We start from the raw sequence: 57,671 nt of genomic DNA, 5'->3' as shown, positions 1-57,671 counted from the left end.
GCATTAGTTACAGTATTATTTGCAACTATGGAGAATTGTGATCCAAAGCAGATAATTCCTGTTGTATATTGGTTTGATACTTTGTTGTTTGTTATTATTGAGTTAGGACAACCATTTTTTTGGAATCCTACAAATAATCCCCATGATGCTCCATCAATGTCACATTCGGTAATGGTGAGGTTTTTGCTGTTTTCTGCAAAGATACATGCAGTTTTGTATTCTTCACCATTTGGATTGGAATAATTTGGATAATTGCTAATTAAATTTAAATTACTTATTACAACATTGGTGTTGTTGATGGAATATATGATTGCGGAGTAAAGTAATGCATTGTATGTGCTTGGTAATCCTATAGAATTGATTATTTCTTTGTTTGTATTGTTTAATCCTTTTAAAGTTGCATTATTACCAATAATCTTTATGTTTTTATTAATGTAAATGCAAATGTCTTCAAATACTGCATCTTTCTCAAAAATTATTGTATCTCCATTTTCCATTCCGTTAATTGCAGTTTGGATTTGGGAATTTGTCATTCCTGCAGAAATTGTCACATTTTTACCGGTTGGTTTTAAAATTGTATCATAATCAACAACAATTGGTTTTGGTGTTTCGATTCCTTTATATTCAGTATAAGTTATATTTGTTAGTCCACTGTCTGTGTAGGTACCCATCATAGCAGATGTACTTGCATAATCTCCCTTTGCTTCAGCAACATAAAATACAAATGATGGTGGCATTGGTAAATTATCTAATTTCCATTCGTTTTCACCAATGGTAATGTTGTTATATCCTGTGTAAGCACCTCCAACAGGTTGTCCTCCACCTAAAAGAACTCCAATTCTTGAATTTAATAATTTATTATTGTTTATAGTTATATGGCTAGCACCACAACATGTAATTGAGCTTAAACTACAATTTCTTATTATATTTCCAGTTACTACATGTTTTGCTGAATGTAATAAATAAATACCTTCTTTAGCACCAATCACAGTATTGTTTAAAACTTTAACATTTGGTCCAATGCCATGTCTCACATCAATTCCGTGGTTTTTGGCATTGGTTACTGTGTTATTTCTAATTATTGTTCTAGGGGACTGGAAGTTGAATATTCCAGTAATTAATTGATTTTGAACTTTATTGTTTTCTATAATTCCGTCAGCACAATTTTGGAACCAAATACCCCAGGAACATCCAGTAATGCTGGTGTTTGAAATTGTTGTATGGTTTGAGAAATAATTATATATTACACAATTGCTGTATCTGGAGTCTGCTCCGTTATCAGTTCCACTATTTGCCCCTGCGACAAGTTTCATGTCTTTTAAGACTAAACCATCAGTTTTGAGAATGTATAATGTTGCAAGATTTGTAATTGCGTAACCACCTTCTGTGGTTTTGTTCATGATTATTTCAGGAGTGGTATTTGCAGATGGTCTGTCATATCCATATAATGTAGATCCATTCCCGTTTATTGTAATGCTTTTGTTTACATAAATACAGATGTCCTTATATTCTCCCTGTTGGAAATTTAAAGTATCTCCATCATTTAAACTATTTATTTTTGTTTGAATTTGATCATTAGTATCGGTAGTTTCAATTGTAACTTCTGTACTTGATAGCTTTTCGCTATTTCCTATAGTATCAGTTAAATTTTCAGCTGATACTATGGTTGTACTTAAAAATACAATTAATACTAACATTAATGCTAATATTAAACATTTTTTATCCATATTTTCATCTCTAAATTAATTATATTCAATCACTTATACCAATAAATTTCATCGATAAGTAATTAGTTATATATTGATTTTTATATTATTTAAATGAAAATGTCTCAAATATTTAATATAACATTGTTAATCAAATCTAATGGGTGTAATTTGATTTATATCGGTAGGATTTTCCAATATAATGCTGTTATATAGGTTAGATTTATATAGATTTGACTTCAAAAATATACTCGTTAATCAATATTATGTATATGGTATAATTTTTTATTTTATAAAATTTTATTAACTTATATAATTTGATTATAAAAATAAAGATTGGGAAGTTTTTAATATGGACAAAAAAGTGTTAATTCTTTTTTTATTATCTCTATTATTCTTATTATTAGTTTCTTCAGTTAGTGCAACTAATATCTATGGGAACAATATGACACTTCTTTCTGATAGTGGTGATAATTATGAAACTATTACTGCTGATTTGTCAAATGAAGATATCCAATCAAAATTTGATAATGCAAAAGAGGGAGATACTTTTGAATTTACAGATAAGGAATATAATGATATTTCTTTGGTTGTAAATAAAAAATTAAATATTGTTTCAAAAAATGATAGTGTTGTATATACTTCTGGTAAATTAACTGATAAAGCTAAGAATTTAGGATTGGATAAAACTTTCGGATTTTATTTCACATCAAAATCAGCAGGAAGTGTATTGTCTGGAATAACGATTGTTGCTTCAAATAGTGATTGTGGAGTTATTGTGGATAATGCAAAAAATGTTGTGGTTAAAGATAATAGGATTGTTGGTGGAAAAAACTGTATTTTAGTAAAAAATTCTGATAAAATTGTTGTTTCAGGCAATGATATCCTAAAAGCCAGTCAAAATGGTTTGCGGCTTCAGGATGTAAAAAATACATTAGTATATGATAATTCGATTTCATATAACAAATGGTCTGGAATTGAAACTTCAAATATTTATTATTGCAATATTACCAACAATACAATTCATCATAATAACTTAAATGGTATTTCAACCTTCAACAAGTCTTCCCATACATTAATTGCAAGAAATAATGTTTATGAAAATACTAATGGTGTCTATATCAACTCAACATCCACTAATGATGTTGTTAAAACAAATTCATTAACAAATAATAGAAAAGACCCACGTTCAAGCATGGGTGGATTTGAAACGGGTAACGGACTTTTGTTAGGTTCAGGATTCAAAAGTTCTGGAAGCACCATACTTAAAGTTGAGTATAACTATTTGGCACATAATGAATTTTACCAGGCTAAAAATTATTGGGAAAATGAAAACTTTGAATTGGGTCAAAACTGGTATGATTCAAATGATCCCTCAAATACTTTTGTATGTCCAAGGCTTTTAGCATCTTTAATGAATTTGGGTACTTTATCCATTAGTAACACTCTATCTCTTCAATTAAGAGATTCTTCCGGCAGGGCTGTAAATGAATTTGCAACTTTTCAAACAAATGTTGAAGTTGATGGGAATAGGTACACTGTTACGGTTAATGATGGGCAAGCAACAGTTGTTAAAGATTTGGACCCTACTGTTGACCATAATGTAAAGGTAGAAATTGGCGGTCAGTATTATAACTATGATTATCATGCTTCAGGTGATAAAGGCCAATCAACAGATTCAAAGTCATCAACATCAAATGATAATGAAAAAGGGTCTCAAAATAATAATGGAAATGAAGGAACTTCTGATGTAAATGGAAACTCCAATTATCAGGGTAATTCCCATGGTGGTAACTCTTCAGGTTCACATGTGGCAAATTCACTAAACTCAGGTAACTATGGAACAAACAGTTCAGACATTCCATCTCAAGACACTTCTGATAATGGACAGGATGCATTATCTAATGGTGATTTGAACTCCGGAGATACTGGCAATGGCGAAGCTTCTAAGGAAGGTAAAGCATTTGAGATTGTTCCTCCAGTAACCACTTCAAAAGAACTTACAAACACTTCTGGCCTTATAGTGATGTGCATATTATCCATAATGGGATTGTTGATTTATGGATATAGGGGTAAATTCGATAAAGATGAATATTAATAAACATTTTCTTTTCTTTTTTTCTTTAATTTATTAATAAGTTTAATTAAATTATATATTGATGATAGTCAAATCTTATTCTTTAAAAATCAATACTAATAAAAGCTTTGAAATTATTGATATCACTTCACAAATTAATAATCTGATTGATATTGATGAAGGAATCATCTCAATTTTTTCAAAACACTCTACATCAGCCATTGTGGTTAATGAAAATGAATCTGGTCTTTTAAATGATTTGGAATTCACATTAGATAATTTAATTGATGATAAATTTTCATACAAGCATGATAAAATCGATAATAATGCAAAATCACATTTGAAATCATTTTTACTTTCATCAAGCGAATCATTACCAATAAAAAATTCAAAATTGGATTTAGGTACTTGGCAATCTGTTTTTTTCATTGAATTAGATGGACCAAGAAGTGGAAGAACAGTAACTTTGACGATGGTTGGTGAATAATTGCAGAAATGGACAATAATTTTGATAGTTGTTATTGTATTATTGTTGATTTTCATTGCTGTTTTCAGTAATTATGATGCTTCTCCGGCTGTGAATAATTACTCTGAAATTGAAACACAAATGAGAAAATTATGGTATTAAAAAAAGAATTTTAGAATTCATTTGTTGATGAATTCTATTTCAAATGCAATTACAGGATACTCGAGGGTAAAGTTAGTTATTACTTCTGGGGAAACTTCACCAAAGAATCCTTTGATTGTACCTTTTTGAGCTTCGCCAACTACATCAGCTACTCTGCCTTCAATAAATGTCTTATTTTCACTGTCGCTTATTTCCATAGTATATCCTAAATTGGTCAATACGCTTGTCATTACTGATTTGATTTCAGTAAAGTTGGCGGTTGAATGGCAAATTAGGGCAGCTAACTTTTTGGAAGATCTTGTTTTGTTTTCTTTTGTATCGTCAAGATATAAAATATCTCCAATCTCAAATATTTTTTGAGGTAGGTCTTCATGCTTGTTGTCTTCTAAAAATTCCATTAAAGAATTGATTAGGCTAGTTCTAATCATAGTTCTGTCAATGGTAATTGGTCTTGCAACTTGCACATGTTCTTCTTCCGGATGATTCATTTTTTCGTAATGTGCCTCTTCGTTTGTAAGCATTAGGCTCATTACTTCCTGAAAACCTAATCCAACCATTACTTCACGGATAGTGCTTTCTGCTTTAAACCAATCGTTTTCATAAGCTACAGTATTGATTTCAGGTAATTTTGCTTCTACGGAGTTAATGTGGTATTGTACTGCAATATTTTCAACAACATCCACTTCATGCAATATGTCTACTCTATAAGCAGGTATAATTGCTTTGACTTCGTTTTCACTAATGATTTCAGCATCAAAACGTGCTTTTAAAAGCAATCCTTTAATGTCTTCAGCAGTAAGGCTTGTTCCACCAATCAAACTATTTGCTGTATCTACATGGACATTCATCTCTTGAGGAGTTAAATCTGGAGTCTTAATGCTTTTGTCAGCATATCTGACTTCCATGGATTTAATTTGACCTCCGACCTCTGCAAATGAACAGCATATGATATTCAATGCCTGATTGACAGCTCTTTCATCAGTTCCAGTCACATCAACAATAATGTTTTTTGTGTCTTCCTTGATTTTGGTCAACTCGCCGTTGATAATTGGTGGCATTGACAAGACATTGTCGTCCTTATCAAGAATTAATGGATATTTGTCAAAGTCTTGGATTAAATGAGCATAATCAACACCTTTGTCGTGTTGGGTTAATATTTCATCAGGAGTCATTTCAAAGTCCTTTTCTAAAGGAACAAATGCATTTGCATCCTTAGGGGTTGCAATATATTTAAATGGTCCGGTAACGACATCAGCATTATGAATACCGATAGCTACTTTTTTCCTGTCTCTTCCGATTACCCAATGGAGATTTTCCTGGAAATCCATAATATATTTGAGTTTATCGCCAGTAAAATCAACATTGTCAATTTTTGCAAATCCTATGTATGGTCTGATTTTTGCCACATCTTCATCCACTTCAACATATTCTCCAGATTCTTCAACCTTATAATCTGGAAAACCGATTTCCTGACCGATAAATCCTTTAAATGATCTGGCTACTCCTTCGACAGATAGATTGTCTGGGCGGTTTGGGAAGAATTCTACCTTGATTTCCTCATCATCAAAGTCTTCAATATCACTGGACATCATTGGCAATGTGTCTATTAATTCATCTTTTTCCATGTCTATTCCTAAATCTTTCAAATCCTGATATTTGAATGTAATAACTGGCATTTAATAACTCCATTAATTATTTTTAAAATCCATAAATCAATATGAAGAATAGAGATTCAATTACGAAATGCAATGCTCTATGTTCTATTTCACCCATATTGCGTATTAATACGGTATGTGAAACATCGATTACAAAATGAATTAGGGCTGCTTGAATTCCTACAACTGGATTTAAGAAAACTATTGATAAAACAATAAAATGAAATCCTGCTTCCATTGTCTCATGTGCTAACCATGTCTGCCATGTTGTTTTTGTGGTCTGTTGGATCAAACCACCTAAAATAATGTAAAAATTATTAAAAACTTTCCACATTATTTGTGTGTGCAATACATCGCTTATAGCTAGTACAATAGCAACATAAAACCATAATAAGTTCATTTTTTTACACAGTCCTTTTTTTGATTGATAATATTAATAATATGATTTTAGTATATAATATATTTATCTATATTTTCGATTTTTACTTAATATTTTTAAATAAGAAGCAACATATCTAATAATATTATTTTTATCTACATTTATTAGGAGAAAATATATGTCAAAAGAAGAGATTCCTAAAGACTATGACTTTAAAAAAGAAAAAGAATGGGAGAAGAAATGGGAAGATGAAAACATCTACAAATACATTGGAGATGGATCTCGTCCTAGATATGTTATTGATACTCCCCCACCATACCCAACAGGAGCTATTCACTTAGGACATGTCCTTAATTGGGTTTACATTGATATGAATGCAAGATACAGAAGGCAAAAAGGATATGATGTCTTATTCCCTCAGGGATGGGACTGCCATGGTCTTCCTACTGAGGTTAAGGTTGAAGAAACTCATGGAATCAAGAAAAATGATGTTTCAAGAGCTCAATTTAGACAGTATTGTATTGATTTGACCACTAAAAACATTGCAAGCATGAAAGCGGACATGAAGGCAATGGGTTATTCACAAGATTGGACTCGTGAATTCGTTACAATGAATCCTGAGTATATGAAAAGAACTCAATTTTCCTTTTTGAAAATGTATGAAGATGGTTTGATTTATCAAGGAAAACACCCAGTAAATTGGTGTCCTCGTTGTCAAACAGCTATTGCTTTTGCTGAAGTTGAATATTCGGACAACACTACCTTTTTAAATTATGTTAACTTCCCTCCTGCAGTTGAAGATTCATACAATGACATAGCATCTTCACAAGAATCCGGCAAGCAAGCTGACCCTAAAGAAGAGGGTATTTTAATTGCAACAACTAGGCCGGAATTGATGTCTGCATGTGTAGCGGTTGTAATTCACCCTGAAGATGAAAGATACACTCACCTTTTAGGTAAATATGTTGAAGTTCCTTTATCACACCAAAAAGTAAAAATTATTGCAGATGAAGAGGTAGATCCAGAATTTGGTACAGGTGCAGTAATGATTTGTACATTTGGGGATAAAACTGACGTAAGTTGGGTTCAAAAATATGACCTTGAAGTCATAGATGTTATTGATGATTCAGGTACATTAACAGCTGCTGCTGGAAGATATGAAGGAATGGACCTTCAAACATGTAAAAAACAGACTATCGAAGATTTGGACAGTGAGGGCTACTTATTGAAGAAAGAACAAGTTGATCAAAATGTAGGTCAATGCTGGAGATGTAAAACTCCTGTTGAAATTCTTCTTAAAGAACAGTGGTTTGTAGCTGTAAGGGATCTAATTGAAAAGACCAAAGTTGCAGCGAATGAAATGAATTGGGTACCTGAACACATGAAATCCCGTATGATAAACTGGGCGGATTCCATGGAATGGGACTGGTGTATTTCAAGACAAAGGATATTTGCAACACCAATTCCGGTATGGTACTGTAAAGACTGTGGAAAAGTCATTTTGCCTGAAGTTGATGACTTACCTATTGACCCAACTGTTGATAAGCCTAAACATGCATGTGAATGCGGATGTGAAGAGTTCGTACCGGAAGTAGATGTCTTGGACACTTGGATGGATTCCTCAATTTCACCATTATCCATTGCAGGATGGCCTGATGAAGATTATGTAAATCATTTCCCATCAAACATCCGTCCGCAAGGACACGATATTATTCGTACATGGGCATTTTACACAACTTTAAGATGTTTGGCTTTAACTGACCAAAAACCGTTTGATGATATTGTAATCAATGGTATGGTGTTCGGTGAAGATGGAAATAAAATGAGTAAATCAAGACCTGAGTTTGTTGTTGGACCTGAAGAGGTCATTGAAAAATATGGTGCAGATTCCTTGAGAACTTGGGCGGCAAACAGTGTTCCTGGCTCTGATGTAATATTTGACTGGAAAGATATTAAACACGGATACAGGTTCCTTAGAAAATTTTGGAATGCATTCAGATTCATTAGTATGCAAATATTTGATGAAGAAATATCCTATGGAGAAGTTAAAGATAATTTAGGTCCTATTGACTTATGGATTTTATCAAAACTCAATAACTTAAACAGAACTGTTGATGAAGCTTTTGAAGAATATAACTTTGCAGAAACAATCACTTCAATAGAAAGATTCTTCTGGCATGACTTCTGTGATGAATACATTGAAGCTGTAAAATACAGATTATACACAGATGTTTCAGATGAGTCAAGACGTGCTGCAAAATACACATTAAGGACTGTTGTTGAGACATCTTTAAAATTATTAGCTCCAATAGCTCCATTTTTCACAGAAGAAGTTTATCAATACTTCTCCGATGAATCAATTCACACAACTTCATGGCCTGAAGTCCATGATGAATTAATCAACGATGAAATGGAAAACAAAGGAGAAACCACTGTTGAGTTAATCGATGAAGTAAGAAGATTCAAGTCATCTGCAAAAATACCATTAAATGCTGAACTTTCTGAAGTCAATGTTTACACTTCAGATGAAGATTTGGTTGATGTATTTAATCAATTCGATGCAGATATTAAAGGAACTTTGAAAATCAATGACTTGGCAATTAGCTCTGGAAAACCTGAAGTTCATGAAAAGATAATTGAAGTTGAACCGGACATGTCTCAAATCGGACCGAAATTCAAAGGCGATGCAGGTAAAATCATAGGCTATTTAAAATCCACTCCAATTGATGAAATTGGAAACGTTTTAGATGAATCACATGAGTTAACTATTGGGGATATTGTAGTTCCTGAAGACATGTTAAACATCAAAAAGGAGATTGTCGGAGCATCCGGTAAAAAAGTGGATATCCTACAATCTGAAAACTTGGATATGATTGTGGAAGTAATTAGATAATTACTTTCCCATTAACTTTTTTTAATATTGAAGCTATTGCATAAGTTATGGCAAAAATAAGTGCTGTCCAGATTATTGAATGGATTATTGGCTGATTATGAACCAATAAAAATGGATAAGGGCCTTCTACTATTTTTAAAGCATTTAAACTAATCATGATTATTCCATAGATTGCTGTAAAATACAGTCCTTGAATTGCATGCAGGTTTTCATATCTTTCAAGAAAAATAAATGATATGATTGCTAAAACTGGACATAATGTGTGGTGGTATAGCATAGATTCATGGAGTAATAAATGATACAGTCCCAGATCTGTTGTCCAGGACAGTACTGTTAAAACGATTATTAATGTTAATGTTGTTGAAACAATTGCAATGTATCTGAAAGATTTAAACCATGATGGCAACTCATTATTTTTTGAAATATATGTTAAAAGGATTATTGATGATATCAATAACAATAGATTGCTGTCTTCGGTATAATATTCTAGTGATGTAATTCCCATTTCTTTAAAGACTAATACAAATCCTATAATCTCTAGAATAATTATCAACAGGTTGATTATTATATTGATATGTTTATGGGCTAGTTTCATTTTTTAATCTCTAACTATGGGGATTTCAATCTTATTCAAGGTCATTTTCTATTTCTTTAATAACATGGGCTGGAACGCCCACTGCAAGGGAATTATCTGGAATATCTTTGTTTACAACTGCTCCTGCACCTATTACAACATTATTTCCAATGGTAACTCCTGGAAGAACGGTAACATTAGCACCTAACCAAACATCATTGCCGATTTTAATGCTTTTTCCTTGAGCTAAATGTGCACGTCTGCCTTTAGGAGATAATGGATGTGTGGCTGTTGTAATGGTGGTATTCGGGCCAATCATCACATTGTCTCCAATATAAACTTCTTTAACGTCAAGAATTGTTAAATTAAAGTTTCCAGTAAAATTATTTCCAATGTGGATGTTTTTCCCATTATCAAAACAAAATCTTTTTGCAATCCAGACCTTTTCACCAACTGAACCTAAAATTTCGCTTAATACTTCATGTTGCTTGTCCAAATCATCTTCTGCAAGTGAATTGAATATGTTGGCATTTTCAATAGCATTCAATTTCATTAGGGATACTTCTTCATCGTCATAGCAATATTCAAGTCCCGCTTGCATTTTTTCAAGTTCTTTCATAATTATGTATTTGTTAAATTTCATTATAAATATTGTTTTAAAAATAAAAATTCTGTGGAGGATTAGTCTCCACCTGAAATGGTATAGTTATTTGTTCATTTTAATGATAAGCATTGCTATGTCATCAGATAATTCTTTATTATTACAGAATGTGTTGATATCATTTTCAACAGATTTTATGATGATGTTTAATTCATTATCCTTATTTTGATTTAATATTTTCTGCAGATTTCTTTCTCCATAATATCTATCATTTCCATCGTTTGCATATGTAACTCCATCGGTATATAAGAATAATGTGTCATTAGGTTTTAAATGAAGGGTATGCTTTTGATAATGCATATTTTTCATTCCTGCTAAAAGTAATCCTGGTTTTTTATTTAAATATTCAAAATCACCATTGTCTTGCCTAATTAATGGTTTTTTATGTCCTGCATTAACATAACATAATTCTCCAGTTTTTATATTAAGTTTTCCAAGTAAACAACCAACAAACAATCCTTTAACGTTATTTTTACAAAGTTCGTTATTAAGTTCATATAATACATCGGATAAATCTGAATAATATGTAGCATAATCCCTAATTAATGTCATAGTTTTTACTAGGATTAAAGTAGTTGAGACTCCTTTTCCACTAACGTCGCCTATTACAAATCCAATATTTTCTTCATCGATTTTGAAATAATCATAAAAGTCTCCACCAACAGCACGTGCAGCTTTCATAAATCCCCAAAGTCTCACATTATTATTTTCATTGAATTTTTCAAAATCAGTTGGGATCATTGAATATTGGATTTCATGAGCTAATTTGAGTTCTGTTTCATATCTTTCTTTTTCTTTAGTTACATCCAACAAATTTGCACGGTAATCCACAAATTCTTTTTCCATATTAAGCATGGATTCGGATAATGATTTTATTTCATTATTTACGGTAATGGAATTTAAATTATTAACTAGATTATCTAAATCAATATCATCATTTATTTCTTCAAATAGATATGATGATAATTGATTGATTGGGTTTATAACTTGTTTTTCCAAAAAGTACATATAAATAACTAATGGTATTAGAATGGCTAAGAAGAATCCTGATAAAAGAACTAAATAATTTAAAAATTCAGATGTAATTCCATGTTCATAAATTCCAAGAGCTGTTAATGATATTAACAGAAATGTAGGGATTATTATTAAAATAATGAATGTTGAAATAAATGTCTTATAAAATATTGTAAGTTTCTGAGTATTCTTTATTTTAAAAGCACCTTCGTCAAGTGGTTTAATTAAAAATATCGCGTACAATATTAAAATTAAAAATAAACAAAGATTATTTGGATTATTTAATGTGGCTATGGAAAGAAGTATTGCAATTACCAATGCTAAATAATATAATTGATTTGGCATAAATTTTTTAATTTGTTTTGGAGTATATACTGCAATGTTTAATTTTCCAAATAGGCCCATACCTAATAATAGCAAGATTAATCCTAATATGAAAATCATGTAATAACTTTCAAGGTTTAAGTCGAAAGTTGTATTAAATATTTGCTTAGAGAATAGGTACGTTTGAAAAATCATAAATAATACAATAATAACTATTTTAGCAAAACTGTAAAAACTATTCATATTGGGTATTTCAAAACCTCTTTTAGATTTTGTTAAGTACCACAATTTCCAAGGCATTATCCCTAATACAATTATCGATGATAAACTTAATATGATTACTGTTGCATTACTCATGCCTAATCCTAAAATCCAATATAGAAGCTCAACTATGCTAAATCCTAATATTGCATATGGACCTAATAATAAACTTAATATAAGTAAAGCGGATAATTCTAAATGAATATAATTATTATCAAACCATAAGTATCCAATTAGGATAAGTATTATATTTATTATCATGGAGATTAATACAATAAATTTTGGTGATTTGAAAAGTTCTTTATAATTCATTTTCTACCCACCCGTTATATTTTATAATTAGCATTGTTATATCATCATATTGTTCGCTGTTATTGCAAAATTTATCAATGTCTTCGGTAATTTCATTTATTATATCGTTTAATTTTTTATTTTTATTGTTATTGATTGTTTCTTTTAAACGATTTTCACCATAAAATCCATTATAATTATCATTTGCTTCTGTAACTCCATCAGTATATAAAAATATCATATCTCCCGCATTTAAATTAATTTCATGTTCATTATACTGGATGTCTTCTATTCCACCAATAACCAGATTCGGATGGGTTTTCAAGTATTCAAAATTATTGGAATCATGTTTAACCAATGGTTGATTGTGTCCAGCATTAACATAGGATAATTTTCCAGTTTTAAAGTTTAATTTTCCAAGCCAGATTGTTACAAATAACTCTTCGTCATTTCTTTCATAAGCTAAATTATTTACTTTTTCAAGCACTTGTGATAAATCCTCATTGAATTTTGCATGATTTTCAATTAAATACATTGTTTTAACCATGAATAATGTTGATGGAATTCCTTTACCACTAACATCTCCGATGACAAAATATACATGGTCTTCATCGATTTTGAAATAATCATAAAAGTCTCCTCCAACTTCACTTGCAGGTTTCATATATGCATATATTTCAAATGATTCATTATCGGTCAATTCATCGAAATTTTTTGGCAGCATATTTGATTGTATCTGGCTTGCCACATCAAATTCTGTTTTAAATTTTTCTTTTTCAGAAGTCGTTACTTGGAGTTGATTTAAATTGGTTCTAATTTTATCATATAATGTTACAAATGAGTTAGCTAATAATCCAATACTGTCATCATTTGTTATGTATTTCTTTAATTTATAAACAGATTCGACTTTATTTTTAGTTTTAAAGTAATTATCTGCAGTATTTATCATGTCATAAAGTGGATTAGTTATTGTTTTTTCAACGAATCGTATATAGATTAATGAAACTAATAATATAAACACACTTGTGAATGATAGAATGATTAAAATCTGATATGATGGATTTATTTTTGGAACGTATGATAAAATTAATATATTGAAATAGTTGAAGTTCAATACTATTGTCAAGGTTATAATAGCTAAGAAAACCAATATCATTTCCTCAATAATTGAATAATTGTCATTTGTTGGTTCAACTGTCACATCGAAAGTATTGAGATATAACAGTATTGAAGTAATTATTGTAACAAAGATGAAAAAATGCCTTACGGATTTAATATTCATAATTAATTCCTTAAATAGGAAATAACTTGTACATATTAAAAGTATTGCCAAAAGATAATTTTGATTAATATTGATTTTTGAAATCCTCTTTTTTGGAGTTTGTAAAGGTATTTTAAGGATATTAAAAGAACTAATTAGCAATAATCCAAATATTATAGTAAATGTGATAATATTTAACATGTAAGGTACATTAAAGTCTACATCTGAAATAGAATATGAATAATTTAAATTATGGAAAAGTGAAAAAGAGATAACTAAAAATGAGAAATATACGATTGAAATTAGTATTGTTATTGATAAAAATTTGATAATATTATAAGTTGAATTAAATCTGGGAGTATCTTTTTTTCCTCTATTGAATGTAGTATACCATAATCTATAGGTTAATGCTGAAATAAAAAATGTGATTATAAAATCGATAAAAGGCGCAGGTAGTCCTATTCCTTCAGCCAGTTCTCCGACTAATGTTCCTAATGCAAAACCTAAAGCACCCATTGGACCAAACATTAAACCAAATATTGGACCAAGAGCAATATCTGCATATATGTAATAGCCACCTATATGTTGAACTTCAAAAAGATAATTAAATATTAATTCAACAGCAAATGTGAAAAGGATAATAAACCATTTTTTGGTAAATAACTTTTTAATTCTAGAGGTAACCATTGGTACTATTTTTAATAAATATTATATATAAATATTCTTAAATATAATTTTGTTAAACATTGTAACGGTGTTTTCAAGTTATCATGAAAATGGGAAGGCTGGTTTTGATGAAGATTGAAAAGGAATATCTGAATTTAGAAGATGTTTATGAAATTCGAATTTTTGATGCTGCAGAGGTGGATTTTTATAATTCAACGCCACAGGAATTTGATATTGAAGACGATCCAATTCAAGAGTTCATCAATAATATTTCAGATAATGTTCATATATTTATTCCACATGAAGATGGAAAAGATTTCATTATCCAGTATTTAAGCAGTAATATTCTTGAGACATACAATATATCACAAGAAGATGCAAAAGGCAGACTATTAAGTAAGATTTCCCCGTTATGTTTTTATATGTTACATGATTATTTATTTGAGATTTATACAAATCATTCTACGAAAGAAATGAGAATTGTATATTATGATAATCAAAATGAATTAATTAAGAAAATTACTGCAAAAATAGTATTTTATATGGAAAGAATATTTATAATAGTTTCGAATGTGGGTGGAACAATAGGTAATCCTGCAGGCATGCTTGATAAAACTTTGGATGAAAATCAAAATAGCATAATGGAAAATCTTTCGCAAACTGGCAGTTATTATAAAATAAATGGAAAATATACCTGGTCTCAAGGAATATATAATATCATCAATCGTAATAAAGAAGAATCTGATGAGCAACACAATATTGTTTTCGATTTGGCGATTCCAGAGGATAACTATAAGGTTGATAAAATTTTAAGTATCCCAAACAAAGAAACTTCACAATGTGATGAAGTCATTAGGATTGTGGATGCCGAAGGTATTTTAAAACTTATTGAAGTTACTGTTTATTCTTATTTTGATGATAAAGGTGTCTTTATTCGTCAAGGTTGGATTAATGTTCTTACTCAGAGACATGGTGAAAGTAGTGAATCTATTGATTTTTTATTGGATGGTTCTAAAAGCAGTATGAAATTAGCTTGGTTAATTGAACCTTTGAATAAAAAATTATATAGTTTCTCCAAAGGTTTTTATAATTTGATTGAAAAGGATTATGGTGAATATGTCCATTCCCGTGAAATTTTAAATAATATTGCTGAGAAAGAAGTCGTTGATGAACTTAAAAAGCTGGCTGACGGTGACATAAGTAAGGTTGACGAAACATTGACATATAAAGTTGACGGAAACCCTCAGAATATAAAGATTGTTAATTTGTATATTGAAAGATTTGAGTATAATAATAATGTGCATAGTCTTGGATTTTTATCAGACGTTACTGAAGAGATGCTGAAAAAAGAACAATTGATTGAATCTAATGAACGACAGTTGGTATTAATTAAGGAATTGCATCACAGAGTAAAGAATAATCTGCAAATTATTAATAGTTTTTTAAATCTTGAAAAAAGGGCTTATAAAAATAATCCGGAGTTAGTTATTGAACATATGCAAACACGTTTAACTTCCCTTGCTTTGCTCCATGAAAAAACATACAATTCTCCAGATTTTAAAAATATTAATTTAAATGAATGTTTAACTGATCAAGATGTCAGCACAAAAAAATTAGTTAATTCGCCAATGGAAATCGAGTTTAAAACATATGTGGATGAAAATATAAATGTATCAATTGAAGTCATAACTCCATTACTCTTAATCATTGATGAACTAACAATGATTGCTATAAGAAATGCATTTCCGGATAAAACGACACTAAACAAAAAGATAATTAAAAAAGTAACAATGTCTGATAAGGATACTGTTCTTTTAACATTTGAAGAAATTGGTATTGGGATTAACGATTCAAAGGACATTACTGATGTCATCGGATGTGAAATAATAAAAAGCTTAACAAAACAGTTAGATGGAACCATTACTTCAATAAAAAACGAAAACGGAATTGTATATGAATTGGTTTTCCCTATTGAAATGATGCATACAATTCACTAATCAAAATCCAAAATTTATTAATTTAAAATGATGTTTAATATGGTAAAATTATGAATTTATTAAGTAACGATAATAAATTATTAAATTCCTTTTTTAAAAGCTATATTCTTGGGGCTGTAATTTCTGTTGTATGTACTATTTTAGTGGTTATTCTAAATGGAATAATTATTGGTAACTTTTTTGGTAAAATTGGTCTTGCAGCATTCGGCTTGACATTGCCTATTATTTATGCTAATTTGGCAATAGGATATATATTCGCATATGGGGGTTCTATTGTTGCATCTAATAATATGGCTGATGAAAAAAGAGTAAATAACAATTTCACAGTGGTATGCATTGTTGCTGCGATTGTTGGATTAGTTTTAACGGTTCTATTATTGATTTTTACACCAAATGTTGCGCAAATATTGGGGGCTTCTGGTGAATCATTTAATGCAACAGTATCATTGATGAAGGGATTTTTTTTAGTAATTTTACCATTGATGTTTCTATATATTTTTATAAATTATTCAAGAATCGATGGATATCCATTATTAGGTCTTTATGCGGGTTTATCATTATTTTTATTAAATCTCATTTTAAATTTAGTATTTGTAATCATATTAAAAACAGATATTTTTGGTGTTGGGCTGGCAACTGCATTAAGTACCATAATTACTGTACTATTCTTATTGAGTCATTTTCTTTCAAAAAAAAGCAGATATAAATTCCAAAAAAATTTAGAATTTAAAATGGAGTTGTCTCAAATAATCAAATCAGGACTTCCAAATGCTTTAAATCAAATTTATAATATGCTTCGTACTATAATTACAAATTATTTGGGATTAATGGTTGGCGGATTAATATTTTTAGGTGCTCTTTCTATACAGTCAAATGTTTATTTATTGCTGTGCAGTGTAGGTGTTGGAATTGGATCAACTACTCTGGCACTGGGAGGATTATTTTATGGTGAAAAAGATAAAACCCAATTGGAACAATTATTAAAGATATCAATCAAATATGCATTATTCATTATCTCTATAATTTCATTAATTCTATTTATTTTTGCTCCTTATTTTGTTTATATGTTTGGAAAAAATCCGGAGGTATATGATGTCGCAGTAAAGGGCCTTAGAATATTTGCGTGGTCTCTACCGTTTTCAGGATTATGTTTCATTTTATTAAACTTTTATAATGCGACACAGCAGTTAAAAATTGCAAATTATATAAGTTTTGCCCATAGTTTCCTATTCTTATCAGCATTTGCAATCATATTTTCATTTCTTATTGGGGGTGATGGCATATGGATAAGTTTTGTATTATGTGAAATTGTTACTTTGCTTAGTTTACCTTTCTTAATTAAATTAAAAACTAAAAAATTCCCTAAATCCTTAAGTGATTTTGTAATAATGGATGAAAATCTGTTTCCTGCTGAAGATACTTATGCGATATATGTTGAATCTGAAGAGGAGTTGTTAGATGTTGTTGAAAATATTGATCAAAATTTGTTGGACGATGATTTAGATGATGAAACCAAATTGAAAATTCAATTAATCCTTGAGGAAATGGGTACAGCTATATTTGCCCATGCATATAAATCTAAAAAAGATAAATATCTGAATATTAGGATTCTTTATAAAAATACTGAAGAGATTATTGTTTATTTCCAAGATAATGGTGTTCCTTTTGATATTGAAAAGGATTTCCAGAAAAAAGAAGACTGGGGGATTAAAATTATCAAAAACTTTTCAAAGGATATAGAACATAATTATAATTATAATGTTAAACTAAATAACAATAAGATTGTTATCCCTAAAAATTAATTGGTGAATTTATGGACATAGAAAAACACAAAGACGGAAAAAAATTAGATATTAAATTGACAGGCAGATTAGATACAAAAAGTTCTCCTGAACTTAAAGAAGTGCTTGAAGACAGTTTAGATGATGTCGAAGAGTTAACTTTTGATTTATCTGAATTAATTTATATCTCAAGTTCTGGGCTTCGAATAATTTTATCTACTCAAAAAAGAATGAACAAACAGGGGTCTATGAAAGTAACTAATGTTCAGGATATTGTGATGGAGGTATTTGAATCAACAGGGTTTGTAGACATATTGACTATTGAATAGTTATGAGGTTTAATTATGGATTTGGGTGATATTGATGTTTCTGAATTATCATCTTCAGAACAGTTTTATTTAAATTTTATTTCACAGGGAAATAATGTTCGTAAATCATTAGACGTCATGACACAGAATCCTATGAAATATAATGCTGCTTTGCTAATGAAAATCATAAAGGATAACGAAGATACTGAATATGGGCAAAAATATGATTTTGCAAACATTAAAAGCATTGAAGACTTTCAAAGTAAGGTTCCTATAACTGATTATGATAGTTATGCAGATTACATTTATAGAATGACAGAAAATGGGGAAAAGAATTTAATAACCTCTTATGAAATAATTCATTATGCAAAATCTTCCGGTACAATGGGAAACCCTAAAAGGATACCTATCACATCTCTTAATCAAGAAATCAATATGAAATATAATTATGCGTATCTATTTAACTTATTTGCTGAAAAAGTTGGTTTGGATTGGATTAAATATCCATGTTTAAATTTAACTGAACTTTCCATGTCCAAGTTGCCTTCTGGGGATACCTACGGTTCTATTTCCGGTAAAATAATGGATGTTTTTGGTGATATGATTTCTGAAATCACCACATCACCAATTGAAGCTTTAATTCCTAGTGTTGGAACTAACATTCGTTATATTCATGTACGTTTTGCATTAGTCAATCCGGACATTTCATTTACAATAACTAGTTTCGTCAGTTTGTTTTTAGAATTTCTGCGGTATATTAAAGGCAATTGGGAATTATTAGTCAATGATATTGAAAGGGGCACCATTGATGAATCCATAAAAATGCCTAATGAAGTTCGTGAAAGTTTGCTTGGAAAAATAGAACCGATGCCGGAAAGAGCAGAAGAACTTAGAAAAATATTTGAAGAAGGTTTTGATGAGCCCATTGTTCCTAAAATTTGGCCAAAAATGTTGCTTCTTATAGGATGTGGATCTGGAGGATTTAAGAATTATCTTGATAAAATTAAAGAGTTCACAAGTTCCGACTTTAATTTTGCATTAATTGGATTAACTGCATCTGAAGGTATATTTTCACTTTTTACAGAATTAAACAATCATGATTCCATTCTCATACCTGACAGTATGTTTTATGAATTTTTACCGTTGGATGCTAATGGTGACTACAGTAAAATAGTGACTATGGACAAATTGGAAGAAGGAAAAGAATATGAAGTTATCACAACTAATCTGTCCGGATTTTATCGTTACAGGATGAAAGATGTCGTTCGTTGCACTGGAAGATATAATAACACTCCAATGATTGAATTTTTATACCGGCTGGATCAATGTTTATGTGTTGCTGGTGAGAAAGTTAACGGAGAAAACCTAAGAGCAGCAGCATATAAAACCGAAAAAGATTTTGGGTTTGATTTAATAGATTTTTCAGTTTATGTTGATTCTGACTCATCGCCTATGAAATATGTATATTTAATGGAAGTTGAGGACTTGCCTGAAAATGTAACAAAAGAAAGCATTCAGGAAAAGTTGAATGAAAATTTCTGTGCAACAGATTCTGTTTTATGTAATAAAATTGAAAAGAGCATAATTGGAAAAACAGAATTATATTTCTTGCAACCAGAAACATATTTGCTATATAAAGAATTAAAGGTTGCTAGAGGAGCTTCTCCCGCTCAAGTTAAACCTCCTAGAATCTTAAGAGATGAACGAGATATAAGTTTCTTTAATGTTTTAAGAGATGGTGAATTAAATAGGGCTGATTACTTAAATATGGAAGAAATTACCTTAAAATCTAATATAGAAAATTTAGATTTACTTTTCTTAAAAATTGAAGAATTTCTTGAGGATAAAGGGGTTTCAATAAAATCTAAATTAAAATTGGAGTTAATAATTGAAGAACTATTTGTAAATATTTGTAATTATGCTTATGAAAAAGAAGGAGAAATAAAAATCCAATATGGACTATTGGAAGATCCTTTAAGGATAATAATAAATTTTATAGATGGTGGAGTAGAGTTTAATCCATTAGATAAGGAAAGTCCAGATTTAACTCTTGAAGCAAATCAAAGAGATATTGGGGGATTAGGTTTAACGATAGTTCGAAAAAATGTAGATGAAATTGATTATAAATATGAAAATAATCAAAATATTCTAACTATTGAAAAAATATTTTAGTTGTTTTATAATTCAAAGATGATTTAATTCATCACTTTAAATAACTATAAAAATTAAAGTTTATATTAGAAAAGTTTGAGAGATATGGCAAGTATCATATCTTTTTTGGTTGATTAAAATGATTCTTAAGGTTAAAAATATTTCAGATATTGGTGGTGTTGTAAAGGCTCCTCCTTCCAAAAGCTATTCTCACAGGGCAGTAATACTGGCGGCGCTGTCCAAAGGTACTTCTAAACTATATGATATGCTATACTCGGAAGATACTTTGGCTTCAATAAGAGTTTGTAAAGCTTTAGGTGCTAAAATCACTAAAAATGATGATTATTTGGAAGTAATTGGAACTGGTGGAAAGCTACATAATTCCAGTGATGTTCCTATTGATTTGGCGAATTCAGGAACTACATTGAGATTAATGACTTCAGTTGCTGCACTAAGTGACAATGAAGTTATTTTAACTGGTGATGATTCTTTAAAGACACGTCCGATGGGTTTGTTGATGGATGCATTATTGCCTTTAGGAGTCGAAACAGAATCATTAAGTGATAATGACAAAGCGCCGATATTGATTAAACCAGGATATGATGGTGGTGAAACTAATATTATGGGTAATGTTAGTTCACAGTTTATTTCATCAATTATCATATCTTCACCATTATCCAAAAATGGTGTAACATTATATGTGTTGCCTGAATTTAAATCAAAGCCTTATGTAAATATGACTTTAGATATAATGAGAAAATTCGGTGTTAAAACACTAAGCGGATATTATTTAAAGCATGATGAATGCGATAAACAACATCAAGGTTGCAGAATTGATGAATTTAAGGTTAAAAAACAGTCTTATTCAGCTTGTGATTATACTGTGGAAGGTGATTATTCATCAGCATCTTATCTTTTAGCTTTAATTGCTATAAATGGTGGAAAAGCCAAAATTAAGAACTTGTTTAGGGATTCAAAACAGGGTGATAAATACATTTTGGAAATCCTGCAGAAGATGGGTGTTACAATTATCCGTGGTGAAGATTATGTTGAGATTGCATCTAATGGTGATTTAAAAGCTATTGATGTTGATTTATCAAATGCTCCTGATTTATTGATAACTGTGGCAGTACTTGCGGCAATGGCTCAAGGAACTACCAATATCACTGGTGTGGCTCATGCAAGAGTAAAGGAAACGGATAGAATTGACACTACTTGCCGTGAACTTGAAAAATTGGGCTGTGCTCTTGAAGAGCATGATGATGGAATGAGCATAACTGGCGGCGTTAAATCTGGTGTTGTGGATTCTCATGGAGATCACCGTTTAGCTATGGCATTTTCATTAATCGGTCTCAAGCATGACATAAAGATTACTGATGGAGAAGTCTTTGATGTGTCTTTTCCTAATTTTATTGAAAGTATGGCTGAACTTGGATTTGAATTGGAGTTAGAAAATGAATAAAGAGGAAAGGGTAATTGAACTTACCAATCAATTGGAAAATACTTTTGAGATTAGAACATTTTTGGACCATGACCCATATAAAGTGTTGGTCAGAACAATTTTATCCCAAAGAACAAGGGATGAAAATACTGATCAAGCTACTAATAATCTATTTGAGAAGTATCCAGATATTTATGCAGTGGTTGATGCCCCAATCGATGACGTTAAAGAGTTAATAAGACCGGCTGGATTTTATAATGTTAAGGCTGCAAGGATACAGGAAGTTTCACAAATATTGATTGACCAGTATGGTGGGGAAGTTCCGGATACTGTTGATGAGCTTGTTAAACTTCCGGGTGTTGGTCGTAAAACAGCTAATTGTGTTATGGTTTTTGCCTTTGAACTTCCGGCAATTCCCGTTGACACTCATGTTCACAGAATATCTAATCGTTTGGGTTTGGTTGACACAAAAGATCCTGAAGATACTGAAGTTGAGTTATGCAAAATCGCTCCTGAGGATTTATGGATTAAACTGAATGATTTGATGGTTCAATTCGGTCAAAATATCTGTAAGCCGATTGGTCCTCAGTGTGAGATTTGTCCCTGTACTGAAATCTGCGATTATTACAAAGAAAATATTTGATTTTTTCAACTTATTTTTTTTTAGTTATACCAAAACATTTATTAAGTAAAACAATGTTATATAACAATAGTTATAATAACATCTGTTATATAACTTCAAAATAACCCTTTTAATATACCATTAAAAACAATTAATATAATAGGAGAATGAAAATTATGGCAAATATACCAGAATTAAAAAGAGGAGTATTGGATAGCATTACTGATGCTATTGGAAACACTCCGATTGTAAGATTAAATAATTTAACCGAAGGATTAGAAGCAGAAGTTGACGTAAAAATTGAATCATTTAACCCAACAGGAAGTGTAAAAGACCGTGTTGCAGTTGCAATGATTGAAGATGCAGAAGAAAAAGGTTCACTTAAACCTGGTGCAACCATAATTGAGCCAACCAGTGGAAACACAGGTATTGGTCTCGCATTTGCAGCGGCTGCAAAAGGTTATAAATTAATTTTAACCATGCCCGACACCATGTCTATTGAAAGAAGAAAGTTCCTAAGTGTTTTAGGGGCTGAACTTGTTTTAACTCCTGGTTCTGAAGGAATGGGTGGAGCTATTGCAAAAGCAAAAGAACTCAATGAAGAAACTGAAGGATCAATCATTTTAGGTCAATTCGACAACCCTGCAAACGTTAAAATCCATGCTGAAACCACTGCTCAGGAAATCCTAAGGGACACTGAAGGCAAAGTTGACATTGTTATTGGTGGTGTAGGTACTGGAGGTACAATCACTGGAATTGGTAAAGTTTTAAAAGATGCTGTTCCAGGCGTAAAAATTGTTGCAGTTGAACCAAAAGATTCTCAAACTTTAGGAAAAGGAGAAAAAGGGCCTCACAAAATTCAGGGAATAGGTGCAGGATTTGTACCTTCAATCTATGATGCAAGCGTAATTGATGAAATAATTCCTGTTGAAAATGAAGATGCTGGAAATACTTTACTTGCACTTGCTAAAGAGGAAGGTATATTTTCCGGTATTTCATCTGGAGCTGCAACTTGGGCAGCATTGGATTTGGCTAAAAAAGAAGAAAATAAAGGTAAAAGGATAATTGCTATTTTGCCGGATAACGGTGAAAGATATCTCTCTGTAGACTGGTTATTTGATTAAGAATAACTATTTATACTATATGTTATATTATATAATATTATAAAATTTGGAGATTTCAAATGTTCGATGGTTTAAGGAGTGAAATTCAAGCTGTTAAAGATAAAGACCCTGCAGCACGTTCTACATTGGAAATATTTTTGTGCTATCCAGGTTTTTATGCCTTGATATTTCATAGAGTAAGTCACTGGTTATGGAACCACTCCCTTAAACTTCTTGCCCGTATGAATTCCAATTTGGCCAGATTCATTACTGGAATTGAAATTCATCCTGGAGCAACATTTGGAAAAAGAGTTTTCATTGACCATGGAATGGGTGTTGTTGTTGGTGAAACAGCTATTGTTGGTGATGATGTATTAATCTATCAGGGAGTAATCCTTGGTGGTACTAGTACTGAAAAAACAAAGAGACATCCTACCATTGAAGATGGAGTGATTATTGGAGCTGGTGCTAAAGTAATGGGTAACATTACAATTGGAAAATATTCTAAAATCGGTACTGGCGCAGTCGTTTTGAAGGATGTTCCTCCTGAATCCACATGTGTGGGAGTTCCAGGTCGCATAGTCAAGCATAAAGGTGTACGCAAGAAAGTTGACCTTGACCACGATAAACTTCCAGACCCTGTTGCTGATGCATTGAGGACACTTGAAAAGCATCTTCAAGACAATGATAAACGCTTTGAGATTTTATTTGAAAAACATGGAATTTGTTTAACTGAAGATATCAGAGATGAACAAGAAGATCTCGAGGATCTGTTTAAAAAATAGAAGGGATTTTTATGAAACCACCTTGTGAAATTGTAGTATGGTATGTAATACCGGCAATTAGATCTGAATTAGCAAAAGAACTTTTAAACTTAGGGATGAAACAAAAGGATGTTTCTGAGCTTATGGACATAACCCAGCCTGCAGTATCTCAATATATTACTGATAAAAGAGGTAGTGGAATTAAGCTTGATGATAATGTGAGGAGCATGATTCATGAATTTGCTCGCGAATTATCTGAAGGTGAAGCTACCAAAGCAGATTTAATTCCAAGAACCTGTAAAATTTGTAAAAACGTGAGAACTGTTGATGTATTGGAACAACTTGACATTGATAAATCTGAACTTGGTGATGATTGTAAAAGTTGTATTGGTTCCGAACTTGAAGCTAAGTAAATTTGTAAAATATTGGAAAAAATAGTAAACTTTATAAACTATTAATTACCAATATTTTATTATCCTATTAATTTTAGTGGCAAGTTTACCGAGTGGCTTAGGTGTGTGGCTGCAGACCATAATACGGGGGTTCAAGTCCCTCACTTGCCTTTTACAATTACTATTTTTTTGAGGTTATTTTTATGGACGTCTATTCAACTTTAACTCGCAGTAAAGAGGATTTTGTAACTATTAATAAAAACAGAGTTAACTTATTTGTATGCGGTCCAACTGTTTATGATGATGCGCACATTGGACATGGAAGGACATACATTTCTTTTGATACAATAAAAAGATATTTGGAATACAGTGGATATGCAGTATTTTACATTCAAAACATTACTGACATTGATGATAAGATTATTAACAGGTCAAAAGAAAGTGGAATTCCGGCACATGAGTTAGCCAGAAAATTTGAAAGAAGATACATTGAAGACAATGGCGTTAACTTATTTGCAAGAGCAACAGATCATGTTGATGAAATATTGGACCAGATTCAAAGATTAATTGATAAAGGATTCGCTTATGAAACCGAAGATGGGGTTTACTTTGAAATTGAAAAATTCCCTGAATTTGGTAAATTATCCAACAGAAATATTGAAGAGCTGGAATCTCACAGAGATTTAGCTGATACAACCAAGAAAAATCCGCAGGACTTTGCGCTTTGGAAAAAACGTGAAGGTGTAGATGAACCTACCTGGCCATCCCCATGGGGTGACGGAAGACCTGGATGGCACATTGAAGATACTGCAATAACCGAATACTACTTCGGACCACAATATGATGCACACGGTGGAGGTCTTGACTTGATTTTCCCTCACCACGAAGCGGAAATTACTCAAATGGAAGCTGTAAGTGGTAAAGCTCCGATGGTAAAATTCTGGTTGCATACTGGATTTTTAAATGTTAATGGGGAAAAAATGTCAAAATCACTCAATAATTTCATTACCATTCGTGAATTATTGAAAGATTATGCTCCTGAAACATTCAGATTCTTTGTACTTTCAACCCACTACAGAAGCCCAATTGACTTTTCAAAGGATTCACTTCACCAATCTGAAAAAAGTTTGGACAGAATCAGGAAATACTATGAGCTTTTAGATATTGAAGTGGGAGATGAATCTTATGAATCAGATGTGCTGGCTCCTCACAAGAAAGAATTCTTTGACAGCATGGATGATGACTTTAACACTCCAAAAGCTATTGCAGCAATCTTTGGTTTAATCAATGATACCAAAAACGAGTTAGACTCATTATCAGATGATGATAAGAAAGCTATTAAATCATTCCTTGATGATGCTGCACATATTTTTGGTGTAAGCTTTGAACTTGAAGATGTAAATGCCGGATCTGATGATTTGCTTGATTTGATTTCTGAAGTAAGATCAGAACTAAGGGCTAATAAGCAATATGATTTATCTGATAAAATTCGTGACAGTTTACAATCTTTAGGCTATGAAATTAATGATTAAGGAGATTTTTTCTCCTTTTTTTTCAAAACATGATGTAAATTATTTTTAACATTTCAGAACAATATTTTTTTTGTTTTGACTATTTAATTGGTTATAATAATAGTAAATGTTTAATTGATATTAATTAGCACATATTCGCATTTTGCTTCGTTTCTCATAGGCCATCCCCATCCAGTTAAACCGGACGATACAATTTGTTTCATGTCTTTAATTTCATACTCTCCATAGTTTAAACGGCCGGATAAATCATATATCATTCCATAAGGAAATACTTGTCCGCCATGTGTATGACCTGAAAGTTGTAAATCAGCACCTTCTTGAGCATTTTCTTTGCTTTCAACAGGTTGGTGATCCAATACTACAATATATTTGGATAAATCACTTTCATTAAGAATTTCATTTACATCAATTCTATCAATCGTATCTTCCCATTCTGCATCACTTCTTCCAACTAGAACAATATCATTATTGATTGTAATCTTATTGTCATTCAATATTTTTATTTTATTTTTTTCAATAGTTTGATTTAGGTCACTATCAGTAAATGTCCTATTTCCATTTTCATAGTCTATTGCATATGGCTGTCTATCATGGTTTCCAAAGATGTAATATGTTCCATATGTTGAGTTGATTTTTCCTAATTCCTCAAATATTTCCTGCATGTCTTCTTTGGTTGTTCGCTCATCAACAATATCTCCACCTAGAACAACAATATCTGGTTTTAAATTATTCATTTTTAAAATGTTATCTTTTACTAATTGGGTATTTTGCACAGATCCATAATGAACATCACTAACGAAAAGAATAGAATAAGATTCATTGTCAATTTTATCTGTAGTTATATTATATTCCGTTAGTTCAATATGGTTCATTCCATAAACACTGCCAATGATGATGGATGCAAAAATAATTATTGCCAGCAATCCATTTTTATGAATTTTTGGAATGAAATTCAGGTGTTTTTCTTTAATCACATATTTACGGATTACTAATATTAAATCAGCTATTAAAGATGATATAAATAAATAGAATATCAATAGCGCTGCCATTGACCATATGTTTAGGCAAAATAGGAATGATAGAATTGCAATTATGCTGATTATCATGATTTGTTTATTTTTTGTTAATTTTGTGTCATTTAAAGCATATTTAACTCTGAAAAAGGAATATGATCCAATTAAAATCCCTAAAATTATTCCCATAACTAAATATTCTGGTAAAAATCCTAAGGTAAAAAAATGTATCGGATTCATAATTTTATTATGGTGAATTGACTATATAATTTTTTCAGTTAAACAAAAGCTTAAATTCATTTCATCATTTGAAAATTTTAAAAAAATAAAAAAGAGAAAAAGTTATGCAGTTGCAGCAAGGTAATTTGCTTTTTTTTTGCACCTCTTGATTCAATAAGAAGTTTTAGTAAATTGAATATCTTTCTTTGAAAAATATAACAATGTTTATATAGTAAAATAACATATGTTATAATTGTATAACATGAGTTATAATTTATTTTTTAGGTTTATCAAAACATTTATATATGAATAATAACAATTGTTATATAGTAAATATAACACGTGATATATTTTACTCAAATCAAATTATAAAGGTGATTATTAATGACAAATAAAAATTATGGATTAGCAACATTAGGTGTACGTGCAGGACAAACTCCAGACCCCGTAACTGGGGCACAAGCAGTTCCAATTTTCCAAACTACTTCATATGTATTTAAAGACTCAGATGAGGCTGCAAGAAGATTCGCCCTTCAAGAATTTGGACAAATTTATTCCAGATTAACAAACCCTACCAGTGATGTATTTGAAGCAAGAATTGCTGCTATCGAAGGCGGTAATTCAGGTATTTCAACATCAAGTGGTCTTGCAGCAATTTCATATGCAATATTGAATGTAACTGAACCTGGAGACAACATTGTATCTGCAGACAATCTTTACGGTGGAACATATCAATTATTTAATTATACTTTTAAAGATTTGGCAAGGGAAGTTAAATTTGTTAATTCACAAGACTTACAGGCTTTTGAAGATGCAATTGATGAAAAAACAAGAGCAATTTATGTTGAATCAATTGGAAACCCAAAATTGGATGTACCTGACTTTGAAGCATTGGCAGAAATTGCACATTCACATGACATCCCGTTAATTGTAGATAATACTGTTGGTGTAGGACTTGTCAGACCATTGGAACATGGTGCTGACGTCATTGCTGCTTCAGCAACCAAATATGTTGGAGGTCATGGTACTGCTGTTGGAGGTTACATCGTTGATTCTGGTAAATTCAATTGGGGAAATGGTAAATTTAACAATTTCACAAAACCTGATCCAAGTTACCATGGTATTGTATTTTGGGATTCATTCGGAGATGTTCCTGAACTTGGAAACCTTGCATTTACTGTAAGAATAAGAGCAAGACTCTTAAGGGATCTCGGAGCAACTCAAGCACCGGTACACAGTTTCATATTCTTGCAAGGACTTGAAAGTTTAGATGTTAGAGTAAAAAGACACTCTGAAAATGCTTTAAAAGTAGCTAAATTTTTAGAATCACATCCTAAAGTCAAATGGGTAAATTATCCGGGTCTTGAATCACACCCAACATATGAAATCAACAAAAAATACTTGAAAGACAATTTTGCAGGTATTTTAGGTTTTGGTGTTGAAGGTGGAGAGGAAGCCGGAAGAAAAGTAATTGAAAAATTGGAATTATTCTCAATTCTTGCAAACATTGGGGATGCAAAAAGTTTAGCAATTCACCCTGCAAGTACTACCCATCAACAATTGACTCCTGAAGAACAAGAAGCAACAGGTGTAACACCAGACTTTATCAGACTTTCCATCGGTTTGGAAGATGTTGATGATTTAATTGCAGATTTAAGTCAAGCGTTAGATAGTATCTAGTTACTATCTAATCACTTAAAACATATATACTTAAAAATTTTTATTTATTAAAAAAAGACAATTGGGAGATAATGAAATGTATTTAGATAACTCAGCAACTACTCAAGTTAGTGAGGAAGTATTTGAAGAAATGAAACCATTTTTCACAGAAGAGTTTGGAAACCCTTCAACTCTTTATGGAATTGGTCGTGAATCAAAAAAGGCATTAAATTTGGCTCGTCAAAGAGTGGCTGATGCTATTAATGCAAAACCTGAAGAAATAATTTTTACAAGCGGAGGATCAGAATCTGATAATCTTGCAATTAAAGGAATAGCTTTTAAATTATCTAAAAAAGGTAAACATATTATCACCACCAATATCGAGCATCCTGCTGTAAAAAATACTTTAGGATTTTTAGAATCCCTTGACTTTAAAGTGACTTATTTGCCTGTAAATGAAGACGGTATCATTAGTGTTGATGATTTAAAAGAAGCAATAACTGATGAAACAATTTTGATAACCATTATGCATGCAAATAATGAATTGGGTACTATTCAACCAATCGAAGAGATTGGTAAAATTGCTCGTGAAAAAGGCATTAAATTCCACACTGATGCCGTACAAAGTTTCGGTAAAATTGAAGTTGATGTTGAGAAATTAAATGTGGATTTACTTTCTTTATCTTCTCATAAAATTAATGGTCCAAAAGGTGTAGGAGCTTTATATATTAAAAAAGGAACTCGTGTTGTCCCACTTATTCATGGTGGAGGTCAGGAAAGAGGAATCAGATCTGGAACTGAAAATGTCCCTGGAATTGTTGGATTTGGTAAAGCATGTCAATTAGCAGCAGAAAACCTTGATGCACATTATGAAAAGTTATCCTCAATTCGTGATGAACTGATTGAAAAAGTACTAACAACCATTCCTGAAGCTTATTTAAATGGATCTAAAGAAATTAGATTACCTAATTTAGTTAATTTCAGATTCAAAGCTATTGAAGGTGAATCATTAATTCTTTTATTGGATGCTAAAGGTTATCAGGCATCCACTGGATCTGCATGTTCATCTAATACTTTAGAAGCATCTCCAGTATTGACTGCATTAGGTCTTGACCCTGTTGACGTTCATGGGTCATTGAGAATATCTTTAGCACCTGAAAGTGATGCTTTTGATGTTGATGAATTTGTTAATGTAATTGCAGAAGCTGTTAAAAGATTAAGACAAATGTCACCTTTATGGAATCAGGAACTTGATTACGATAATATAATGTGTAAAAAACATGAAGATAACTGTAGGAAGTGTTAATTATGGATTATTCAGAAAAAGTTATGGATCACTTTGCAAACCCAAGAAACTGTAGAGAGATGGAAGATGCTAATGGAGTTGGAACTGTAGGAAATCCTACATGTGGCGATTTGATGACTATTTACATTAAAGTAAACGATGATGAGGTTATTGAAGATATTTCCTTCCAAACTTTCGGTTGTGGAGCAGCAATTGCAACAAGCAGTATGATTACAGAGATTGCTGTTGGAAAAACCATTGATGAAGCATTGCAAATTTCCAGAAATGATGTTGCAGAAGAATTAGATGGTCTTCCACCAATTAAAATGCACTGTTCAAACCTTGCAGCTGATGGGCTTCAGGCAGCAATTGAAAACTATAAGGAAAATAATCAATAATAATATATACTTTGTTAGATAAACTATCTTTAATCTATTTAAGGAGATGTTTTATTATGGCAAAAATTCTAAAATGTGATGACTGTGGAAGTATTATCCAAGTTTTAGTTGAAGACGATGGCGATACATGTGACACTCACATGCTCAGTATCCCGGTACAAACCGAAGGTGAAAAATCACCTAAACACAAACCTGTAGTTGAAATCGATGGTGACAAAGTAACCGTAAAAGTCGGTGAAGCAGCTCACCCAATGGATGATGACCATTACATCCAGTTTATTGTTGTTGAAGCTGGAGCAGAACAATACGCAAAAAGCTTTAAACCTGGAGATGTTGCAGAAGTAACTTTCACTGTTAACTCTACAGATGATGTAAAAGCATGCGCATTCTGTAATTTACACGGCCTTTGGGCTAGTGAATAAGTTTAAAATCTAGTTTTAAACTTCTTTTTTTATTTTTTCTTTATAAAAAATTATAAATAATTTCTTTTACATAGTTTATATTGTGTCTAAATATATTAAATTAATAATTTTTATTTTGATTTTAGGTATTATTTCGGCAGCTATTCTTTATATGGACAGTTCTGTTGATAATATGAATAAACTGATGCCGGAAATTAGTGATGGCATTGTTAATGGAGATAAAGATTATAATGATGCTGTTGATTTGGTCAATAATAAAAGTTATGCAAATTCAATGAATAAAGCTATTTCAGCAGGTAATAATTATAATAACAGTTTGAACAAGTTACATATCTTAAAAAATAATTTTACTTCAGACATTACTCAAGTTCATAAAGATTATATTAATGATGCTATTTTGGAATTGGAGTTAAAGCTTAAGGCAGTAGATAAACTTAAAGAATCGATTGAATGTTTTGAAGTTAACTATAATTATACTGGTAGTGAGTATGGTTTTGAAGCTAATGATTATATGAATCAATCAATGTCTTATAAAAATGAAAGGGATTCATTAGTTAGTGAAAATCCAAAGTTATTTAAGCAAAATTTTATCATTTAATGAGGTTTTAATATGAAAACTAAATGTCCTAAATGTAAAGGAAGGGGTTCTGTAGTTGTGGATTATAAGGAATGTGATGCATGTGGTGGAACCGGTTATGAAGATGATGCATTTGATGTAGGTAATCATTTTAAAGGAGTAAACAATAAAGCAAAGGCAAAATTTGACTTGGGTGGAGATGAAGATATTCCCTGTGAAGCATGTAATGGAAAAGGTCAGGTTGAAGTTTTTGATGATTGCCCTCATTGTCATGGAACAGGTCAGGTTAATGTTTGTAGGGACTGTGGAAAATTAATTGATGAAAAGTATGATGTATGTCGGGATTGTGAAGAAAAAAGAAAGGTTGAAAAAATGAAGCATGATGAATATGTTGCCCGTGAAAATCAGGTTAGAAATGTCTATATTCTAGACTCATTATGTCAAATGAGAGATATTGATAAAGATAAGCTGTATAAAGGGAAAATTACTAGAATTGAACGTTATGGAGCTTTTGTCACCTTAAATAATAATGTTTGGGGATTGATGAGAGGGGATGTGTCAGAATATAAAGTTGGTGATGATATAATTGTGTTTATTACAGCCATAAAATCAAGAGAAGGTAAAATAGATTTGGCACCAGCTTATGTTGATAAATACAAATTGATTAAATTAACCAAATCCATTCCAAGAACTTTGATTGGAGATTTGGAAAAGAAAAAGGGCAAAGTCGTAAGAATTGACGGTGAAGTTCAACAAATTCAACAAACTTCCGGACCAACTATTTTTATAATTAATGATGAGAGCGGAACAACTGAAATTGCTGCATTCGATAAGGCTGGTGAGAGATCCTATCCTGAAATAGAGGTTGGTGATGCAGTTCAAGTAATTGGTGAAGTTAATGAACATGGTGGAAAAACACAAATTGAGTCATCATCGATGACTAAATTAAGTCCAGAACAAACAGCAAAGTTACTTGCTTTAATTGATGATGCATTAAACAAAAGAGCTGAACCTGATGATGTTGATTTCTTAGTCAAAAGTGATGTTTTAAATAGACTCAAACCTAAGATGAGAGAAGCCGCTCAAAAAATCAGAAGGGCAATTCTTGATGGACGAACCATTCTGCTTAGACATCACAATGATGCCGATGGAATTTGTTCTGGGGTAGCTATGGAAAAGGCTATCATTCCATTAATAGAACATGTTAATCCAAGCAATGATGCTCAATATTATTACTTTAAGCGTTCTCCAAGTAAAGCACCATTCTATGAACTTGAAGATGTCGTAAAAGATTTGTCATTCGCTTTAGAAGATCAGGAAAGACATGGTCAAAAGTTACCATTGATTGTGCTTTTAGATAATGGTTCAACTGAAGAAGATATTGTTGCTTTGATGCAGGCTAAAATCTATGATATTGAGGTTGTTGTAATAGACCACCACTCTCCTGGTGAATTAATTACCAAGGATGAAAGAGGTGGTGAAATTTATGGTGCAACTGTGGCTGTTGATGAATATGTTGATACTCATGTAAATCCATATTTGGTAGGTGGGGATTCACAATTGACTGCTGGAGCTCTTGCGACTGAAGTTGCACATATAATAAATCCTGCTGTAAAAGATGTAATCAAGCATTTGCCTGCTGTTGCTGCATTGGGTGACCGTGCAGAATGTGGGGAAGTTTATCAATATCTTGAAATTGCTAATGAAAAAGGATTTTCAAAAGAACATTTGGCAAAGATTGCTGAATGTGTTGATTTTGAAGCTTATTTCTTAAGATTTATGAATGGTAGGGGAATAATGGATACCATTTTGGCTGTTGATAATATTGATAAACATGATAAAATGATAGATGCATTATATAAGGAATATCAAAAAAGGATTGATGCTCAACTTAAAGCTGCACTTCCAAACATTGAAAAGACTCAATTTGAAAACGGAATTTACTTTAATATTATTGATGTTGAAAAATATGCTCATAAATTTACATTCCCAGCACCTGGAAAAACTTGCGGTTTTGTTCATGATAAGATAATCAATGATCTGGGAGAGGACAAACCTATTGTTACATTGGGACATGGTCCAGATTTCGGTGTATTTAGAGCTACTGATGCTGTAAATGAACAATATGGATTTAATGTAAATGATATTGTTTCTGTTTTAGCTGAAAGGGTGCCTTCAGCAGGTATTGATGGTGGAGGTCATGAATGTGCAGGTTCCATCAAATATATTGAAGGGCTTGGAGAAGATGTCTTGGCAGAACTTGTTGAGGAAATTAAAAACATGTCTAAAAATTAGTTTTAAATTTTGATATCATGGTTTTAGAAAATTATTGCAGAGACTGTGGTCATAGAATCCTTAGAAATGAACCATTCTGCCCAAATTGTGGTTGTAAGACAAATAATAGAAACAATGATGAACTATTGGTATTTACACCACCTATTCATGATATCGGCTTTTTTAATTTTAGCATTGACTTTTCACCATATATTGAAAGCAATCGCAAGGATTTCCAATATGAGATATGCTCTTGCGGATATCTTAATGAGGTTGATAATGAATTTTGCTACATGTGTGGGGTTAAGCGGTCTCAAAGCAGATTGTCTAAGATTTTCAAATCTAATTCTAAACCTAAATTTGAGTTGGGTAATATATTATGTGAATGTGGTCATGTAAACCCAAAAGACAATATATTCTGTGAAATGTGTGGAAAACAATTACGCAATAATCCTAATCAAAGTCCTGATAATTATAGTAATTTCAATTTGGAATTTGAAGACTCAATATTTTGTTTTTGCGGTGAGGAAAACGAAAAATTTTCTCTATTTTGTAAAAATTGTGGAATGCCTCTAAAAAACTTTGGACAATCACATGACGTTTCTATTTTATGTACCTGTTCTACAATAAATGAAATTACGTCGGATTATTGTATTGAATGCGGTACTAACTTAAAAAATGAAAATTCCGTTTTTATTTGTGTTTGTGGTCATAAAAATAAGAGTGGATTTAAGTTTTGTGAAGTTTGTGAAAGGCCTTTAAATCCTTTAAGGGTCATAAAATCAAAGATAATCTGTTCATGTGGTGAAGTTTTAGATTTTAATGCTGATTTTTGTCATAATTGTGGAAAAAATATTAGGCGAACGATTATTGGTAAAAAATCTATTAATTATACTTTAAAAAATATTAGAACAGTTTTGAGGTAACATATGAAAGCTTGTGATGTCTGCGGAACTTTAAATTTTAAGGAAAATAATTATTGTATTCATTGTGGTAATAAATTAATATTAGAGCATGTTTGTCCACATTGCGGACAATATAATCCGGATGTTGCCATTCATTGTGTTAAATGCGGCAAACAGATTAATCCAATTAAAATCGATGATTTTGATATACTTTTCAGTGAATATAATCAAAATTTGCTATTGAATGCTGAAATCAGTGATGAAGAGTATAACAGGCTATTGTCAAAGATTTTTGCAAGGGCAGAATACAGCAATATTTATGGAAATACTGCAAAAGAGAAAATTTTAAATTTAGCTAGCATTTTCACCCAATGCAAACCCAAATCCAGAGGAATTGAAAGAGGATATATTTTTTTGGGAAATTGCATTTATTATGACGATCGTTTGGATGATTCTGTTCAGATTTCAACTCTTATTCATGAATTGGCACATTACTTGTTATTTGATATTATTGAACAGTTATTATGTGATGTTTTCAAGGTAAAACCTTCAACAACTTTGCAGACTTTCGTATGGTATTTCTTAACACTTCCGGAATTCAAAATAATGAATGAATACTGTGCCCATACTGTTGAGGGAAGATTCATCCCTTATGGATATCAGAATTATGGCTCTTTTAATAGTTTAATAGCACAGCCTGATTTTGATAAATCTTCTTTAAATGATATGGTTGTTTTTGGAAATACATTTGCAAATGAAATTATTGTTTATTTGGAAAAATATATTGGTGTGGATTTAAGAGAAGAAATCAAATTACAATATAAAAAAGATTTAAAGATACCTTCATATGATTCTTTAAATATAGAAACAAATGATTGTTTATCATTGTCTGTAAAAAATAGTGTTTTGTTAAGGGTATTGTGGGATATTTTTAAATTAGCTTCAAATGATGATGTTCGGAAGGAATTAGAAGAAATAAAAGAAGGTATTGAGTTAAATTAGTCTTGTTCTTTTTCTTCTTTGTCTTTAATATTGTCTAATACTTCTTTACCAGTGTCGGTAAGTCTGTATAATCTGCCTTTACGTGCTTCTTCATTAATACATTCAACAATTTCTTTGCTTTTTAATTCACTTAGAACTTTGGAGATGTGGTTGGTTCTAATCCCACTGTCTTTCGCAATGTTTGTTGGTATCTTTACATCGTCTCCAATAGATTTTAATGTTTTTTCACGATATTTAGAAATTTGAACGTATGAAGTTAATTTCAAAAGTTCATCATTTTCCTTTGACATAATAAAATATTTTATTTTAATGTTATAAAAGTTTTATAACATATTAGTCCTATCTTAACCACTGATTAGATTGCTATGTTTTTGTTTATTCATTTTTTTAATGTATTAAATGTGAATAATTAATTTAATATATATCTTGTGTTAAAAATAATATTATATAATTTAATTTTGTTGTTTAAAATGAAATGTAGTAAATGCGGTTTTGAAAATAAGGACAATGCGAAATTTTGCACAAAATGTGGTGGGAAATTAATTGAAGAAAATAATTCTCCTGTCGTTAATCAAAGTTCCAATAATTCTAAAATTATTGTGGCTTTATTGATTGTGATAATTATTATTCTTGTTGCGGTTATCGGTTCTTTTGTAATGACTAATCATTCAGATTCATCTTCAACCAGTGACGCTTCAAGTGGATCCATTAAAACATCTCAAGATGATAGTGGTGATAAAGAAAATAATCAACAAACCACCCAATCTGCCGATTCTTCCAAATCAAAAACCAAGTCATGGGAATCTATAGGTCGTTATTCCGGTTCGGGTTCCGGATCACAGAAGATTGATGTTCCATCAGGTAAAATCATGGTAAAACTTTCAGCATTCCCTATTAAAAATTATGCTGATAATCATTTGTATGTAACCGGTTCAAGCGGTACTGGTGGTGTAGACTGGGGACCAACTAGTGATGTAGAAACCAGATCAGATTCATTTGAGTGTACTTTATCCAGTTCAGAGACTTTCACTATTGATTATTATGAAACAGTCAGTTGGGAAGTTGAATTTTTCAGATATCAATAAATTATTAATATGCTGAATAATAAAGTATCTAGTATGTTTTTTGATTTAAATATTAAAGGTAGCAGCCTGGAAAATAATTTGATTTTGGCCAATCAGGCTTCTGAATATGGTTGGAATCATATTAATTTTTCATATGGCCAAAATGATTTTGCAGATGCCTTAAAATTTAAGGAAGAGCTTATTGATGAGTTAAATGAAAAAATTTCATGCGACTACACTTTAGAAATTAAATCAAATAAGGTAAATGAAATCAGAAAGATTACTAATAAGTTTAGAAATAAATCTTCATGCATTTCAGTTGTTGGTGGAGATTTAAAGGTAAATAGGGCAGTTCTGGAAAATATTAAAATCGATGTTTTATCAAGACCCTACCTAAAGCGTTTTGACAGTGGAATAAATCATGTACTTTCTCGTGAAGCTGTAAACAATAATGTTGCTATTGAATTATGCTTTAAAGATATTTTGAGAAGTTATCTGTCTCATAGGTCTAAAGTAATTTCTAATTTTAAGGATATCTATACATTATATAGGAAATTTGGTTTTCCATTAATTTTATCGTCTCGGGCAGAATCTGTTTTTGACATTAGAACCACTCATGACTTTGTTGCTATTTTTAAACAAACTGGATTGTCTGATGATGAAATAGAAAAGTCATTTATCACATCTTCGAATATATTGGAATTTAATAAAAATCGTGATAATCTTATTTTAAAAGGCGTAAGGAGGGTTAATGATGGGTCTTAAGGTTCTTCCACCTACACTTCGCAAAAATAATCGATATTTAACAGTTGATATTAAAATCACTTCTCAGATTACTAAGGATAATCTTGTTTCAATCGTTTGGGATGCATGCGTAAAATTTCAAGGAGAACTCAATTCAGCTAATTTTAATTTATGGGTAATGAGATTTTATGAGATTGAAAAAACTGAAGAATATTACTGTTATAAGGCAATTATAAGATGTCAAAGAGATTTTGTTGATGAGGTAAGGTCATCATTAGCCTTGGCAAATATGTACAGAAATGAGAGAATTTCCATAACTACAGTTGGTTTGTCCGGAACAATAAAAGCATCACATAAATTCATTTAATTACTTTTTGTTATTTTAAAATAGAAAACTTTATAAATAATATATATTATATATAACAATTGAATTTATGGAAACTGAGTAAAAAAGTATTTTAATAAACTACTGTGTAGTAATTAGAAGTAAATTGCCATTCATGGAGATTGGTTTTATTTTTTATGTTGTTGAATTAAAAATGTAATATTTATTAAAATATTTATATAAAATATGAGGTATTAATATGCAACCTTTACAAAATGCTGGATATGATAGGGCTATTACTGTATTTAGCCCAGATGGAAGACTTTTCCAAGTAGAATATGCAAGAGAAGCTGTTAAAAGAGGAACAACCTCAATCGGTGTAAAAAGTTCTGAAGGTATTGTTTTAGCTGTAGATAAAAGAACCACTTCTAATTTGGTAGAAGCTTCATCTATTGAAAAAATATTTAAAATAGATGAACATATTGGAGCAGCTACTTCAGGTCTTGTTGCTGATGCAAGAGCTTTAGTTGAAAGAGCAAGAGTGGAAGCTCAAATTAACAAAATCACATATAGCGAACCTATTAGGGTAGAAAGCTTATCTAAAAAGTTATGTGATATGTTACAGTTATATACTCAAAATGGTGGTGTAAGACCTTTCGGTTCAGCTTTAATCATCGGTGGAGTATATGAAAATAAATGTAAATTATTTGAAACCGATCCTAGTGGTGCATTAATCGAATACAAAGCTACTGCAATTGGTTCCGGCAGATCTGCTGCTATGGATATTTTTGAAGAAAAATATTCTGATGATGTTACATTAGAAGGAGCTATCAAATTAGCTATTACTGCTATTGATGAAGCTACTGATCATGATACTACTTCAAACAATGTTGAAATTGCTGTCATTAAAAAAGATGATGGTAAATATGAAAAACTTTCTCATGAAGAGGTTCAAAAATTCATCGATGAAATTTTGGCTGAAAAAGAAGAGGAAGTTGAAGAAGTGGATGATTCTGAAGAAGATGAAGAATAAATGTTTATAGTTGGGGGATGTTTCAATGGTAAATGTTGATGAAGCTATTATTGCTAAATATGAATATTGTGGTGAACATTTTGAAATATTGGTTGACCCTGATTTAGCAGCTGATTATAGAAATCCTGATGGCCCAGATGTTGCCATTGAAGATCTTTTAGCTGTTGAAGAAATTTTTAAAGACTCCAAAAAAGGAGACAAAGCTTCTGATGAAGCTATGAATAAAATTTTTGAAACTACAGATCCTATTGAAGTTTCTAAAGTTATACTTGAAAAAGGGACTGTTCAATTAACTGCTGATCAAAAAAGAAAAATGCAAGAGGATAAACGTAAATTGGTTATTAATAAAATAGCTAAAGAAGCAATAAATCCTCAAAATGGATTACCTCATCCAGCACAAAGAATTGAAAATGCTATTGATGAGGCTAAAGTTAAATTTGATCCTTTCACTTCAGTTGATCAACAAGTCCAAACTGCTTTAAAAGCTATTAAACCACTTATTCCTATCAGGTTTGAGAAAGTTAAAGTTGCAGTCAGACTCCCAGGTTCTGCCGCAGGTAGTGCCTATTCTATAATTCACGGATTTGGTGAAATTATAAATGAAGAATGGCAACAAGATGGGTCCTGGATAGGTATTGTTGAAATGCCTGGTGGTCTTCAAGATTCCTTTGCTGCTAAAATGGCTGAAATTTCAAGTGGGGAAGCAGAAACTAGAACTATTAAATAATTAAATTAATTTTCAACTTATGGGATTATTATGATATATGTGGAGAATAAAGATTTAGTTATTCCTGGACAAGTATTGGCTGATGATGAATACTATTCAGGGAGAGGTACCTTTAAAGAGAATGGTAAAGTTTGTTCTTCTTTAATGGGACTTGTTTCTTTAAGGAATAAAAAAATAAGAGTTATTCCTCTTAAAAGTAAATATGTTCCTAAAAAAGGAGATGTTGTAATAGGTAAGATTAATGATGTTAGATTCTCAATGTGGGATGTAGATATTAATTCACCTTATTCTGGAATTTTACCTGCTTTTGAAGTGTTCGGTCGTGAGAAAAAAGAACTCAACAAAGTATATGATGTTGGGGACGTGCTATTTTTAAGAGTTGTCGACGTTGATGAAATCAAAAAGGCAAAACTTGGTTTAAAAGGAAGAGGAATGGGTAAATTCAAAGGAGGAATTATTGTAGATATTGCTCCAACCAAAGTTCCTAGATTAATCGGTAAAAAAGGTTCTATGATCAACATGATTAAAGATAAAACAAAATGTAAAATCGTCGTTGGTCAAAATGGTCTTGTCTGGGTTAAAGGTGATGGGGACATGGAACAACTTACCAAAAATGTTATTCATTTAATCGAAGCTGAAGCTCATACTTCCGGTTTAACCAACAAAATCAAAAACAAATTATACTTAGCTATTGATGGTGAATTACCACCTGAAGAAGTTCCTGAAGAGGAAGAAGAATTTGTTTTAGAAAAACCTAAACTTCAAAATTTTAAAGAAGAATTAGAGCAAGAAGAAAAAGAAGCTGAAGAAGAAGCCGAAGAAAGTGAAGATGAAAAAGAAGATAAACCTAACATAGCTGAGGTTATTGAAGAAATTAAGAGAAAAAATAAAAAGGATAATACATTATCTTATGGTGATAACTCAAATAATTCTTTTATTTTAAATAATAAATAATGATTATTAATTCTTCGTGTATAAAATGAGGTTGATATGATGTCAGAAATGATAAGAGAAGATGGTAGGAAGTTTAATGAATTGCGTCCTATAAAAATTGAAGCTGGAGTTCTTGAACGTGCAGATGGTTCAGCTTATTTGGAAGTTGGAGGAAATAAAATTTTAGTTGCTGTTTATGGGCCAAGAGAATCATATATCAGAAGATTACTAGAGCCTAATACTGGTGTTATCAGATGCAGATATAACATGGCTCCATTTTCAGTAGATGATAGGAAAAGACCAGGGCCTGATAGAAGATCATCTGAAATTTCTAAAATTACTGCTGATGCATTAAGACCAGCATTAATGTTGGAAAATTATCCTCGTTCAATGATTGATATTTATATAGAAGTAATTGAAGCTGAAGGTGGAACTCGTTGTGCAGGAATTACTGCAGCTTCCGTTGCTTTAGTTGATGCAGGAATACCTATGAAAGATATTGTTGTAGGTTGTGCTGCTGGTAAAGTTAATGATGAAATTGTGCTTGATTTGTCTGAAGTTGAAGATAAAGAAGGTCAAGCTGATGTTCCAATAGCTATTATGCCAAGAACTGGTGAAATTACTTTATTACAAAGTGATGGTAATTTAACTGAAGAAGAATTTGCAAAAGCAATCGATTTAGCTATGGAAGGATGTCTTGAAGTAAGTAAGCTTCAAAAAGAAGCTTTAATGAAAAAATATTCTACAGAATAGTGGGTGGATAATATGGATATAGTACCAGAAATTACAAGACAAAGTATTACTAACCTTGTCACAAATGATAAAAGAGAAGATGGCAGGGGATTAGATGAGTATAGGGATATTTCTATTGAAACTGATGTAATATCTAAAGCTGAAGGTTCTGCTCGTGTTAAAATTGGTGGAACTCAAGTTATTGTAGGTATTAAACCACAACTTGGAAGCCCATTTCCAGATACTCCTGAACTTGGAGTTTTAATGACTAATTGTGAAATGTTGCCAATGGCTGATCCTAACTTTGAACCAGGACCACCTAGTGATGATTCAATTGAACTTGCACGTGTGGTTGACAGAGGTATTCGTGAAAGTGAATTAGTGGAATTGGATAAATTATGTGTTGAAGAAGGAAAACACGTTTGGATGTTATTTATTGATTTACATATCATTGATAACTGTGGAAATCTCTTTGATGCATGTGAATTAGCTGTAATGGCTGCACTTAAATCCACTAAATTACCTGTAGCATCAATTGTTGATGAAGAAGTTGTTTTAAGTGAAGATGAAACTTTTGATTTACCAATTAACAATGAATTAGCTTTATGTACTTTTGTTAAAATTGGTGATAAAATGGTTTTAGACCCAACATTGGATGAAGAAAGAGTTGCAAGTGCTCGTTTAAATGTTGGTGTTACTAAAGATGGTAGAATTTGTTCTATGCAAAAAGGCGGTTCCCAACCATTTAATAAAGAAGAACTTCTTTCAGCTGTAAATGTAGCTGTTTCAAAAACAAAAGAATTGATAGAACATCTCTAAATGTCTGATGGGCGATTTAGATTTCTAAATTCTTTTTTTTCTATTTTTTTATTATCAATTAAAACAAATTTTGTATCTATTTTTTCTATTAATCCTTTGATGTGCAAAACATCTGTATTGATTAATTCTTCAATAGTCGGAATTATATTTTTACTGTAAATTGAATGGAGTGGTTCAGATGTTTTTAGTTTCATATTGGAATCATGAAAAGGCACAATTGCCTGATAATTCACATCAATTTCTTTAAAAATAGTTTTCACATATTTTTGTGAGACATATGGGCTATCACAAGGCAACACTAATGCATAATTGCTTGTGACGTATGATAATCCGGTCATTATCCCTGGCATAGGGCCTTTGTCTTTTATTTTATCTTCAACAAAGGTGATTTTATAAGTGTAATCTTTTGGATTTATGAATTTGCTATAGTTTTCAATTCTTTTTTCATCATTTAAAACAATTATTGCTTCATTAATTTGGTGGTTTAAAGTAGAAAGGATGTGTTTTATCATAGGTTTATCCTGAATAATCATAGATCCTTTGTCACGCCCCATTCTACTACTTTTACCTCCACATAAAATTATACAAGATTTAATATTTTCATTATTTTCGTTTTCATTACTCATATTAAATCTCCTATTTTTTTTCATTCTGTAACATATACGCTTGCTGTTTCATCAAATGGATTGGTACGTATTATCAATGCGATCATGTAAGGGTAATGCTTATTCAAGTATCTTAAATAGTAAACCCATTCATAGACTAATTTGCTGTATACTCTTTGCATGTCTCCATTTAAATGAGCAAAGTCTGAATCTGAAACTAATGCCAAATCTTTTCTGTGTTCTAATTCTTCATCCAGGTGAAGAATTGCATTTATCAAACCGGTGAACTCTTCCTTTTCAAGTAGATTTGGATTGTTTATTAAATTGATAATGAACTCTCTTTTATCAACTAATAGGGTTCTTAAGTTTTCTAAAAACTCTTCCCTATCTTCTAATCCCATATCTATGGCTGAAAAGTCAACGGTAGAACTTTTAAGTTCATTTAATTTATTTTCATAATCTTTATCTTCCCAGTTTTTAATGGATTTTAAGTTTTCAGTACTTGCTTTATATTTGTTTACGGTACTTAATTGATTGATTAATTCATTTCCAACTTCAGAAAAGAATGTGCTCATAAGCATATCTAATTTTTCAAGCATTGCTTCTTTTTCTTTTCTTTCAATAATTTCATCAAGTAAAAATGCCACGAGTAAAATATCTACTGGAATAAAACCTAAATGGGTCCAAACATAAGATATGATATGTTCAGCATCTCCTAAGACCAAATAATTTGATCCATAGATGATAATTATTAAAAGGACCATTAATATTGAAAATTTTAATTTCCAACTTAAACGTTTACTCATTTTATAATCTCCTTTTTTTTATCTTTTTTTAGCAGTTATAATCGCTATTGGGTTTTCGCTAATCATTAATATTCCACGATCAAGAACTCTTCCATTAGAAACATTAACTTCCATGATTTTTGGATTATATCCCAAATCTTTAAGTTTGTTAATGGCTTCAACTTTAGTGTCAACCAATATCGCAGTGATTAGTATCCTGCCCTTTGAATTTAATTTTTCATCAACAATGTCTAAGATATTTTCAAGTTGTCTGCCACTGCCCCCAACAATGGCAATGTCAATATTGTCAATATCTTTTAGAGCATTTGCTCCATCATCATTAATTAATGTGACATTATCGCCTAGTCCGAACTTTTCAAGGTTTTTACCTGTAACTTCAATTGCTTCGGGATTTGTATCAATGGATATGACTTCACCTGCTCTTTGTGAAAATTCACATGTAAGTCCTCCGGTCCCACATCCGCAATCAACAACCTTGTCGGTATCTGTTACTTCAGATTTATATAGCAAAATTGCTCTTATGGCTTCCTTGGTTGGTCCAGGCACATCACAGGATTTAATAAAATCCGTATCTTCTAACATTTACTTCCACCTTTTAAATAAATTATTTTCAATTTTTAAAGAGTCTAGAATCTTTCCAACAATGAAGTTTATTTGGTCATCTACCGTATCATGGTTGGAATAAAATCCAGGCATTGCTGGCAGGATTATAGCTCCTTCTTGTGATAATGTTAGCATATTTTGAATGTGAATACTTCTAAGTGGAGTTTCACGTGGAACAATAACTGTTGGTCTTTTTTCTTTAAGGCTCACATCTGCCACTCTTGTAATTGTATTTGATCCATATCCGTTGGCTATGGATGACAGTGTTTTCATGGAACACGGTACAATGGCTAATGCATCGGCTTTAAAGGACCCGCTATTGATTGAAGCGGTCATGTCATTGAAATCATAGTAGTTATCGGCAATTTTTATGATTTCATCCACTTCATATTCGGTTTCAGATTCAATAACTGTTTTCGCAGCGTCACTGATAACTAATCCGCTTTCAATATCTAATTCTTTTAAAACTTCAAGTAATCTTATTCCATAAATTACTCCACTTGCTCCAGTTATTGCAACAATAATCATTTTATCTCCTAAAATAGTTTAATTTGGTCATAATGAATTCCATGGAATTTTTCCTTATCTATTTCCGGCAAATCCAAATATTGTTCTAATTTGAATTTTTCAAATTTTTCCTTTTCATCTTCGGGAACGTAAAGGCTTATGTCAGGTATGTTGAATCTGGCTTTGCTTAATGCTGAAATGATGTTGGAAATTTCTGTCAATGGATATAATTTTCCATCCAAATCAACCTGGGTTTTCATTTCATCAAAACGAGGATATGCTGCTATGTTGATAAATACATAGTCTTCATTGATATTGTAATCCTCAGATATTTCTTTTTCAGCTTTTCTCAATTCATCTGCCTTAATCTTATACATTTTTTCTGGAATTTTAAAATTATCCAATCTGATTGTCTTTACTCTTTTTAACAGTTTTCTGTTGTCTAATCGATTCATGATGTCATTTGCATATTTGTTGTCGCAATTTCTAAATATTGAGACAATATCATTATCATCATATTTGTAAATGTCTTTTTCATTGATTATGCCGTCATCGATTATCTTTCGAAGACTTCTTCTAAACATCGAATTGACGATTCGAGTAGTATGGTGTTGATAAACGCTTGGATACATGAAATATCTGGAGACTAATGCTCCTTCAGCTGCCTGAACACCTTTGATATTTAATATTAATCCGTCTTCCAGTTTTAAGTTTGATATTATTCTTTCATAATCAATAACTCCATAGGCCACACCGGTGTTGTGTGAATCTCTTAAAAGGTAATCCATTCTATCGACATCAAGTTCTCCAGAAACAATGGGTCCTAAATATCCTTTTCCATTGACAATGTCTACAATATCATTGACGTTGAATTTTTCTTCAAGCAAATCTCTCATTGATGTTTTTGTAATAACATATTTTGTAAGCTCTTCATGAGGTACTGAAAGCACTCCTTCTGAAACGTGGGAGAATGGGCCATGACCTATATCATGTAGGAGAGCGGAGATTCTTATCAGTTCAATTTCATCATTTGATAGTTCCAATTCGGTTGCTAGTTTTGATCCTAGGTTCATTGTTCCAATTGAATGCTCAAATCTTGTGTGATTTGCACCGGGATAAATTAAACTGATTAAACCCAATTGCTTTATTCTTCTTAAACGTTGAAATTGGGGCATGTCCATGATTTGCTCTTCAAATTTGTTTAAACTGATATCTCCATATACACTATCTCTGATAAATTTTTTCTTTTCTCCCATTATCAATACCTCCAATTGTAACTTTCACTATAAGAATAGTGGTTGGTATAATTGTCCGTATAAGTGGTATAATTGTCGTAAACATTTGTAGTGTTATGTGTGCGATTAGTTGTGTTGGTAGTATTTGTTTTGTTTACAGGTTCTATTATTGTAGGAACTTCTTTAATTTCTTTTGGCATAAATGAATTATTTTCAATTGAAATTAATTTATAAGAATCAGTTTTTGGGGTTACTGTCAAATTTACAAATACGCTGCTAATACAAAATGCAATAATTGCTATTATAAAAAATATTAATAAATTAGCTTTTATTGACTCTCTCATAATAACACTTTTTTCTGTTTTTTTTTAAAAATTTAATCAATACTATTATTATCTATTTAATAAGCTATTATTTAATATTTCTTATTTAATTGAATTTTAAAGTAATTTTTTAAGCTATTTTGAAATTTTTATAGGTTTTGTTAAGATTTTTTTTGTTTTTGTATTGTGTTCAATCAAAATGTTTATATATACCTAAATGCAATTATTATATATCGGAAGTATACTTCCGACATATTGTTTCCGGCTACGGCCGATATTAAATTTTTGAGTAAGATAAAATGGATATGTTTAGTGCTGGTGATACTGCATGGATTCTGGTTTGTACATTACTTGTATTACTAATGAGTATTCCTGCAGTAGCATTTTTTTATGGAGGATTAAGTAAAAGAAAAAATGTTTTAAATACAATTTTTTTAACTTTCATTGCATTTTCTATTATTAGTATAATTTGGGTAATTTTCGGTTATCAATTTGCATTTGGAAGTGATGTTAATGGATTAATAGGTTCACCAACAAATTTCTTTTTACAGGGAATTTCTTTGGATGATTTAAACGGAACAATTCCAACATTGTTGTTTGTAATGTTTCAATGTGCTTTTGCAGGTTTGACCTGTGCGATAATGTCAGGAGCTTTAGTTGGCAGGATGAAAACAAAAGCATGGATAATATTTGTTCCGCTTTGGGCTTGTTTAGTTTATGTCCCTATTGCCCACTGGGTATGGGGAGGAGGATGGCTAATGCAAATGGGAGCATTGGATTTTGCAGGAGGTGCAGTAGTTCACATTAACTCCGGTATTTCTGCATTGGCTGTTGCTTTAGTATTAGGTAGAAGAAAAGACACTTCATTAATTCCACACAACTTAGGATATGCAGTTTTAGGCGCTGCTCTTTTATGGTTCGGATGGATGGGATTCAATGGAGGATCTGGTCTTGCAGCAGATGGACTTGCTGCTAATGCAATTATAGTTTCAAATGTCTCCGCTGCTATGGGTCTTGTTGTTTGGACTATATTGGATACTTATATTGTAGGAAAACCAACAATACTTGGTGCAATATCCGGTGCAGTCGCTGGTTTAGTAGGAATTACTCCTGCAGCAGGTTTTGTTGATGTTTTTGGAGCATTGGTGATTGGTGCAATATCACCGATAATTTCATACTTTGCTATATATTACCTAAAACCTAAATTAGGATATGATGATGCTTTAGATGTATGGGGAATTCATGGTATGTCTGGAGTTTGGGGTGCAATTGCTACTGGAATATTTGCTGTTCCAGCAATTGGCGGAACTGCCGGATTGTTATATGGAAATCCAAATCAAGTATTAATTCAAATAATTAGTGTAGTGGCCACTATTGTATATTCATTTACAATTAGTTACATATTAGCTAAAATATTGGATAAATCACTGGGTGGTATGAGAGTAGACGAAGGCGAAGAGATCGGAGGATTGGATTCCAATCTCCACAAGGAGTCTGCTTATAACTTTAATTCATAGGTGACATGTTATGAAAAGTATTGTAGCTATTATCAGACAAGAGAAATTCAATGATGTTAAAAATGCCCTTTTGGAAGCAGGTTGTGAAGGAATGAATGTAACTGAAGTAAAGGGCAGAGGTAGTCAAAGAGGTATAAGAGAATCATACAGAGGTTCTAGTTATTGCATTGACTTGATTCCAAAAACACGTATCGAAATAATTGTTAAAGATGAAGGTGTAGATTTAATTGTTGATGCAATTAAAAAAGGAGCTTATACAGGTAATATAGGTGATGGAAAAATATTTATCTACCCTATTGATAATGTAATTAGAATCAGAACTGGTGAAGAGGGTGATAATGCTGTTTAGGAATTTTTCTTAAAAGTATAAAATGGGGGAATAATTTTGTTTATTTCCCAATTAAAATTTTTTTCATTTCAATTTCAATAATCAATAACGACACCATTTATTTCGGATAAATCAACCCATGGGCTTATTCCTTTTAGTTCATATAATGTTCCATTTATGTATTCAAAGTCAACATTTTTATTGTCGCTTTCTAAATGGACTCTGTTATCGTTAATCTCACCTACTCTTTTTATGATTCCACCATATTCTTGAGAATTAGCTATAACAATGTCTCCAACATGAATATTTTTTGTTTTATTCACCAATACACTTTGACCATTCTTTAAAGTTGGATTCATTGATGTTCCACAGACATATGCAATAATTGGGATTTGATTTTTACCCAAACTTGAATCAATATTGATTTCAGGATTTTTTAATCCATGTCTGGTGCATATATCATTAATTCCATTGTATAAAGTAGTGATGTTTGATGCTGAATCATTCATAGCATCCAATGTATAATCGCAGATTTCACCATTCAAACTCTTTGAGTTAATATTGGCCATTGTATGAGTTGAAACGCTGACATTTTCACCATCAATGTAAATATCTACAGTTTCCTTAGAAATTAAATTAAATGCAAAAATAGAAAGTATGATAATTATAAATATAGCCAAAATTATTTTTTTAGCCATTTACATCACTCGTCCATTATGTTTAAATCCATATTAAGCAAAGCTTTCATTGTTTCAATATCGATTTGGCCGGGTGCTGTAACGTCAGTTCCAGCTGCAAAAGTAATTGGTGAGTTAAATTTGGATGCCATGACTCTGGTGTAGCTTCCTAGGTCGCCCATGGAAATGGCAATAGTGTCGCTGCAATGTGAAAGAACTGCAAGGATTGTTAAGGTATCCTCTAAATCCTGAGGCATAAATGCAACTTTTGCAATGTCTCCTAATTCCTGTTCTTTTTCAACAATGTATGTTATTTCATTTAAATCGGGTGTTTTTTCAAAATCATGATATGAAACGATGGTTTTTACTCCGGTATCATGTATTTTTTCTATATATTCGTCATTGCTTTGAAGTTCAATATCAACATACTCCACTAACTCAGCGCACTGGTATAGTATATTGAAGCGATCTTTTTCACTACCCTTAAAAGAACCGCCTTCAGTACTGATTCTATTGGTGGCTATCATTGGAAAATTAATTTCTTTGATTGTATTTTTAATTTCAGTAATGTCAGGATTTTTAAGTCCATCAATTCTAAATTCTAACACATCAGCTCCTTTTTCAATGCAATCCTCAGCTACTTTTATGACGTTTTCACAATCTTTTTGAAAAATGGGAATTGCAATTTTGGTTTGAGAATACATTAATATATAATATTATACAAAAAATTATTAATGTTTATATAAATTAAAAAACAAAATATATACCAATAAAATATTTATATTTTATTTGTTTGTTTAATAAATTTTAAATAGGTGTTAACTTGAAAATTACAGCTATAGGTGCAGATATTTCAAAAAATGATGTATCTTGCAGTACTAAGCTAGTAGAAACTATTGAAAAAAACCTTTATAAAGTTAAGGAACTAGGTGCAAGGAATGTTGCTTTAACAAATGTCACTGGTGATGATGTTGTGGTAAGTGCATTTGTAGAAGATGATTTGCTTGAGCCTATTAATGAAGGTATTGTAAATATTTTAAAATTAAGTGCAGAAGACTTCGGTGATTTATCTGGAATTTCACAGAATCCTGAAGAAGCAGGAGAGGGAATTTCATATGCTGAAGCAAGCATAAGACCAGATAGATATCCTGATGCTATTGTTTTAGGTTTTGACACATATGGTGGTGAACCATTTGTAGCAGATGTGGCAAACTCTGCTATTGAAGCTGCAGAAGGCATGAAAAATTGTACTGATGTTTCAAATTATATTGAAGCTAAAACAAGAAAAATACCGGGTGTAGGTTATGTTTCACCAGAAACGGATGATCCAGTTGTTGTGGCTACTGTTGAAAATATAGAATCTGTTGGTGTGATTGCAGGAGCGATGATTGGTGCTGCACTTGGAAATAAAAATACTTATTTAGTTAAAAGAGGGACAACCTGTAATGTGTTGCCAGGTAGTGTAATATTTTCCGCTACTGCTTTTATGAATGGAAATGTTATTGATTTAGCAGTTCCATTTGAAAATAAAACAAGAATATTAAGATAGGAGTTTTATATATGATTTTATTAAATGAAGATACAAAATGTTTGGTTCAAGGAATAACTGGAAAACAAGGTTCATTTCACACAGAACAAATGTTAAAATATAATACCAATATTGTTGCAGGACTTACTCCTGGAAAAGGTGGCCAAGACTTTTTAGGAGTGCCTATTTTTAATTCAATTGAAGAAGCTAAAGAAGAAGTTGACATCAATTCTTCAATTATTTTTGTACCTGCAAGGTTTGCTAAAGATGCTGCTTTTGAAGCAATAAAACATTTGGATTTAGTTGTTATTATTTCAGAACATATTCCTGTTCATGACAGTATGAAAATTATGGAATATGCAAAACAGATGGATACTACTGTCATAGGTCCAAATACTCCGGGAATTATTTCTCCTGGAGTCGGTAAATTGGGAATAATGCCTACTCATATTTTTTCTGAAGGAAATATTGGTGTAATTTCAAGAAGCGGTACATTAACTTATGAAATTGCAAGTGAACTTACAAATGCTGGAATCGGTCAAAGTACTGCTGTAGGTATTGGTGGAGACCCTGTCACCGGAAATAATTATGTTGACATATTAAAAAGATTTGAAGAAGATGATGCTACTGATGCTGTTGTATTGATTGGTGAAATCGGAGGAAATGCAGAAGAAAGAGCTGGAAAATACATTCATGATGAAATGTCAAAACCTGTTGTTTCTTACATTGCTGGAAGAACTGCACCTCCTGGCAAAAGAATGGGTCATGCAGGAGCTATTATTCAGGGAGATTCTGGTACTGTTGCAAGTAAAACCAAAGCTTTAAATGAAGCTGGTGTGGATGTAGCTAAAAAACCATCTGAAATTGTAGAATTACTTAAAAAGGTTATGTAATGTCAAATCAAGAAATTATTGATAAATTATTAAATGGAGAAATGAAACTTTACCAGGTTGATGGTGAGGTTTCTGCCAGTGAAGCAACTGATATTAGAAGAGAATTTTTAGAACAGAAATATGGCCTGAAATTATCTAATATCTCAAATTACACACTTGATATGGAAAGAGCATCTGCCCGTAACATTGAAAATTCTATTGGCGTATTGCAACTTCCAATGGGAATTGCAGGTCCTTTGAAAATCAATGGAGAGTTTTGTCAAAGGGAGGTGTTTGTTCCGTTAGCTACTTCTGAAGGAGCACTTGTTGCATCAATAAATAGGGGTGCATCTACAATTACCTCTTCTGGTGGGGCTAATGCAAGAGTTGTGTCAGATATTATGACTCGTGCACCTGCAATCAAATGTAGTGGTGCAGGTGAAGCTTTAAAAATCAAACAATGGTTTATTGATAATTTCGATGAATTAAAAGAAATTGCTGAAGGTACAACTTCACATGGAAAATTAATTAAAATTGATCCTATCTTAATTGTTGGAAGCTATGTTTATCCAAGATTTGTTTTTTCAACTGGAGACAGTATGGGAATGAATATGGTAACAATAGCTTCTGAAAAAATATTAGAAAAATTAGCACAGGACACTACTGCGAATCATCTTGCATTAAGTGGTAATGTTTGTGTTGATAAAAAGCCTGCGGCCATAAATATAGTCGAAGGCCGAGGAAAAACAGTCATAGCAGATATATTAATACCTAAAGACATTGTTGAGAAAAAACTCAAAACTACAACTGATTCAATTGTTGAAGTCAATATGGCTAAAAATCTGATTGGTTCTGCGGCCAGTGGAAGCATGGCATTCAATGCTCATTATGCAAATATGGTTGCTGCAATATTTTTAGCGACTGGACAGGATGCAGCTCATGTTGTTGAAGGTTCATTAGGAATCACCACTGCTGAAAATAGAGATGGTGATTTATATTTCTCTGTAAACTTACCTGATTTGCCTGTAGCTACTGTTGGTGGTGGAACAAGCCTTGAAGTAGCTCATGAAGGATTGGAAATTTTAGGTGTTGCAGGTTCTGGTCATGCAAAAGAATTTGCAGAAATAGTGGCATGTACTGTTTTGGCAGGTGAATTATCTCTTGTTGGGGCAATTGCAGCAGGACATCTTGCAAGAGCTCACCAACAACATGGAAGAGGATAAAATGGATGACTTTGATGAATTGTATCCTGAATTAACTCTTGAAACTGATGATATGATAATGACTATTGCCGTTAAAAAGGACTACTCTAGAATTGAAGATTTGGATAAAAGAAAAGAAGAATTCATCAATGATTTAAACAATTTCATTAAAGAATTTAGTGAAACACCGGAATCCGATGATTTCATGAGATATTATGACTATTAGTATTTGGAATCAAGTTTTTCAAATACTTTTTTAACATTTACCTTTGTTTCAAAACATCCTGTTTTTTCAAGTAAAACTCCTTGCGGACAAAAATCGGACAGTAACATCATCACTTGATTTAAATCTTCATGACAGGCAACGCCTATAACTGCCTGGAACTTATTTTCTTTTACTATTTTTTTAACAAAACTTGACCCTGGAACGATATATAATTTATAACCTAAAGAATCAGCTTTCTTTTTAATAGCTCCTATTGAACATAATCCGCATTTGGTACAGTTCAAACCCTCTTTTTGGAGTGTTGCAGGACAATCCCTATGTCTTAAACAATGCGGTAGAAAAATCAATGTTTTTTCAGCAGGAATATGTCTGAATTTTTCCTTGTTGATTTCATCCCTAACTTTAATGGCTATATTATCAATCAAATGTTCATCAAGCTTTAAGATACGGGATATTGTTTTAAAAGGTGAATATAATAAATCCACAATATATAAAATGAATCTGGGGAATTTTATCTGGTTTTTACGAGCAATTAAATATCCTAAAATCAATACTACAATAAAAAGTATGACGATTAAGATGGCTATAAAAACCACTAATTGACCTAAAAACATATAAAATGAATCAATGAATATCATTTTTTAACCTAAAATTTTTCAATGGTGTAATTATCGAAATTTTTATTTAATTTAACCCCAGTTGGTGTTTTTGTTATTTCAAGTCCGGATAAACTGTCACAGGAACATAGAATATTTTGTTCCGGGTGTGTTCCAGGTATTATGTTGCAGTTTAAGTTTACTCCATCACCAATGGATATTACAGTTTCCAAACGTTTGGTTGATGGATGATCTTTATTTAGAATTATCAATGGGGATGATTCTTCACGGCTCAAATAAGCTTGTGAACGTATTGCTCTTTTATCTTTTTTAAAGTTGGATACGGCGATTATGTCATCTGATTCTAAAAATTGAACTATCTCTTCGTTGTCCTGTGTAGCAATAAACAACATTTTATTTTCGTAAGCTACTTTTACAATGCCTACGATGCCTGTTTCCCCTTCAAGAAATAGTATTTCATCATTTTTAAAATCAATATTCATAATAATCACTTAAAAAATAAAAAAGAGAGTAAATAAATTTACTCTGCAAGTTCAACATTGTCACTTTGACATGATGGACAAACTACCTTTTTTCCAAGACCTTTAAAGGAGTTTCCACAGTCTTTGCAATGATATTTTTTTGTTTTTAATTTTTTCAAATCAATATCGGCCATTGGTCCTCCGCTAGAACACATTTAAAATCACCTATATTATTATATATTATATATATTATTAATAGTTTATTTTAGATGTTATATTTTTAATTTTTTCAAGAATATTTTCATCATTTGTTAAGTCATAAATTATTTCATAATAATATAGGGACTGACTGTATAGGCGATTCTTTTCATATTCATCAGCCAATTCATAAAGTGTGTCCAAAACAAAAGGGTTGACTCCCAGTTGAATATTTTTGTTTTTGATAATGTTAATGCATTCATCTAAATTTAATTTCAATTCACTGTTTTTGGATTGGATATAATTGATTTCACTATATGCCTGAGGACTCAATTCATATTCCATGCTATATATAAATAATGCCAGAGCTATTTCCATTTGATTTTCTTCTATATAGTAAAAACCTAATTGCCTGTAACATCTTGCAATATCTTGTGGGTAATATGCATATTTTAATGCGTCTGAGACAAACATATAATATTTATTATAGGTGTATGTGTGAATTTTATAAATTTCGCTTAATTCAAGTATTACCCTTGAGGATACGGGATTGATTTTAATTGCTTTTTTAAGATATTCCTCTGATTTTTCAAATTGATTATCTTCAAGAAGTAAAAATCCATAAATATAATATAAGTCCAGAACAGGCTGATTTGTTGGGATATATTTAATTTCATTTTTGCTTCCTATGTATCTCATGAAAATAAGTTCTTCTAAGGTATTTGTAAAAAAATGGTATTCTGCATCGTCATCGTTTTCAAAAGGGGATTGATATTTATTAATGAATTTATCGAGTTTTTCAAGTGCGACTTTTGATTTTCCATTTTCGATTTCATAAGCTACTTCATTTAAAATGTCCATTAATTGTGTTTTGTTTTCAATAATTTGATTATATTCCTCCTTTTCAAATTCGCTAAGGCAATCCCACATCATGCTGGAGATTTCATTTAGGATTTCCTTATTGTTGGGGTGATTTTTGTAAACATCCATTTGTGAAGATAAATATTTTTTATTTAAATCCTTGTTTTCTCCTAAATTAGATTTAATTTCATTTATAATTTCTTCGTACATTAACACACCTAAAGTTACTTTAATAGGTAATATTTTTATATTACCAATACTTATATTATATATGTATAAAAATTTACTTTTATATTATTTTATTAAAAAAATTTTAAGGTGATTATGAAATGGCAAATCAACCAATTTTTATCCTTCCTGAAGGAACTGAAAGGTATTCAAAAAAAGATGCTTTAAGAATGAATATCACAGCAGCTAAAGTATTATCAGGTATTGTAAGAACTACTTTAGGTCCTAAAGGAATGGACAAAATGTTAGTTAACTCATTAGGTGATGTAACCGTCACCAATGATGGTGCAACTATCATGAGAGAAATGGAAATTAATCAACCTGCAGCTAGAATGCTTGTAGAAACAGCAAAAAAACAAGAAGATATTGTTGGAGATGGAACTACTTCTGTTGTTGTCATTGCAGGTGAATTATTAAGTAAAGCTGAAGAGTTATTGGATGATGGAATAGCAACTTCCATTGTTGTTAAAGGATTTAGAAATGCTACTGCAAAAGCAATTGAACTTTTAAATGGTATTGCTATTGATGCTGATGACGAAGAAACTCTTAAAAAAGTGGCTGTTACTGCTATGAGTGGTAAAGGTTCTGATTATGCAAAAGAACATTTAGCAGATTTAGTTGTTAAAGCAGCATTAAGAATTAAAGAAGATGGAAAATCTGACATTGATAATATTAATATTCAAAGGGTTTCTGGAGATTCAGTAGAAGATTCATTTTTAGCTGAAGGAATAGTAATAGATAAGGCACCTGTATCTAATAATATGCCAAAAGAAGTTAAAGATGCAAAAATCGCTATAATGAAATATCCTATTGAATTAAAAGATATTAATACTGATACTAAAATTGATATAACAAGCCCTGATCAATTTGAATCTTTCTTACTCCAAGAAGAACAAATGATTAAAGATTTAGTACAAAAAGTCATCGATTCTGGAGCTAATGTATTATTCTGTCAAAAAGGTATTGATGATATGGCAGAACATTACTTGAAAAAAGCTGGAATAATGGCTTACAAAAGAGTTAAAAAATCTGATATGGAAAGAATTGAAAAAGCTACTGGTGCTAAATTTGTATCTGACATTGATGATTTATCTCCTGAAAAGTTAGGTGTTGCTGGTCGTGTATATCTTGATAAAGTATTTGATCATGAATTAACTTTCATTGAAGATTGTGAAAATCCAAAAGCATCTTCTATTGTACTTAGAGGAAGCACCCGTTACGTAACTGAACAAATCGCAAGAGCATTGGATGATGCTTTAGGTGTTGTTGCAGCTACTATAGAAGAAGGTAAAGTCCTCATTGGTGGAGGAGCTTGTGAAATAGATTTAGTAAAACAATTAAGAGAATATGGTGAATCTGTAAGTGGAAGAGAACAATTGGCTATTTTAAAATATGCTGAAGCATTGGAAGTTATTCCAAGAACTTTAATTGAAAATGCAGGTTTAGATACTATTAATTTAATTGCAGATTTAAAAGCAGCTCACGAAGATTCTCCTTTCTTAGGTATAAATGTCTTTACTGGCGAAGTAGAAGATATGAAAGATTCTGGTGTAATTGAACCATTGAGAGTTAAAATCCAAGCACTTCAATCTGCTGGTGAAGCATCTGAAATGATTTTACGTATTGATGATATGATTGCAGCAAGAAATGCATTAGAATCTACCGGACCTGATGAAAGTGGAAATGATGCAAGTGGTATGCCTCCAATGCCTCCTGCTCCGGGTATGGGTGGAATGCCTCCAATGATGTAATTTTGAAAAATTCTATATTTTTCAATTTTTTTTATTTTTTTTAGAATATAATCTTATTTTACAGTATTAATTTAATATTATCTTTGTTTTTTGGTTTAACCTAATTAAATTTAATTTTTTTCATTAAATCAAGTTTAAATTATATGTTATTTTGTTTAATAAGCTTTTACATTACTGTTTTAATTTTAATAAATTAAAGTTACTTAAATTTATATTTCATATGATTTAGTTTTTTTATAGGTTATTTGGATTAATATGTTTTTTATTTGTTTATTTTCATAGGTTTTTAGTCTTATTTTTAAAAATTAAAATTGTTTAATTGGATTTAGAAATAACAAAGGTTTATATAAGATATTTGTGATAAATATTGTTGAAGTGAGATTGTAATCTCATGAGTAATTTATAAAATTGTTACGGAGGTAAATTATTTTGAACAAACAAATATTACTCACTGTGTTTTTGGCGTTTGCTGTTGTTTTTTCAGTTTGTGCTGTTAGTGCCAGTGATGTAAATG

Annotated in this window: 58 protein-coding genes and 1 tRNA gene (1 of these 59 running past the window's edge); 38 read left to right on the top strand and 21 right to left on the bottom strand. The window is 31.3% G+C overall.

What is annotated here, in order from left to right:
- A protein-coding gene (locus QZ143_RS04660) for a NosD domain-containing protein (RefSeq protein ID WP_292881737.1) crosses the window boundary here: on the bottom strand, positions 1–1,697 show its 5' portion. Its footprint begins 1,231 nt before the window's first position; the window shows 1,697 of its 2,928 coding nt (coding positions 1–1,697); its start codon is at positions 1,695–1,697; its stop codon lies off the left edge, out of view.
- A 454-nt stretch (positions 1,698–2,151) separates the two neighbouring features.
- Here QZ143_RS04660 and QZ143_RS04655 point away from each other — a divergent pair, with 454 nt between their 5' ends.
- The 3 genes from QZ143_RS04655 (at position 2,152) to QZ143_RS04645 (ending at position 4,411) form a co-directional block, all read left to right on the top strand.
- Positions 2,152–3,804 (top strand): NosD domain-containing protein, encoded by a 1,653-nt coding sequence (locus tag QZ143_RS04655; protein ID WP_292881734.1) that lies wholly within the window; start codon positions 2,152–2,154, stop codon positions 3,802–3,804.
- 61 nt (positions 3,805–3,865) lie between these two features.
- Positions 3,866–4,270, top strand: a complete 405-nt coding sequence (locus tag QZ143_RS04650) for a secondary thiamine-phosphate synthase enzyme YjbQ (RefSeq protein ID WP_292881731.1) — start codon at positions 3,866–3,868, stop codon at positions 4,268–4,270.
- Positions 4,271–4,411, top strand: a complete 141-nt coding sequence (locus QZ143_RS04645) for a hypothetical protein (RefSeq protein WP_292881728.1) — start codon at positions 4,271–4,273, stop codon at positions 4,409–4,411.
- Between the two features lie 17 nt (positions 4,412–4,428).
- Here the strand turns inward: QZ143_RS04645 and pheT are convergent, their stop codons facing one another.
- The gene (pheT, locus tag QZ143_RS04640) at positions 4,429–6,087 is read right to left on the bottom strand and encodes a phenylalanine--tRNA ligase subunit beta (protein WP_292881723.1); all 1,659 of its coding nucleotides are present in this window, start codon (positions 6,085–6,087) and stop codon (positions 4,429–4,431) included.
- Positions 6,088–6,109: 22 nt separating this feature from the next.
- Entirely contained in the window at positions 6,110–6,466 is a 357-nt protein-coding gene (locus QZ143_RS04635) for a hypothetical protein (RefSeq protein WP_292881720.1), read from the bottom strand.
- A 157-nt stretch (positions 6,467–6,623) separates the two neighbouring features.
- Here QZ143_RS04635 and QZ143_RS04630 point away from each other — a divergent pair, with 157 nt between their 5' ends.
- Positions 6,624–9,338 carry a valine--tRNA ligase gene (locus QZ143_RS04630; protein WP_292881718.1) on the top strand — a complete coding sequence of 905 codons (2,715 nt, stop codon included), beginning with the start codon at positions 6,624–6,626 and terminating at the stop codon, positions 9,336–9,338.
- On the opposite strand, the gene QZ143_RS04625 is transcribed toward QZ143_RS04630, so the two are convergent.
- From QZ143_RS04625 to QZ143_RS04610, 4 genes are all read right to left on the bottom strand, one after another.
- Positions 9,331–9,933: a hypothetical protein gene (locus tag QZ143_RS04625; RefSeq protein ID WP_292881712.1), complete on the bottom strand. Its 603-nt coding sequence runs from the start codon at positions 9,931–9,933 to the stop codon at positions 9,331–9,333. The two genes, QZ143_RS04630 and QZ143_RS04625, sit on opposite strands and share 8 nt — an antisense overlap.
- Before the next feature lie 31 nt (positions 9,934–9,964).
- Complete coding sequence (locus QZ143_RS04620; protein WP_292881709.1) at positions 9,965–10,531, bottom strand: sugar O-acetyltransferase; 567 nt, start codon at positions 10,529–10,531, stop codon at positions 9,965–9,967.
- Positions 10,532–10,618: 87 nt separating this feature from the next.
- Complete coding sequence (locus QZ143_RS04615) at positions 10,619–12,484, bottom strand: PP2C family protein-serine/threonine phosphatase (RefSeq protein WP_292881706.1); 1,866 nt, start codon at positions 12,482–12,484, stop codon at positions 10,619–10,621.
- The gene (locus QZ143_RS04610) at positions 12,474–14,411 is read right to left on the bottom strand and encodes a PP2C family protein-serine/threonine phosphatase (protein ID WP_292881703.1); all 1,938 of its coding nucleotides are present in this window, start codon (positions 14,409–14,411) and stop codon (positions 12,474–12,476) included. The genes QZ143_RS04615 and QZ143_RS04610 overlap by 11 nt, the downstream gene beginning before the upstream one ends.
- A gap of 107 nt (positions 14,412–14,518) precedes the next feature.
- Here QZ143_RS04610 and QZ143_RS04605 point away from each other — a divergent pair, with 107 nt between their 5' ends.
- The 11 genes from QZ143_RS04605 (at position 14,519) to cysS (ending at position 26,481) form a co-directional block, all read left to right on the top strand.
- Positions 14,519–16,387: a histidine kinase dimerization/phosphoacceptor domain -containing protein gene (locus QZ143_RS04605; protein ID WP_292881700.1), complete on the top strand. Its 1,869-nt coding sequence runs from the start codon at positions 14,519–14,521 to the stop codon at positions 16,385–16,387.
- Positions 16,388–16,437: 50 nt separating this feature from the next.
- A complete protein-coding gene (locus QZ143_RS04600) occupies positions 16,438–18,189 on the top strand; it encodes an MATE family efflux transporter (protein ID WP_292881697.1) in 1,752 nt (583 codons plus the stop codon).
- Between the two features lie 11 nt (positions 18,190–18,200).
- A complete protein-coding gene (locus QZ143_RS04595; RefSeq protein WP_292881694.1) occupies positions 18,201–18,497 on the top strand; it encodes an STAS domain-containing protein in 297 nt (98 codons plus the stop codon).
- 15 nt (positions 18,498–18,512) lie between these two features.
- Complete coding sequence (locus QZ143_RS04590) at positions 18,513–20,648, top strand: GH3 auxin-responsive promoter family protein (RefSeq protein ID WP_292881692.1); 2,136 nt, start codon at positions 18,513–18,515, stop codon at positions 20,646–20,648.
- A 118-nt stretch (positions 20,649–20,766) separates the two neighbouring features.
- Positions 20,767–22,089: a 3-phosphoshikimate 1-carboxyvinyltransferase gene (aroA, locus tag QZ143_RS04585; protein ID WP_292881689.1), complete on the top strand. Its 1,323-nt coding sequence runs from the start codon at positions 20,767–20,769 to the stop codon at positions 22,087–22,089.
- Entirely contained in the window at positions 22,082–22,711 is a 630-nt protein-coding gene (gene nth / locus QZ143_RS04580) for an endonuclease III (protein WP_292881686.1), read from the top strand. The genes aroA and nth overlap by 8 nt, the downstream gene beginning before the upstream one ends.
- A gap of 155 nt (positions 22,712–22,866) precedes the next feature.
- Positions 22,867–23,814: a cysteine synthase A gene (gene cysK, locus QZ143_RS04575; RefSeq protein WP_292881683.1), complete on the top strand. Its 948-nt coding sequence runs from the start codon at positions 22,867–22,869 to the stop codon at positions 23,812–23,814.
- Positions 23,815–23,873: 59 nt separating this feature from the next.
- A complete protein-coding gene (cysE, locus tag QZ143_RS04570) occupies positions 23,874–24,578 on the top strand; it encodes a serine O-acetyltransferase (protein ID WP_292605510.1) in 705 nt (234 codons plus the stop codon).
- An 11-nt stretch (positions 24,579–24,589) separates the two neighbouring features.
- Positions 24,590–24,970: a transcriptional regulator gene (locus QZ143_RS04565; RefSeq protein ID WP_292881680.1), complete on the top strand. Its 381-nt coding sequence runs from the start codon at positions 24,590–24,592 to the stop codon at positions 24,968–24,970.
- A 78-nt stretch (positions 24,971–25,048) separates the two neighbouring features.
- A tRNA-Cys gene (locus QZ143_RS04560) sits at positions 25,049–25,120 on the top strand.
- Positions 25,121–25,152: 32 nt separating this feature from the next.
- Positions 25,153–26,481: a cysteine--tRNA ligase gene (gene cysS, locus QZ143_RS04555; RefSeq protein ID WP_292881677.1), complete on the top strand. Its 1,329-nt coding sequence runs from the start codon at positions 25,153–25,155 to the stop codon at positions 26,479–26,481.
- A 110-nt stretch (positions 26,482–26,591) separates the two neighbouring features.
- Here cysS and QZ143_RS04550 read toward each other — a convergent pair whose 3' ends face one another.
- The gene (locus QZ143_RS04550) at positions 26,592–27,734 is read right to left on the bottom strand and encodes a metallophosphoesterase (protein WP_292881675.1); all 1,143 of its coding nucleotides are present in this window, start codon (positions 27,732–27,734) and stop codon (positions 26,592–26,594) included.
- A gap of 363 nt (positions 27,735–28,097) precedes the next feature.
- Between QZ143_RS04550 and QZ143_RS04545 the strand changes: the two genes are divergently transcribed.
- The 8 genes from QZ143_RS04545 to QZ143_RS04510 all read left to right on the top strand — a co-directional run bounded on the left by QZ143_RS04545 (position 28,098) and on the right by QZ143_RS04510 (position 36,235).
- A complete protein-coding gene (locus tag QZ143_RS04545; protein WP_292605502.1) occupies positions 28,098–29,393 on the top strand; it encodes an O-acetylhomoserine aminocarboxypropyltransferase/cysteine synthase family protein in 1,296 nt (431 codons plus the stop codon).
- Positions 29,394–29,469: 76 nt separating this feature from the next.
- Positions 29,470–30,678 (top strand): cysteine desulfurase NifS, encoded by a 1,209-nt coding sequence (nifS, locus tag QZ143_RS04540; protein WP_292881670.1) that lies wholly within the window; start codon positions 29,470–29,472, stop codon positions 30,676–30,678.
- A gap of 2 nt (positions 30,679–30,680) precedes the next feature.
- Positions 30,681–31,055 (top strand): Fe-S cluster assembly scaffold protein NifU, encoded by a 375-nt coding sequence (gene nifU, locus QZ143_RS04535; protein WP_292605498.1) that lies wholly within the window; start codon positions 30,681–30,683, stop codon positions 31,053–31,055.
- Between the two features lie 56 nt (positions 31,056–31,111).
- Complete coding sequence (locus tag QZ143_RS04530) at positions 31,112–31,477, top strand: desulfoferrodoxin family protein (RefSeq protein WP_292605496.1); 366 nt, start codon at positions 31,112–31,114, stop codon at positions 31,475–31,477.
- Between the two features lie 82 nt (positions 31,478–31,559).
- Positions 31,560–32,075 (top strand): hypothetical protein, encoded by a 516-nt coding sequence (locus tag QZ143_RS04525; RefSeq protein ID WP_292881668.1) that lies wholly within the window; start codon positions 31,560–31,562, stop codon positions 32,073–32,075.
- A 12-nt stretch (positions 32,076–32,087) separates the two neighbouring features.
- Positions 32,088–34,349 (top strand): DHH family phosphoesterase, encoded by a 2,262-nt coding sequence (locus QZ143_RS04520; RefSeq protein WP_292881666.1) that lies wholly within the window; start codon positions 32,088–32,090, stop codon positions 34,347–34,349.
- A gap of 17 nt (positions 34,350–34,366) precedes the next feature.
- Positions 34,367–35,254: a zinc ribbon domain-containing protein gene (locus tag QZ143_RS04515; RefSeq protein WP_292881664.1), complete on the top strand. Its 888-nt coding sequence runs from the start codon at positions 34,367–34,369 to the stop codon at positions 35,252–35,254.
- Positions 35,255–35,257: 3 nt separating this feature from the next.
- Entirely contained in the window at positions 35,258–36,235 is a 978-nt protein-coding gene (locus tag QZ143_RS04510) for a zinc ribbon domain-containing protein (RefSeq protein ID WP_292881654.1), read from the top strand.
- On the opposite strand, the gene QZ143_RS04505 is transcribed toward QZ143_RS04510, so the two are convergent.
- Positions 36,232–36,525, bottom strand: coding sequence for a winged helix-turn-helix domain-containing protein (locus tag QZ143_RS04505; RefSeq protein ID WP_292605485.1), 294 nt, complete (start codon positions 36,523–36,525; stop codon positions 36,232–36,234). The genes QZ143_RS04510 and QZ143_RS04505 overlap by 4 nt on opposite strands.
- A 180-nt stretch (positions 36,526–36,705) precedes the next feature.
- Between QZ143_RS04505 and QZ143_RS04500 the strand changes: the two genes are divergently transcribed.
- The 8 genes from QZ143_RS04500 to rrp42 all read left to right on the top strand — a co-directional run bounded on the left by QZ143_RS04500 (position 36,706) and on the right by rrp42 (position 42,612).
- Positions 36,706–37,320, top strand: coding sequence for a zinc ribbon domain-containing protein (locus tag QZ143_RS04500; protein ID WP_292881651.1), 615 nt, complete (start codon positions 36,706–36,708; stop codon positions 37,318–37,320).
- Positions 37,321–37,353: 33 nt separating this feature from the next.
- Positions 37,354–38,064, top strand: coding sequence for an RNase P subunit p30 family protein (locus QZ143_RS04495; RefSeq protein WP_292881647.1), 711 nt, complete (start codon positions 37,354–37,356; stop codon positions 38,062–38,064).
- The gene (locus QZ143_RS04490) at positions 38,054–38,410 is read left to right on the top strand and encodes an Rpp14/Pop5 family protein (protein ID WP_292881770.1); all 357 of its coding nucleotides are present in this window, start codon (positions 38,054–38,056) and stop codon (positions 38,408–38,410) included. The genes QZ143_RS04495 and QZ143_RS04490 overlap by 11 nt, the downstream gene beginning before the upstream one ends.
- Positions 38,411–38,627: 217 nt before the next feature.
- Entirely contained in the window at positions 38,628–39,401 is a 774-nt protein-coding gene (psmA, locus tag QZ143_RS04485; RefSeq protein WP_292605479.1) for an archaeal proteasome endopeptidase complex subunit alpha, read from the top strand.
- 25 nt (positions 39,402–39,426) lie between these two features.
- On the top strand, positions 39,427–40,128 hold the full coding sequence (locus tag QZ143_RS04480) for a ribosome assembly factor SBDS (protein WP_292605477.1): 702 nt from the start codon (positions 39,427–39,429) through the stop codon (positions 40,126–40,128).
- 30 nt (positions 40,129–40,158) lie between these two features.
- Complete coding sequence (rrp4, locus tag QZ143_RS04475; RefSeq protein WP_292881645.1) at positions 40,159–41,082, top strand: exosome complex RNA-binding protein Rrp4; 924 nt, start codon at positions 40,159–40,161, stop codon at positions 41,080–41,082.
- A gap of 36 nt (positions 41,083–41,118) precedes the next feature.
- Positions 41,119–41,814 carry an exosome complex exonuclease Rrp41 gene (gene rrp41, locus QZ143_RS04470; RefSeq protein ID WP_292605473.1) on the top strand — a complete coding sequence of 232 codons (696 nt, stop codon included), beginning with the start codon at positions 41,119–41,121 and terminating at the stop codon, positions 41,812–41,814.
- Positions 41,815–41,826: 12 nt separating this feature from the next.
- Entirely contained in the window at positions 41,827–42,612 is a 786-nt protein-coding gene (rrp42, locus tag QZ143_RS04465; protein WP_292881629.1) for an exosome complex protein Rrp42, read from the top strand.
- Here rrp42 and QZ143_RS04460 read toward each other — a convergent pair.
- From QZ143_RS04460 to QZ143_RS04435, 6 genes are read right to left on the bottom strand one after another with little or no spacing between them, the layout of a single operon-like run.
- Positions 42,609–43,238 (bottom strand): molybdenum cofactor guanylyltransferase, encoded by a 630-nt coding sequence (locus QZ143_RS04460; protein ID WP_292881622.1) that lies wholly within the window; start codon positions 43,236–43,238, stop codon positions 42,609–42,611. The genes rrp42 and QZ143_RS04460 overlap by 4 nt on opposite strands.
- Before the next feature lie 20 nt (positions 43,239–43,258).
- Positions 43,259–44,023 (bottom strand): hypothetical protein, encoded by a 765-nt coding sequence (locus QZ143_RS04455; RefSeq protein WP_292605467.1) that lies wholly within the window; start codon positions 44,021–44,023, stop codon positions 43,259–43,261.
- Between the two features lie 18 nt (positions 44,024–44,041).
- Complete coding sequence (gene cbiT, locus QZ143_RS04450; RefSeq protein ID WP_292881613.1) at positions 44,042–44,605, bottom strand: precorrin-6Y C5,15-methyltransferase (decarboxylating) subunit CbiT; 564 nt, start codon at positions 44,603–44,605, stop codon at positions 44,042–44,044.
- Positions 44,606–45,154, bottom strand: a complete 549-nt coding sequence (locus tag QZ143_RS04445) for a UbiX family flavin prenyltransferase (protein WP_292881606.1) — start codon at positions 45,152–45,154, stop codon at positions 44,606–44,608. It abuts the gene before it with no gap.
- A gap of 8 nt (positions 45,155–45,162) precedes the next feature.
- Positions 45,163–46,389, bottom strand: coding sequence for an HD domain-containing protein (locus QZ143_RS04440; protein ID WP_292881604.1), 1,227 nt, complete (start codon positions 46,387–46,389; stop codon positions 45,163–45,165).
- A gap of 2 nt (positions 46,390–46,391) precedes the next feature.
- Positions 46,392–46,712, bottom strand: a complete 321-nt coding sequence (locus QZ143_RS04435) for a hypothetical protein (protein WP_292605461.1) — start codon at positions 46,710–46,712, stop codon at positions 46,392–46,394.
- Between the two features lie 278 nt (positions 46,713–46,990).
- Between QZ143_RS04435 and QZ143_RS04430 the strand changes: the two genes are divergently transcribed.
- Positions 46,991–48,208, top strand: coding sequence for an ammonium transporter (locus QZ143_RS04430; RefSeq protein WP_292881602.1), 1,218 nt, complete (start codon positions 46,991–46,993; stop codon positions 48,206–48,208).
- A 10-nt stretch (positions 48,209–48,218) separates the two neighbouring features.
- A complete protein-coding gene (locus tag QZ143_RS04425) occupies positions 48,219–48,557 on the top strand; it encodes a P-II family nitrogen regulator (RefSeq protein WP_292881600.1) in 339 nt (112 codons plus the stop codon).
- 74 nt (positions 48,558–48,631) lie between these two features.
- Here the strand turns inward: QZ143_RS04425 and QZ143_RS04420 are convergent, their stop codons facing one another.
- Together QZ143_RS04420 and aroD are read right to left on the bottom strand one after the other, a co-directional pair.
- A complete protein-coding gene (locus tag QZ143_RS04420) occupies positions 48,632–49,234 on the bottom strand; it encodes a S24/S26 family peptidase (protein ID WP_292881593.1) in 603 nt (200 codons plus the stop codon).
- A gap of 5 nt (positions 49,235–49,239) precedes the next feature.
- On the bottom strand, positions 49,240–49,917 hold the full coding sequence (aroD, locus tag QZ143_RS04415; RefSeq protein WP_292605453.1) for a type I 3-dehydroquinate dehydratase: 678 nt from the start codon (positions 49,915–49,917) through the stop codon (positions 49,240–49,242).
- 119 nt (positions 49,918–50,036) lie between these two features.
- Here aroD and QZ143_RS04410 point away from each other — a divergent pair, with 119 nt between their 5' ends.
- From QZ143_RS04410 to QZ143_RS04395, 4 genes are read left to right on the top strand one after another with little or no spacing between them, the layout of a single operon-like run.
- Positions 50,037–50,762, top strand: coding sequence for a hypothetical protein (locus tag QZ143_RS04410; RefSeq protein ID WP_292605452.1), 726 nt, complete (start codon positions 50,037–50,039; stop codon positions 50,760–50,762).
- 11 nt (positions 50,763–50,773) lie between these two features.
- The gene (sucD, locus tag QZ143_RS04405; RefSeq protein WP_292605450.1) at positions 50,774–51,634 is read left to right on the top strand and encodes a succinate--CoA ligase subunit alpha; all 861 of its coding nucleotides are present in this window, start codon (positions 50,774–50,776) and stop codon (positions 51,632–51,634) included.
- Positions 51,634–52,836, top strand: a complete 1,203-nt coding sequence (hmgA, locus tag QZ143_RS04400; protein WP_292881591.1) for a hydroxymethylglutaryl-CoA reductase (NADPH) — start codon at positions 51,634–51,636, stop codon at positions 52,834–52,836. Before sucD ends, hmgA begins: the two co-directional genes overlap by 1 nt.
- Entirely contained in the window at positions 52,802–53,041 is a 240-nt protein-coding gene (locus QZ143_RS04395; RefSeq protein WP_292605446.1) for a hypothetical protein, read from the top strand. Before hmgA ends, QZ143_RS04395 begins: the two co-directional genes overlap by 35 nt.
- On the opposite strand, the gene QZ143_RS04390 is transcribed toward QZ143_RS04395, so the two are convergent.
- The 4 genes from QZ143_RS04390 to QZ143_RS04375 are packed head-to-tail and all read right to left on the bottom strand — an operon-like array spanning position 53,038 to position 55,388.
- Positions 53,038–53,679 carry a DUF116 domain-containing protein gene (locus QZ143_RS04390; RefSeq protein WP_292881587.1) on the bottom strand — a complete coding sequence of 214 codons (642 nt, stop codon included), beginning with the start codon at positions 53,677–53,679 and terminating at the stop codon, positions 53,038–53,040. The genes QZ143_RS04395 and QZ143_RS04390 overlap by 4 nt on opposite strands.
- Positions 53,680–53,687: 8 nt before the next feature.
- On the bottom strand, positions 53,688–54,140 hold the full coding sequence (locus tag QZ143_RS04385) for a hypothetical protein (protein ID WP_292881584.1): 453 nt from the start codon (positions 54,138–54,140) through the stop codon (positions 53,688–53,690).
- A gap of 38 nt (positions 54,141–54,178) precedes the next feature.
- Positions 54,179–54,334, bottom strand: coding sequence for a hypothetical protein (locus tag QZ143_RS04380; RefSeq protein WP_165814026.1), 156 nt, complete (start codon positions 54,332–54,334; stop codon positions 54,179–54,181).
- Positions 54,335–54,371: 37 nt separating this feature from the next.
- Positions 54,372–55,388: a hypothetical protein gene (locus QZ143_RS04375; protein WP_292881580.1), complete on the bottom strand. Its 1,017-nt coding sequence runs from the start codon at positions 55,386–55,388 to the stop codon at positions 54,372–54,374.
- 119 nt (positions 55,389–55,507) lie between these two features.
- Here QZ143_RS04375 and thsA point away from each other — a divergent pair, with 119 nt between their 5' ends.
- On the top strand, positions 55,508–57,157 hold the full coding sequence (gene thsA / locus QZ143_RS04370; RefSeq protein ID WP_292881577.1) for a thermosome subunit alpha: 1,650 nt from the start codon (positions 55,508–55,510) through the stop codon (positions 57,155–57,157).
- Positions 57,158–57,671: the final 514 nt, after the last annotated feature.

The organism is Methanobrevibacter sp. UBA188 (genome assembly GCF_905234905.1).
Taxonomy (GTDB): Archaea; Methanobacteriota; Methanobacteria; order Methanobacteriales; family Methanobacteriaceae; genus Methanocatella.
The sequence above is the reverse complement of the archived record's forward strand: the minus strand, read 5'-3'. Positions and strand labels throughout refer to the sequence as shown.

Excerpts from the sequence above, each read along its gene's own strand:
- QZ143_RS04655 (WP_292881734.1), top strand. The coding sequence starts at position 2,152 with ATGACACTTCTTTCTGATAGTGGTGATAATTATGAAACTATTACTGCT.
- QZ143_RS04650 (WP_292881731.1), top strand. The coding sequence starts at position 3,866 with ATGATAGTCAAATCTTATTCTTTAAAAATCAATACTAATAAAAGCTTT.
- pheT (WP_292881723.1), bottom strand. The coding sequence starts at position 6,087 with ATGCCAGTTATTACATTCAAATATCAGGATTTGAAAGATTTAGGAATA.
- QZ143_RS04635 (WP_292881720.1), bottom strand. The coding sequence starts at position 6,466 with ATGAACTTATTATGGTTTTATGTTGCTATTGTACTAGCTATAAGCGAT.
- QZ143_RS04630 (WP_292881718.1), top strand. The coding sequence starts at position 6,624 with ATGTCAAAAGAAGAGATTCCTAAAGACTATGACTTTAAAAAAGAAAAA.
- QZ143_RS04625 (WP_292881712.1), bottom strand. The coding sequence starts at position 9,933 with ATGAAACTAGCCCATAAACATATCAATATAATAATCAACCTGTTGATA.
- QZ143_RS04620 (WP_292881709.1), bottom strand. The coding sequence starts at position 10,531 with ATGAAAGAACTTGAAAAAATGCAAGCGGGACTTGAATATTGCTATGAC.
- QZ143_RS04615 (WP_292881706.1), bottom strand. The coding sequence starts at position 12,484 with ATGAATTATAAAGAACTTTTCAAATCACCAAAATTTATTGTATTAATC.
- QZ143_RS04610 (WP_292881703.1), bottom strand. The coding sequence starts at position 14,411 with ATGGTTACCTCTAGAATTAAAAAGTTATTTACCAAAAAATGGTTTATT.
- QZ143_RS04605 (WP_292881700.1), top strand. The coding sequence starts at position 14,519 with ATGAAGATTGAAAAGGAATATCTGAATTTAGAAGATGTTTATGAAATT.
- QZ143_RS04600 (WP_292881697.1), top strand. The coding sequence starts at position 16,438 with ATGAATTTATTAAGTAACGATAATAAATTATTAAATTCCTTTTTTAAA.
- QZ143_RS04595 (WP_292881694.1), top strand. The coding sequence starts at position 18,201 with ATGGACATAGAAAAACACAAAGACGGAAAAAAATTAGATATTAAATTG.
- QZ143_RS04590 (WP_292881692.1), top strand. The coding sequence starts at position 18,513 with ATGGATTTGGGTGATATTGATGTTTCTGAATTATCATCTTCAGAACAG.
- aroA (WP_292881689.1), top strand. The coding sequence starts at position 20,767 with ATGATTCTTAAGGTTAAAAATATTTCAGATATTGGTGGTGTTGTAAAG.
- nth (WP_292881686.1), top strand. The coding sequence starts at position 22,082 with ATGAATAAAGAGGAAAGGGTAATTGAACTTACCAATCAATTGGAAAAT.
- cysK (WP_292881683.1), top strand. The coding sequence starts at position 22,867 with ATGGCAAATATACCAGAATTAAAAAGAGGAGTATTGGATAGCATTACT.
- cysE (WP_292605510.1), top strand. The coding sequence starts at position 23,874 with ATGTTCGATGGTTTAAGGAGTGAAATTCAAGCTGTTAAAGATAAAGAC.
- QZ143_RS04565 (WP_292881680.1), top strand. The coding sequence starts at position 24,590 with ATGAAACCACCTTGTGAAATTGTAGTATGGTATGTAATACCGGCAATT.
- cysS (WP_292881677.1), top strand. The coding sequence starts at position 25,153 with ATGGACGTCTATTCAACTTTAACTCGCAGTAAAGAGGATTTTGTAACT.
- QZ143_RS04550 (WP_292881675.1), bottom strand. The coding sequence starts at position 27,734 with ATGAATCCGATACATTTTTTTACCTTAGGATTTTTACCAGAATATTTA.
- QZ143_RS04545 (WP_292605502.1), top strand. The coding sequence starts at position 28,098 with ATGACAAATAAAAATTATGGATTAGCAACATTAGGTGTACGTGCAGGA.
- nifS (WP_292881670.1), top strand. The coding sequence starts at position 29,470 with ATGTATTTAGATAACTCAGCAACTACTCAAGTTAGTGAGGAAGTATTT.
- nifU (WP_292605498.1), top strand. The coding sequence starts at position 30,681 with ATGGATTATTCAGAAAAAGTTATGGATCACTTTGCAAACCCAAGAAAC.
- QZ143_RS04530 (WP_292605496.1), top strand. The coding sequence starts at position 31,112 with ATGGCAAAAATTCTAAAATGTGATGACTGTGGAAGTATTATCCAAGTT.
- QZ143_RS04520 (WP_292881666.1), top strand. The coding sequence starts at position 32,088 with ATGAAAACTAAATGTCCTAAATGTAAAGGAAGGGGTTCTGTAGTTGTG.
- QZ143_RS04515 (WP_292881664.1), top strand. The coding sequence starts at position 34,367 with ATGGTTTTAGAAAATTATTGCAGAGACTGTGGTCATAGAATCCTTAGA.
- QZ143_RS04510 (WP_292881654.1), top strand. The coding sequence starts at position 35,258 with ATGAAAGCTTGTGATGTCTGCGGAACTTTAAATTTTAAGGAAAATAAT.
- QZ143_RS04505 (WP_292605485.1), bottom strand. The coding sequence starts at position 36,525 with ATGTCAAAGGAAAATGATGAACTTTTGAAATTAACTTCATACGTTCAA.
- QZ143_RS04500 (WP_292881651.1), top strand. The coding sequence starts at position 36,706 with ATGAAATGTAGTAAATGCGGTTTTGAAAATAAGGACAATGCGAAATTT.
- QZ143_RS04495 (WP_292881647.1), top strand. The coding sequence starts at position 37,354 with ATGTTTTTTGATTTAAATATTAAAGGTAGCAGCCTGGAAAATAATTTG.
- QZ143_RS04490 (WP_292881770.1), top strand. The coding sequence starts at position 38,054 with ATGGGTCTTAAGGTTCTTCCACCTACACTTCGCAAAAATAATCGATAT.
- psmA (WP_292605479.1), top strand. The coding sequence starts at position 38,628 with ATGCAACCTTTACAAAATGCTGGATATGATAGGGCTATTACTGTATTT.
- QZ143_RS04480 (WP_292605477.1), top strand. The coding sequence starts at position 39,427 with ATGGTAAATGTTGATGAAGCTATTATTGCTAAATATGAATATTGTGGT.
- rrp4 (WP_292881645.1), top strand. The coding sequence starts at position 40,159 with ATGATATATGTGGAGAATAAAGATTTAGTTATTCCTGGACAAGTATTG.
- rrp41 (WP_292605473.1), top strand. The coding sequence starts at position 41,119 with ATGATGTCAGAAATGATAAGAGAAGATGGTAGGAAGTTTAATGAATTG.
- rrp42 (WP_292881629.1), top strand. The coding sequence starts at position 41,827 with ATGGATATAGTACCAGAAATTACAAGACAAAGTATTACTAACCTTGTC.
- QZ143_RS04460 (WP_292881622.1), bottom strand. The coding sequence starts at position 43,238 with ATGAGTAATGAAAACGAAAATAATGAAAATATTAAATCTTGTATAATT.
- QZ143_RS04455 (WP_292605467.1), bottom strand. The coding sequence starts at position 44,023 with ATGAGTAAACGTTTAAGTTGGAAATTAAAATTTTCAATATTAATGGTC.
- cbiT (WP_292881613.1), bottom strand. The coding sequence starts at position 44,605 with ATGTTAGAAGATACGGATTTTATTAAATCCTGTGATGTGCCTGGACCA.
- QZ143_RS04445 (WP_292881606.1), bottom strand. The coding sequence starts at position 45,154 with ATGATTATTGTTGCAATAACTGGAGCAAGTGGAGTAATTTATGGAATA.
- QZ143_RS04440 (WP_292881604.1), bottom strand. The coding sequence starts at position 46,389 with ATGGGAGAAAAGAAAAAATTTATCAGAGATAGTGTATATGGAGATATC.
- QZ143_RS04435 (WP_292605461.1), bottom strand. The coding sequence starts at position 46,712 with ATGAGAGAGTCAATAAAAGCTAATTTATTAATATTTTTTATAATAGCA.
- QZ143_RS04430 (WP_292881602.1), top strand. The coding sequence starts at position 46,991 with ATGGATATGTTTAGTGCTGGTGATACTGCATGGATTCTGGTTTGTACA.
- QZ143_RS04425 (WP_292881600.1), top strand. The coding sequence starts at position 48,219 with ATGAAAAGTATTGTAGCTATTATCAGACAAGAGAAATTCAATGATGTT.
- QZ143_RS04420 (WP_292881593.1), bottom strand. The coding sequence starts at position 49,234 with ATGGCTAAAAAAATAATTTTGGCTATATTTATAATTATCATACTTTCT.
- aroD (WP_292605453.1), bottom strand. The coding sequence starts at position 49,917 with ATGTATTCTCAAACCAAAATTGCAATTCCCATTTTTCAAAAAGATTGT.
- sucD (WP_292605450.1), top strand. The coding sequence starts at position 50,774 with ATGATTTTATTAAATGAAGATACAAAATGTTTGGTTCAAGGAATAACT.
- hmgA (WP_292881591.1), top strand. The coding sequence starts at position 51,634 with ATGTCAAATCAAGAAATTATTGATAAATTATTAAATGGAGAAATGAAA.
- QZ143_RS04390 (WP_292881587.1), bottom strand. The coding sequence starts at position 53,679 with ATGATATTCATTGATTCATTTTATATGTTTTTAGGTCAATTAGTGGTT.
- QZ143_RS04385 (WP_292881584.1), bottom strand. The coding sequence starts at position 54,140 with ATGAATATTGATTTTAAAAATGATGAAATACTATTTCTTGAAGGGGAA.
- QZ143_RS04380 (WP_165814026.1), bottom strand. The coding sequence starts at position 54,334 with ATGTGTTCTAGCGGAGGACCAATGGCCGATATTGATTTGAAAAAATTA.
- QZ143_RS04375 (WP_292881580.1), bottom strand. The coding sequence starts at position 55,388 with ATGTACGAAGAAATTATAAATGAAATTAAATCTAATTTAGGAGAAAAC.
- thsA (WP_292881577.1), top strand. The coding sequence starts at position 55,508 with ATGGCAAATCAACCAATTTTTATCCTTCCTGAAGGAACTGAAAGGTAT.